Source organism: Rhizobacter sp. (assembly GCF_046595475.1).
In the GTDB taxonomy this organism is placed as follows: domain Bacteria; phylum Pseudomonadota; class Gammaproteobacteria; order Burkholderiales; family Burkholderiaceae_C; genus Rhizobacter.
Map to the genome: position 1 here is coordinate 1 of NZ_JBKJOQ010000031.1, position 52,146 is coordinate 52,146.

Annotated in this window: 42 protein-coding genes; 21 read left to right on the forward strand and 21 right to left on the reverse strand. The window is 64.7% G+C overall.

What is annotated here, in order from left to right:
• Positions 1 to 160 precede the first annotated feature (160 nt).
• Entirely contained in the window at positions 161 to 973 is an 813-nt protein-coding gene (locus AC30QB_RS05675; RefSeq protein ID WP_489545214.1) for a YdcF family protein, read from the reverse strand.
• Positions 974 to 1,242: 269 nt separating this feature from the next.
• Here AC30QB_RS05675 and AC30QB_RS05680 point away from each other — a divergent pair, with 269 nt between their 5' ends.
• From AC30QB_RS05680 to AC30QB_RS05690, 3 genes are all read left to right on the forward strand, one after another.
• Positions 1,243 to 3,234 carry a TonB-dependent receptor family protein gene (locus AC30QB_RS05680; RefSeq protein WP_489545215.1) on the forward strand — a complete coding sequence of 664 codons (1,992 nt, stop codon included), beginning with the start codon at positions 1,243 to 1,245 and terminating at the stop codon, positions 3,232 to 3,234.
• A gap of 40 nt (positions 3,235 to 3,274) precedes the next feature.
• On the forward strand, positions 3,275 to 3,817 hold the full coding sequence (msrA, locus tag AC30QB_RS05685; protein ID WP_489545216.1) for a peptide-methionine (S)-S-oxide reductase MsrA: 543 nt from the start codon (positions 3,275 to 3,277) through the stop codon (positions 3,815 to 3,817).
• A gap of 131 nt (positions 3,818 to 3,948) precedes the next feature.
• Positions 3,949 to 6,975, forward strand: coding sequence for a PAS domain-containing hybrid sensor histidine kinase/response regulator (locus AC30QB_RS05690; RefSeq protein ID WP_489545217.1), 3,027 nt, complete (start codon positions 3,949 to 3,951; stop codon positions 6,973 to 6,975).
• A 1-nt stretch (position 6,976) separates the two neighbouring features.
• Here AC30QB_RS05690 and pdxH read toward each other — a convergent pair whose 3' ends face one another.
• A complete protein-coding gene (gene pdxH / locus AC30QB_RS05695; protein WP_489545218.1) occupies positions 6,977 to 7,609 on the reverse strand; it encodes a pyridoxamine 5'-phosphate oxidase in 633 nt (210 codons plus the stop codon).
• Between the two features lie 176 nt (positions 7,610 to 7,785).
• On the opposite strand from pdxH, the gene AC30QB_RS05700 reads away from it, so the two are divergent.
• Complete coding sequence (locus AC30QB_RS05700) at positions 7,786 to 8,409, forward strand: nucleotidyltransferase family protein (protein ID WP_489545219.1); 624 nt, start codon at positions 7,786 to 7,788, stop codon at positions 8,407 to 8,409.
• A gap of 54 nt (positions 8,410 to 8,463) precedes the next feature.
• Here AC30QB_RS05700 and AC30QB_RS05705 read toward each other — a convergent pair whose 3' ends face one another.
• Complete coding sequence (locus AC30QB_RS05705) at positions 8,464 to 9,081, reverse strand: gamma-glutamylcyclotransferase (protein WP_489545220.1); 618 nt, start codon at positions 9,079 to 9,081, stop codon at positions 8,464 to 8,466.
• Positions 9,082 to 9,125: 44 nt separating this feature from the next.
• On the opposite strand from AC30QB_RS05705, the gene AC30QB_RS05710 reads away from it, so the two are divergent.
• From AC30QB_RS05710 to AC30QB_RS05730, 5 genes are all read left to right on the forward strand, one after another.
• A complete protein-coding gene (locus tag AC30QB_RS05710; RefSeq protein WP_489545221.1) occupies positions 9,126 to 9,545 on the forward strand; it encodes an OmpA family protein in 420 nt (139 codons plus the stop codon).
• Between the two features lie 104 nt (positions 9,546 to 9,649).
• Positions 9,650 to 11,731: an AsmA family protein gene (locus AC30QB_RS05715; protein WP_489545222.1), complete on the forward strand. Its 2,082-nt coding sequence runs from the start codon at positions 9,650 to 9,652 to the stop codon at positions 11,729 to 11,731.
• 85 nt (positions 11,732 to 11,816) lie between these two features.
• Entirely contained in the window at positions 11,817 to 13,643 is a 1,827-nt protein-coding gene (gene edd / locus AC30QB_RS05720) for a phosphogluconate dehydratase (RefSeq protein ID WP_489545223.1), read from the forward strand.
• Positions 13,644 to 13,678: 35 nt separating this feature from the next.
• Positions 13,679 to 14,305 (forward strand): bifunctional 4-hydroxy-2-oxoglutarate aldolase/2-dehydro-3-deoxy-phosphogluconate aldolase, encoded by a 627-nt coding sequence (eda, locus tag AC30QB_RS05725; protein ID WP_489545224.1) that lies wholly within the window; start codon positions 13,679 to 13,681, stop codon positions 14,303 to 14,305.
• Between the two features lie 67 nt (positions 14,306 to 14,372).
• A complete protein-coding gene (locus AC30QB_RS05730; RefSeq protein WP_489545225.1) occupies positions 14,373 to 15,233 on the forward strand; it encodes a DUF2167 domain-containing protein in 861 nt (286 codons plus the stop codon).
• Between the two features lie 89 nt (positions 15,234 to 15,322).
• Here the strand turns inward: AC30QB_RS05730 and gloA are convergent, their stop codons facing one another.
• The 4 genes from gloA to AC30QB_RS05750 form a co-directional block, all read right to left on the reverse strand.
• Positions 15,323 to 15,718, reverse strand: coding sequence for a lactoylglutathione lyase (gloA, locus tag AC30QB_RS05735; RefSeq protein WP_489545226.1), 396 nt, complete (start codon positions 15,716 to 15,718; stop codon positions 15,323 to 15,325).
• A 358-nt stretch (positions 15,719 to 16,076) separates the two neighbouring features.
• Positions 16,077 to 16,667, reverse strand: coding sequence for a TMEM165/GDT1 family protein (locus tag AC30QB_RS05740; RefSeq protein WP_489545227.1), 591 nt, complete (start codon positions 16,665 to 16,667; stop codon positions 16,077 to 16,079).
• The gene (locus AC30QB_RS05745) at positions 16,664 to 17,455 is read right to left on the reverse strand and encodes an SDR family NAD(P)-dependent oxidoreductase (RefSeq protein WP_489545228.1); all 792 of its coding nucleotides are present in this window, start codon (positions 17,453 to 17,455) and stop codon (positions 16,664 to 16,666) included. Before AC30QB_RS05745 ends, AC30QB_RS05740 begins: the two co-directional genes overlap by 4 nt.
• Entirely contained in the window at positions 17,452 to 18,411 is a 960-nt protein-coding gene (locus AC30QB_RS05750; RefSeq protein ID WP_489545229.1) for an MBL fold metallo-hydrolase, read from the reverse strand. Before AC30QB_RS05750 ends, AC30QB_RS05745 begins: the two co-directional genes overlap by 4 nt.
• 17 nt (positions 18,412 to 18,428) lie before the next feature.
• Between AC30QB_RS05750 and tssA the strand changes: the two genes are divergently transcribed.
• The gene (gene tssA / locus AC30QB_RS05755; protein ID WP_489545230.1) at positions 18,429 to 19,523 is read left to right on the forward strand and encodes a type VI secretion system protein TssA; all 1,095 of its coding nucleotides are present in this window, start codon (positions 18,429 to 18,431) and stop codon (positions 19,521 to 19,523) included.
• A gap of 3 nt (positions 19,524 to 19,526) precedes the next feature.
• On the opposite strand, the gene AC30QB_RS05760 is transcribed toward tssA, so the two are convergent.
• The 6 genes from AC30QB_RS05760 to AC30QB_RS05785 all read right to left on the reverse strand — a co-directional run bounded on the left by AC30QB_RS05760 (position 19,527) and on the right by AC30QB_RS05785 (position 27,990).
• A complete protein-coding gene (locus AC30QB_RS05760) occupies positions 19,527 to 20,303 on the reverse strand; it encodes an OmpA family protein (protein WP_489545231.1) in 777 nt (258 codons plus the stop codon).
• A 2-nt stretch (positions 20,304 to 20,305) separates the two neighbouring features.
• Positions 20,306 to 21,286 (reverse strand): type VI secretion system-associated protein TagF, encoded by a 981-nt coding sequence (gene tagF, locus AC30QB_RS05765; protein WP_489545232.1) that lies wholly within the window; start codon positions 21,284 to 21,286, stop codon positions 20,306 to 20,308.
• On the reverse strand, positions 21,283 to 25,104 hold the full coding sequence (gene tssM, locus AC30QB_RS05770) for a type VI secretion system membrane subunit TssM (RefSeq protein ID WP_489545233.1): 3,822 nt from the start codon (positions 25,102 to 25,104) through the stop codon (positions 21,283 to 21,285). Before tssM ends, tagF begins: the two co-directional genes overlap by 4 nt.
• Positions 25,105 to 25,124: 20 nt before the next feature.
• A complete protein-coding gene (locus tag AC30QB_RS05775; RefSeq protein WP_489545234.1) occupies positions 25,125 to 26,687 on the reverse strand; it encodes a hypothetical protein in 1,563 nt (520 codons plus the stop codon).
• A 94-nt stretch (positions 26,688 to 26,781) separates the two neighbouring features.
• The gene (locus tag AC30QB_RS05780; protein WP_489545235.1) at positions 26,782 to 27,051 is read right to left on the reverse strand and encodes a PAAR domain-containing protein; all 270 of its coding nucleotides are present in this window, start codon (positions 27,049 to 27,051) and stop codon (positions 26,782 to 26,784) included.
• An 84-nt stretch (positions 27,052 to 27,135) separates the two neighbouring features.
• Entirely contained in the window at positions 27,136 to 27,990 is an 855-nt protein-coding gene (locus tag AC30QB_RS05785; RefSeq protein ID WP_489545236.1) for a M15 family metallopeptidase, read from the reverse strand.
• Between the two features lie 129 nt (positions 27,991 to 28,119).
• Between AC30QB_RS05785 and AC30QB_RS05790 the strand changes: the two genes are divergently transcribed.
• A complete protein-coding gene (locus AC30QB_RS05790) occupies positions 28,120 to 28,917 on the forward strand; it encodes a hypothetical protein (protein WP_489545237.1) in 798 nt (265 codons plus the stop codon).
• A 297-nt stretch (positions 28,918 to 29,214) separates the two neighbouring features.
• On the opposite strand, the gene AC30QB_RS05795 is transcribed toward AC30QB_RS05790, so the two are convergent.
• The 8 genes from AC30QB_RS05795 to tssJ form a co-directional block, all read right to left on the reverse strand.
• Positions 29,215 to 29,550, reverse strand: a complete 336-nt coding sequence (locus AC30QB_RS05795) for an HD domain-containing protein (protein WP_489545238.1) — start codon at positions 29,548 to 29,550, stop codon at positions 29,215 to 29,217.
• A 135-nt stretch (positions 29,551 to 29,685) separates the two neighbouring features.
• The gene (locus tag AC30QB_RS05800) at positions 29,686 to 30,795 is read right to left on the reverse strand and encodes an Imm71 family immunity protein (protein WP_489545239.1); all 1,110 of its coding nucleotides are present in this window, start codon (positions 30,793 to 30,795) and stop codon (positions 29,686 to 29,688) included.
• Positions 30,795 to 31,028, reverse strand: a complete 234-nt coding sequence (locus AC30QB_RS05805) for a hypothetical protein (RefSeq protein WP_489545240.1) — start codon at positions 31,026 to 31,028, stop codon at positions 30,795 to 30,797. Before AC30QB_RS05805 ends, AC30QB_RS05800 begins: the two co-directional genes overlap by 1 nt.
• The gene (locus AC30QB_RS05810) at positions 31,028 to 32,323 is read right to left on the reverse strand and encodes a hypothetical protein (RefSeq protein WP_489545241.1); all 1,296 of its coding nucleotides are present in this window, start codon (positions 32,321 to 32,323) and stop codon (positions 31,028 to 31,030) included. The genes AC30QB_RS05805 and AC30QB_RS05810 overlap by 1 nt, the downstream gene beginning before the upstream one ends.
• A gap of 50 nt (positions 32,324 to 32,373) precedes the next feature.
• Complete coding sequence (locus tag AC30QB_RS05815) at positions 32,374 to 35,370, reverse strand: type VI secretion system Vgr family protein (RefSeq protein ID WP_489545242.1); 2,997 nt, start codon at positions 35,368 to 35,370, stop codon at positions 32,374 to 32,376.
• An 89-nt stretch (positions 35,371 to 35,459) separates the two neighbouring features.
• Positions 35,460 to 36,251, reverse strand: coding sequence for a type IVB secretion system protein IcmH/DotU (gene icmH / locus AC30QB_RS05820; protein ID WP_489545243.1), 792 nt, complete (start codon positions 36,249 to 36,251; stop codon positions 35,460 to 35,462).
• The gene (gene tssK / locus AC30QB_RS05825; RefSeq protein WP_489545244.1) at positions 36,248 to 37,597 is read right to left on the reverse strand and encodes a type VI secretion system baseplate subunit TssK; all 1,350 of its coding nucleotides are present in this window, start codon (positions 37,595 to 37,597) and stop codon (positions 36,248 to 36,250) included. Before tssK ends, icmH begins: the two co-directional genes overlap by 4 nt.
• 20 nt (positions 37,598 to 37,617) lie before the next feature.
• On the reverse strand, positions 37,618 to 38,232 hold the full coding sequence (tssJ, locus tag AC30QB_RS05830; RefSeq protein WP_489545245.1) for a type VI secretion system lipoprotein TssJ: 615 nt from the start codon (positions 38,230 to 38,232) through the stop codon (positions 37,618 to 37,620).
• A gap of 437 nt (positions 38,233 to 38,669) precedes the next feature.
• Between tssJ and AC30QB_RS05835 the strand changes: the two genes are divergently transcribed.
• The 10 genes from AC30QB_RS05835 to AC30QB_RS05880 form a co-directional block, all read left to right on the forward strand.
• On the forward strand, positions 38,670 to 39,200 hold the full coding sequence (locus AC30QB_RS05835; protein ID WP_489545246.1) for a hypothetical protein: 531 nt from the start codon (positions 38,670 to 38,672) through the stop codon (positions 39,198 to 39,200).
• Between the two features lie 29 nt (positions 39,201 to 39,229).
• Positions 39,230 to 39,745 (forward strand): type VI secretion system contractile sheath small subunit, encoded by a 516-nt coding sequence (gene tssB, locus AC30QB_RS05840; RefSeq protein WP_489545247.1) that lies wholly within the window; start codon positions 39,230 to 39,232, stop codon positions 39,743 to 39,745.
• A 3-nt stretch (positions 39,746 to 39,748) separates the two neighbouring features.
• Entirely contained in the window at positions 39,749 to 41,236 is a 1,488-nt protein-coding gene (gene tssC, locus AC30QB_RS05845; protein WP_489545248.1) for a type VI secretion system contractile sheath large subunit, read from the forward strand.
• A 58-nt stretch (positions 41,237 to 41,294) separates the two neighbouring features.
• The gene (locus AC30QB_RS05850; protein ID WP_489545249.1) at positions 41,295 to 41,801 is read left to right on the forward strand and encodes an Hcp family type VI secretion system effector; all 507 of its coding nucleotides are present in this window, start codon (positions 41,295 to 41,297) and stop codon (positions 41,799 to 41,801) included.
• A gap of 153 nt (positions 41,802 to 41,954) precedes the next feature.
• On the forward strand, positions 41,955 to 42,452 hold the full coding sequence (gene tssE / locus AC30QB_RS05855) for a type VI secretion system baseplate subunit TssE (RefSeq protein ID WP_489545250.1): 498 nt from the start codon (positions 41,955 to 41,957) through the stop codon (positions 42,450 to 42,452).
• Positions 42,449 to 44,338, forward strand: coding sequence for a type VI secretion system baseplate subunit TssF (gene tssF / locus AC30QB_RS05860; protein ID WP_489545251.1), 1,890 nt, complete (start codon positions 42,449 to 42,451; stop codon positions 44,336 to 44,338). The genes tssE and tssF overlap by 4 nt, the downstream gene beginning before the upstream one ends.
• Positions 44,302 to 45,387, forward strand: a complete 1,086-nt coding sequence (gene tssG, locus AC30QB_RS05865) for a type VI secretion system baseplate subunit TssG (protein ID WP_489545252.1) — start codon at positions 44,302 to 44,304, stop codon at positions 45,385 to 45,387. The genes tssF and tssG overlap by 37 nt, the downstream gene beginning before the upstream one ends.
• A gap of 37 nt (positions 45,388 to 45,424) precedes the next feature.
• Positions 45,425 to 48,136, forward strand: a complete 2,712-nt coding sequence (gene tssH, locus AC30QB_RS05870; protein WP_489545253.1) for a type VI secretion system ATPase TssH — start codon at positions 45,425 to 45,427, stop codon at positions 48,134 to 48,136.
• A gap of 141 nt (positions 48,137 to 48,277) precedes the next feature.
• The gene (locus tag AC30QB_RS05875; protein WP_489545254.1) at positions 48,278 to 51,364 is read left to right on the forward strand and encodes a type VI secretion system Vgr family protein; all 3,087 of its coding nucleotides are present in this window, start codon (positions 48,278 to 48,280) and stop codon (positions 51,362 to 51,364) included.
• A gap of 39 nt (positions 51,365 to 51,403) precedes the next feature.
• A partial coding sequence (locus AC30QB_RS05880; RefSeq protein WP_489545255.1) for a hypothetical protein occupies positions 51,404 to 52,146 on the forward strand: 743 nt, incomplete at its 3' end.

Here is a 52,146-nt window from a genome sequence, read left to right on the forward strand (position 1 = left end):
AACCTCACCGGCGCAGTCCCTGCGCTATAGGAGCCCCGGACCTACTTCCTCTGGAGCCCCGAAATGGTGGCGTCAGCCATCCGCCCCCTCTCACCGCAAGGTCGGGAGGGGGTTTCGTTTTGGTGGGTTCGTTTTCACAGAGGCGGGTGCTGCTGCGGGCTCACACCCGCAGCAGCAGGCCCACGAGCTCGCGCAAGGCGCGGCTCACGCTCGTGTATCCGGCTGCTGTGGGCAGCCAGTCGAGCACCGGGTTGCTGTCGGCGCGCACGGCCAGGCCCATGGGCGCCGGCAAGACCTTGACCGTATCGCCTGCGGCCTGCTCGAAAGCCCTTTGGGCACGAGGCATGTGCCAGCCGTGGGTCACGAGCAGGATACGGGTGACGCCGGCCTGCTTGAGTATGGGCAATGTGCGCATCGCGTTTTCACGGGTGTCGTGCGACTGGTCTTCCAGCCACTTGATCGGCTGCCCAAATTCGCTCGAAGCAATGCGGCCAGCGGTTTGTGCTTCGGCTTGGCCGTCGGCCTGGCCCCAGCCCAAGCCACCGCTGAACGCCACCGGTGCACCGGTCTCGCGGCTCAGCCACAGCCCATAGCGCAAACGCTCCAACGAGGGTGGTGCGAGGTTGGCCACGCCGTACTCGGGGGCCAGGCGCTCTGCGCCGCCGCCCAGCACCACGATGGCAACTTGCTCCTTGGCCTTCACCGCGGCCTTCAACTCGGCCAGCCCCTCGGCGCTGATGGCCGTTGGAGGCTTCAGTACGAACTGAGTCAATATCCGACCGGTGCCCAGGCAGCTGCTCAGCCACAGTCCGGTGATGCTCAGCACGATGACGAACCAACCGAGGCCACGGTGCGGCAGGATCAACCGGGCCCCGATGAGGATGAGCAGTAAAAAAGGAAGAGGCGGCAGCAGCAGCGCCACCAGCACGGGCGTCCACGATTCGATGCCGAGCAGGGTCATCAGGCCGTTCATGCCGTGTCTTTCTTCGAGTGATTCGGGCGTTTGGCGCGCGATTGTGCCGGAGCAAGCTGGCGCACAGCCTAAGGCCTGCGCCGTCGTGGCGCACGAACAGTGAAAAATTGCGCGCTTATCCGGGGTTCACGTAAACCAGACCGCATGGAACAGTGCGCAGCTTCTCTGACTTGGGATTGTCTTCGATGCGAATCAGCCAGATGTGGGTAGCGTTGTCGGTGCTTGGGGCGGCCGGGGCTTCGTGGGCACAAACTTCTGTGCCTGTTTCTGTGCCTGTCTCTGTCCTGGACCCGGTGGTGGTCACGGCCGAGCGCACCCGTCAGTCTTCGTTCGATGCGCCCGCTGCCATCAGCGCCGTCAACCGTGAAGTAATCGACGGTGGTGGCCCGCAGGTCAACTTGTCGGAGGCGCTTAACCGTGTGCCCGGCATCACCGTACTCAACCGGCAAAACTACGCGCAAGACCTGCAGGTGTCGATACGCGGCTTCGGCTCGCGCTCCACTTTTGGCATACGCGGTGTGCGGTTCATCGTCGATGGCATCCCCGCCACCATGCCCGACGGGCAAGGTCAGGCGTCCAATGTTGATTTGAGCTCGGTGGGCCGCATCGAGGTGTTGCGCGGCCCGCTGGCGCAGCTTTACGGCAACGCGGCTGGCGGCGTGGTGCAGGTGTTCACTGAAGACGATGCGGCCCAGCCCACCGTCACCGTCTCGGCCGCTGGCGGGCCTTACCACCAAGGCAAGCTCGGCGTGAAGTACAGCACCAGCACGCCCGGCTACGGCCTCACGCTGTCGGCCTCGCGCTATCAGACCGATGGCTACCGCGAGCACAGCGCGGCCGAGCGTGGCCAGTTCAACGGCCGTTGGCAGAGCGACCTGACGCGCGACACCCACATCAGCGTGGTGTTGAACGCGCTCGACCAGCCCAGCACGCAAGACCCGCTGGGTCTCACGCGGGCGCAGTGGGATGCCGGGGCAGGCGCCTCGCCCACCGCGCTGGCACAAGACCCCCGCAAGACGGTGCGGCAGAAGCAGGTGGGTACAGTGGTGGAGCACCGCATCAGCGACGACACCCAGTTCACCGGGCGCCTGTATGCCGGCGAGCGCAACCTCGACAACGCCTTGTCGATTCCGCTTGCAGCTCAGGCGGCTGCCACATCGAGCGGCGGCATCGTGCAGTTCGAGCGCGCTTACTCAGGCTTGGGTGCGCAGCTGGCGCACCGGGTGTTGCTGGAGGAAGGGAGGGCGCTGCGCCTCACCGGGGGCATCGAATACGACCGCATGCGCGAGAACCGCCAGGGCTACATCAACAATGCCGGGGTGCAGGGCGCGCTCAAGCGAGACGAGCAAAACCGTGTGGAAAACCGCGACGCCTTTGTGCAGGCCAGTGTCGACCTGCACAAGCAATGGGCCCTCACTGGGGGGCTGCGCAGCATCGCCGTTCGCTTTCGCACGCAAGACAACTTCATCATCGCCGGCAACCCCGACGACAGCGGCGGCGTGAACTACCACGGCGTCAACCCGGTGCTCGGCCTCACCTGGCGCGCCACCCCGGAGCTGAACGTGTACGCCAACGTCGGCCGCGGCTTCGAGACGCCCACCTTCAATGAGCTGGCCTATCGCGCGGGCGGCCTGACCGGGCTCAACACCGACCTGCGAGCCTCGCGCAGCAACCACCTGGAGCTGGGTGCCAAATGGAAGATCGACGCCGCACAGCGCCTGGACGCCGCGCTGTTCGGCATCAACACCCGTGACGAGATACTGGTCGACACCAATGTCGGTGGCCGCTCCACCTTCAAGAATGCCGAGCGCACCGAGCGGCGCGGCATCGAGCTCTCGCATGTGGGCCAGCTCACCGACACCCTGCGCAGCACCCTCAGCGTCACCGTGCTGAAAGCCCGCTTCGAGAATGGCAACCACTTGCCCGGCACGCCCGAGCGCAGCGCCTTCGCCGAGCTGGCCTGGTCGCCCCAGGCGGCGTGGGGTGGCTTCAATGCCGGCGCAGAAGTGGTGCACACCGGCGCGCTCTACGTGAACGACGCCAACACCGATACCGCGCCCGCGGCCACTGTGCTCAACCTGCGCGCCGGTTTCGCGCAAGACCTGGCGGGCTGGCACTTCACCCAGCTCGTGCGGGTCGACAACGCCAGTGATCGCCGCTATGCCGGCTCGGTCATCGTCAACGAAGGCAATGGCCGCTACTTCGAGCCGGCCCTGCCGCGCACATGGCTGCTGGCGGTGGCTGCGCGCTATTCTTTCTGAGGCCGCAGAATCCGAGCCTTCCTCACACGGAGCAAGACCCATGAGCGCGACGACGGAATCCATCACCCTGGGCGGTGGCTGCTTCTGGTGCACCGAGGCGGTGTACGAGCGGGTACAAGGCGTCACCGCGGTCGAGTCAGGCTACACCAACGGCCAGGTGCTCAAGCCAAGCTATGAGCAGGTGTGCGGTGGCGACACCGGCCACAACGAAGTGGTGAAGGTGAGCTTCGACCCCGCGCAGATCAGCCTGCGCGAGATCCTTGAAATCTTCTTCGTCGTTCACGACCCGACCACGCTCAACCGGCAGGGCAATGACGTGGGCACCCAGTACCGCTCTGGCATCTACTTCACCTCGCCCGAGCAGGAGCGCGTGGCGCGCGAGGTGCTGGCCGAGATCGCCGCCAGCGGCACTTACCGCTCGCCAGTGGTCACCGAGCTGAAGGCGCTAGACAACTACTCGCGCGCCGAGGCCTACCACCAGCACTACTTCGCGCAGAACCCCGGCCAAGGCTATTGCGCCATGGTCGTGGCGCCCAAGGTCGAGAAGTTTCGCAAGACCTTTGCGCACCGCGTGCGTCCCTGACCGGGCACGCCTGAGCGTGCCCAATTTGGCAGCTTCGCGCCGGCCATCGCCGGAGACGGGTATACGCCCAGGTTTTTGATGCAGGTTGGTCGATAGACTGGCTTTTTACTGTCACGAAGCGGCGCCCGGTCGTGGGTGACGCAGGCATCAGCTGCATGGACGGCATGGATCAACTGTGGTTGTCAGCGCCCGGCCTCGCACTGAGGTTGTGGCCCGAGGGCGCGACAGGCTGGCAACTCAATCCAGCCGCAACGGCCTGGTCTGCAAGGCGGCAACTGGTCACCACGCACTGGGAGGCGTTGGCCACCTGGCTGCGTGCGGCATTGGTCAGCGGGCGGTTGACAGGCCACGCCAGCGTCGGCCTGCCGACGGTCAACATCGGCTGGACCGCCGTTTCCCTGCCCGAAGGATGGCTCGTCTGGCTCGATGCCGACCGGCCCGAAATCGACCGTCTTAGCGCGCGGCTCGACCTGGTGCAAGAGCTCGGCCGCACGGGCTCGTGGGAGCGCGACCTGATCACCGGCGAGGGGCGCTGGGACGCCCACATGTTCCGCCTCACCGGTTTTGACCCCGCCCTGGGCACACCGCATTTCAGCGTGGCCCTGCAGCGCGTGCACCCCGACGACCGCGCCGGCCTGCTGCGAGACAACGTGCGCTTTGCGCAGGCAGCAGGTCGCTACGAAACCCGCTACCGCCTGCAGATGCACGACGGCAAGGTGAAGCACATCTACGCGCTGTGCGAGGTAGAGAACGGTCCCGAAGGCAAGCCCGACCGCGTGACCGGCGTGCTGATCGACGACACCGAAAGCGCCACGCGCCTGCGTGCCACCGAAGCCTCGGCGGCGCAGTGGATGAGGGCAGTTGACCTCGCGGGCGTGGCGCTGTGGCGGCTCAACCTGGTCGACAACCACGTGTACTTCAGCGACTGGGGTTACCGCATGCTTGGCATGGATCCGGCGCTCAAGCGGCTCACGGTCGACGAGCTGCGGCAGCTCATCCACCCTGATGATCTTCCTGCTGTGCTCAAGGCCGCCCAGGACGCTTCTGCTTCCCACCAGGTGGTCGACGTGGAGACGCGTTATCGGCACGTCAACGGCAGCTACCGCCACCTCTACACCCGCCGCGTGGCTGAGCGCGACGAAGCGGGCGGCGTGATCGGCCTGTCGGGCGTGTCGATCGACATGACCGAGCACATCGCCGAGCGCGAGCGTGCACAGGCCTTTGCGCTGCGCATTGACCGCGTGACCAACGCGGCCGGCGTGGGCATTTGGAGCGTTGACACCGAGACCCATGCCATCGAATGGAACGAGCAGATGTACCGGCTGTACGGCCTCGCGCGCGACGAGCCCCCGCCGCACCACGACCGCTGGCTGAACGAGCTGGTGTGCCCCGAAGACCGCGAAATCGCGCGCAACCACCGGCCGGTCGTGGGCACCGGCCCACAGGGCCTGCATGCCGAGTTCCGCATCGTTCGGCCCAATGGCGCGGTGCGCTGGGTGGCGTCGTGGTCGCGCCGCGAAGTGCTGGGCGGGCGCGAGCTGGCCTTCGGCGTCAACCTCGACATCACCAGCCTGCAGCGCGCCCAGACCGAGCTGCACCAGATGCAGGAGCGCACCCGCCTGGCGACCGAGTCGGCCGGCATCGGCACCTGGGAGCGTGACCTGCGCACCGGCTTGGCCAAGTGGGACGCGCAGATGTACCGCCTGCGCGGCCTGCCTGTGGGGCCCGAGACACCGCCCGACGACATGCGCTACGCGGCCTATCACCCCGACGACATGGCGCTGATCAACCGCAACAAGGTGCGTGCAGGGCTTGACGGTGACAACTACGAAAACGAGTTTCGCGTGGTCTTTCCCGACGGGTCGATACGCTGGCTGGCCACGCGCGGCCTGGTCAAGCGCGATGCACTGGGGCAGCTTGACCGATTGCTGGGCGTCACCTGGGACATCACCGAGCGCCGCCGGGCCGAACAGGCCCTGCGTGAGAAGGCCGCGGCGGAGCAGTCCAGCCACGCCAAAAGCCAGTTTCTCGCGCGCATGAGCCACGAGCTGCGCACGCCCTTGAATGCGGTTCTGGGCTTCACGCAGCTGCTCGGCAACGACCCCGGCGACCTGCTGAGTGGGCGCCAGCGCCTGCGCGTCGACCGCATCCACTCCGCGGGCTTGCACCTGCTGGCGCTGATCGACGACGTGCTCGACCTCGCCACCGTTGAGTCAGATGCCTTGCCGCTGGGCGCTGAGGCGGTGTCGCTGCAAGCCTCGCTCGACGACGTGCTGCAGTGGACGCAGCTTCAGGCCGCGCAGGCCCAGGTGACGGTGCATGCGCAAAACATGGCCGGCTGGGTGCGCGCCGACCCGCGCCGGGTGCGGCAGATCTTGTCCAACCTGCTGAGCAACGCCATCAAGTACAACCGCCCGCAAGGCCAGGTGTGGGTGTCGTCTGCTGCAAGCCAACACGAGGGCCGGCCTGCGTGGACGATCTCGGTGCGCGACAGCGGCCGGGGCCTGTCGGCGGAGCAGCGTGCTCAGCTGTTCCAGCCGTTCAACCGCCTGGGCGCCGAGCGCGGCACCATCCAGGGCACGGGCATAGGCCTGGCCATCGTGCGCCACCTGGTGCGCCTGATGGGGGGCGACGTGAGCGTCAGCAGCGAACCGGGCCAGGGCAGCGAATTCCGCGTCACACTGCCGGCACAAGCGCCTACAGAGGCTTCTGATCACGCGCCGCTCAGCGGCTTTCACCCTGACCTGTACGGCGCATCACCCGTGGCCCGCCTGGACCTGCTCTACATCGAAGACAACCCCGTCAACGTCTTGCTGGTGCAAGAGCTGGTGGCGATGCGCAATGACATCGAGCTGTCCATCGCGGTGGACGGTTTGTCGGGTGTGGCCATGGCCATCGCAGGCAAGCCGCACGTGGTGCTGGTCGACATGCAGTTGCCCGACATTGACGGCTTCGAAGTGCTGCGCCGCCTGCGCGCCGAGGCATCACTTGCCGGCTCTACCTTGGTGGCCCTGTCGGCCAACGCCATGCCAGACGATGTCAACCGCGCGCTAGAGGCCGGCTTCGACGACTACTGGACCAAGCCGATCGACTTTCATGCCTTCTTGCGTGCGCTCACCGCACTGGTGCAAGCGCATCTGCCGTCGCCTGGCAACTAGCTCAGGGCGCCAGCCGCTCGCGCAGCCAGCTGTCACCTTCGAGGCGATAGCGCAGCCGGTCGTGCAAACGCGATTTGCGGCCCTGCCAAAACTCCCACACCTCGGGCACCAGACGGAAACCGCCCCAATGCGGCGGCCGTGGCGGCGACAAGGCATAGCGGGCGGCGGCCTTGGCGGCGTTGGCCACCAGCACGGCGCGTGAGCTGATCACCTGGCTTTGCGGCGAGGCCCAGGCCCCCAGCTTCGAGTCGAGCGGGCGTGTGGCGAAATAGGCGTCTGACTCTTCGGCACTGGTGCGCTCCACGCAGCCTTCGATGCGCACCACGCGCTCCAGTTCTACCCAGTGGAACTGCAGCGCGGCATGAGGGTGTGCTGACAGCTCCTGCCCCTTGCGGCTGTCGTAGTTGGTGTACCAGGTGATGCCACGCGCATCGAAGCCCTTGACTAACACGATGCGCGTGGAGGGGCGGCCGTTGTTGCCCACCGTGGCCACGGTCATTGCGTTGGGTTCGGGCACTTGCGAATCCAGCGCTTGCTGGAACCAAAGGCCGAATTGCTCCAGCGGGTCGGCGCGCGACGCTGATTCGTCCAGCTCGGCGCGCTCATAGCTCTTGCGTAGGTCGGCAATGTTCATGTCAGCAGTATAGAAACGCCACCTGAGGTGAAACCCTGGCGGTAGTGAAAACAGCTTACGGGGAAGGCCTTAAGTGAAGCCCCCACTATCTTCGCAAGCCGCCAACTCCCATCCTTCAGGTGACGCTTGGCCGAGGTGGACCGAGCGCACACCAAACGCTGGGGAGTGTGGCCGACATGAGATCACGGCCGGCAGTCATTGTGTTGGCAGCGGGCCAGGGGTCGCGCTTCCGTGGGTTGCAACACAAGCTGATGCAAGGCCTCGGCGCGTCGACCGTGCTCGCCACCACGCTGTCCAACGCGCTGGCAACGCAGATGCCGGTGTTGGTCGTCACGTCCGAGCCTCTGGCCGAGCTGGTGAGCCGTCACGTGGCCACGCGCGACATGGTGGTGCTGCCTTCCGCCGACTCACCCGACAGCCACGGGCTGGGCATGGGCTATTCCATCGCAGCGGGCGTGGCGGCGCGCTCCGACGCCTCGGGTTGGCTTGTTCTGCCGGCCGACATGCCGATGGTTCAGGCCAGCACCTTGCACGTCGTCGCGCAGGAGCTCGATGGCCATGCCGTGGCCTATGCGCAATACCGGGGCCTGCGTGGTCACCCGGTGGGTTTTGCGGCCGAGCTGTACTCAGAATTGGTGAGACTCACCGGTGATGAAGGCGCGCGCCGACTGGTGGCGCGCTACCCCGCGCAAGGGGTAGAGGTAGACGACCCGGGTGTGCTGCTTGATGTGGACACCGAAGACGATCTCGCACGGGTGCGGGTCGCCCAGCAGGAAATGCAGTTTCGCGACGCGCGCTGACGGGGCCCCCCAGTCGCTGTACCTCTGCTCCCGAGTGGCGCCGCGCCTGCCTCGCTATGGCGCCAGTTGGTGCTGGCGGGCCAGCGCCACCAGCCGCTCGATCTTCTTGTCTCGTATGCCGTTGGCGCGCAGGCAGTTGGCGGTTTCCAGCAGATAGGCCAGGGTGGTGCCGTAGCGGCCGGTGGCGCGCTGCAGGATGTGCACCATGTGCGCGTCGTCCATCGTGCCGGTGTAGTTGGGGCTGTGGCGGCTGAGCGTGAATGCCAGCGCCGTCACCGCGCCTTCGGGCGTGCGGCAGGCCAGCCACTTCGGGTCGTACACGCTGTTGGGCATCTCGCGCGCCCACAGTCGTGGCAGCTCGTCTTCCACCCGGTCGCGCGCAATGCGGTAAACCATGCCGTGGCACGAGCCGCCACCCACCAGCGCAAACACGAGGCCGGGGCACTCGGGTGTGCCGCGGTTCAGGCGAGACTGCATTTCGAGCGCCCGATGCCAGCCATGCACGCGCGCCGGGCGTTGCTCGACCGATTCGAACTCGGGCCGCCAGATCAGCGAGGCATAGCCGAAGACCCAGAGGTCGGTGCGCCCGCCCCAAGCGGCACGTGTTTGTGCCAGCAGGTGGGCTGGCTCGCGCTCGGGTGTCAGGGGGCGCAGAGGGGCGACGAGATTCATGGCCGCCAACTCTAGAATGAAATTCAGTTGCGAGGGGGCATTGAATGAGTGTTCAAGACGACGATGTGTCAGGTTTTGCACTGGCTGCTGTGCTGGGCATCGTGGCGCTGGTGGTCGCTGGCGTGATCACGCTGGCCTGTTTCAAAAGCTTGCACAGGCCGCCCGCAAGCACGGCCTCGGTGCAACGCATCTACTTCGAAGCCGATGGCGACACGCTGGCCATGGCCTCCAGTGAAACCTTGAGCCGCCTGGCCCAGGCCGCGCGAGAGGACGGCCAGATGGTGCTGCTGATCAACGGGGTGCAAGACCCTCTCAGCGATGCCACGGCCGCACAGCGTCGTGCCTTGAGGGTGCGCCATGCGCTGGAAGCCAATGGCGTGCCGCCGTCTCAGCTGATGCTGAGCAAGCCGGTGGCGGCGCGCGGCGAGCGCGAGGCCCGCCGGGTTGATGTGCACGTGGAATGAACGCCTGCCGTAGGACATCCCCCACAGACGCTGCCGGTCGCGGCTGATAGGGGGGCAGAGCCCGCCGGCCTAAGGTTGGTGTTGATGAACCGCCAGGAGCTTCCATGAACCAAGCCGCTCAGCGCAAGCGCAAAGCGTGGGCCCTGACGGCGGGCGTGCTGGTGCTGTTGGTGGTGGCGGTGGTGGTGTGTGAAGTGGCGGGGTGGCCCTTCCTGGCGGCGCCGGTAGAGCGCGCACTGAGCAAGACCTTGCAGCGTGACGTCCATCTGCGCGAAGCGGGCGCGTCAGATCGCGCCACGGTGCGCTTCTTCGGCGGCCTGAAGGTGAAGGTGCCGGAGCTTGAGATTGCAGCGCCCGAGTGGAGCAAGCAGCCCTATTTCCTGCATGCCAGCGGCGCCGAGATGCACTTGTCTTACGGCGACATCTGGCGTGCCAAGCAAGGCCAGCCGCTGGACATCGACCTGCTGCACGCCGATACGCTGGTGGTGCACGCCGAGCGATTGGCCGATGGCCGCGCGTCGTGGGCGTTTGGAGACCCCGACACGCAGAAAACCGCCGACGCACCGCGAGCGCAAATGCCCACCGTGCGCGAGCTGAAGGTCAGGCAAGGTCAGATGACCTACGTCGATGCGCCGCTTCGGGCCAACATCACCGCCGAGCTTGCGGTGTCAGAAGGCACGCCAGATGGCGCAGACCCGCAGCAGCCACCGCCTCGCACCTCGCGGCCCTTGCCTGCCGCCTTGCAGGGCCTGATTGCCAATGCCCGCGGCACCTATCGCGGGGCCACCGTCACCGCCAAGCTGCGCACGACAGGCGTCACACCCCTGTTGCGCGAAGGCAGCGGCGCCCCCGCGGTGCCAGTAGTCCTGGAGCTCAAGGCCGGCAAGGCGGCGCTCAACTTCAATGGCACCGTCACCGACGTCTTCAAGCTGTCCGACATGACCGGCGTGTTTCGCGTGAGCGGGCCGTCGCTGGCCGCAGTGGGTGACCCGCTGGGGGTGACGCTGCCGACCACCGGCGCCTTCGTGCTCGCCGGGCGGTTGACCAAGCGAGGGGGCGTGTGGAACGTGCTCACCGATGACGCCACCGTGGGCTCCAGCAAGCTCACCGGCGCATTGACCTACGACACGCGGCCGCGCCTGCCGCTGCTGTCTGGCCGAATCTCGGGCCCGCGCCTGCTGCTGGCCGACTTGCTGCCCACCATTGGCGGTGAGCCCGATGCCGCAGTGACGCCGCCCCCGTCGGCCTCGTCTCCCCCCGCGGCTCGCGTGCTGCCCGACAAGGAATTTGACCTGCCCTCGCTGCGCGCGATGAACGCCAATGTGCTGTTGTCGTTCGACCGCGCGGAACTCGGCCGCTTCTTCGCCTTGCCACTGCAGCCCTTGAAGACCCACCTCACCTTGCAGGACGGCAAGCTGTTCTTGAATGACCTGGTGGCACACACTGCCGACGGCAACCTGACCGGCAAGCTCTCGATCGACGGCACCGGCAAGGTGGCGATGTGGCAGACCGATCTGCGCTGGTCGGGCGTCAAGCTTGAAGAGTGGCTCAAGCAAGACCGCGCCACCACCAAAGCGCCTTATGTGAGCGGCAGCCTCGTGGGCCGCGCATCGCTCAAGGGCCAGGGCAGGTCGATGGCGCAGATCTTGGGCAGCGTGGACGGTACCGTGACCACCACGCTGCGCCATGGGCGCGTGTCTCACCTCGCCATCGAAGCTGCGGGGCTGGACATCGCCCAGGCGCTGGGCGTCATGCTGAAGGGCGACGAGTTGCTGCCCGTGACCTGCGCTTTGGCCGACATGAAAGCCGAGCAAGGCGTGCTGCGCCCGCGTGCGCTGGTCATCGACACAGGAGACTCCACGGTCTGGGGCGACGGCACGGTGTCCATGAAAGATGAGCTGCTGGACCTGCGCGTCGTCGTCACGCCGAAAGACTTCAGCCCGCTCGCACTGCGCACGCCGCTGCATGTGAAAGGTGCTTTCAAGTCGCCGCACATCTCGGTAGAAAAGGCGCCGCTCGCGCGCAAGGTTGGGGGTGCGGTGCTGCTGGCGCTGATCAACCCGCTGGCGGCATTGCTGCCCCTGGTCGACAAGGGCAACGGCGACAAAGACGGCGAAAAAGATGGCGACACCTGCGACCAGTTGCTTGAGCGCGCGCGGCAAGTGGGCCGCGAGCAGAAGCCATGACGGGCCAGCTTTCCGGATTGACGATGTAATTTGGTTACTTGATAATCAATCGTCAAGTTACATCCGGCTTGCCCGGTGTCATCGCATGAAATCAGCCCTGCTCGAAGTCACCCAGCGCATACGCGAACGCAGCGCGGTGTTGCGCTCAGCCTACCTTCAGCGCGTAGATCAGCTGGCCTCGCGCCCGCCCGGCGCAGAGCGCATGGGCTGCGCCAACGTGGCCCATGCCTTCGCTGCGCTGCCCACCCACGACAAGTTGCGCGTGGTGGCCGAGAAGGGCCCGCACATCGGTGTGGTCACGTCTTACAACGACATGCTGTCGGCGCACCAACCGTACGAAGGTTTCCCCGCCATCATTCGCGACGAAGCCCACCGCCTGGGTGCCACTGTGCAAGTGGCGGGCGGTGTGCCGGCCATGTGCGACGGCGTGACCCAGGGCACGCCGGGCATGGAGCTCAGCCTCTTCTCGCGCGACAACATCGCCATGGGCACCGCCATTGCGCTGTCGCACGATGTGTTCGATGCCGCCCTGCTGCTCGGCGTGTGCGACAAGATCGTGCCCGGCCTCTTGATCGGTGCGCTGCACTTCGGCCACCTGCCTTGTGTTTTCGTGCCGGCCGGGCCCATGAGCAGCGGGCTGTCGAACAACGCCAAATCAAAAGTGCGAGAGCAGTTTGCACAAGGTCTGGTGGGCCGCGAGCAGCTGCTGCAGGCGGAGTCGGCCGCGTACCACGGTGCAGGCACCTGCACCTTCTACGGCACCGCCAACAGCAACCAGATGCTGCTCGAAGCCATGGGCCTGCATGTGCCGGGGGCGGCCTTCATCCACCCGCATGCCGAGCTGCGCGAGGTGCTCACGCGCCAAGCCGTGCAGCAGGTGCTCAGCATCACGCGGGCGCAGCGCTTCATGCCCATCGGCCGGCTTGTCGACGAGCGCGTGATCGTCAACGCGATGGTTGCCTTGCTTGCCACCGGTGGCTCGACCAACCACCTGATCCATTGGGTGGCTGTGGCGCGCTCGGCCGGCATCTTGATCGACTGGACTGATTTTTCCGACCTCTCGCACGCCGTGCCTCTGCTGGCGCGCGTGTACCCCAACGGCAGCGCCGACGTGAACCAGTTCCAGGCGGCAGGCGGCCCCGGCTTCGTGATCCGCGAGCTGCTCGATGCGGGTTACATGCATGCTGACGTGGCCGCGGTGAGTGCGGGGGGCTTGCGCGACTATTCACGCGTGCCCGAGCGCGCGTCCGGGCACGATCAGGCCGGCCTGGTGTGGAAAGACCTGGCGGCGGCCAGCGGCGACGACGCCATCGTGCGTACCGCCGCAGCGCCGTTCAGCGAAAGCGGTGGGCTCAAGTTGCTCACCGGCAACCTGGGCCGCTCGGTGATCAAGGTGTCGGCCGTGCCCGAAGCCAACCACATCGTCGAAGCGCCCGCTGTCGTCTTCAACGACCAGGAAGAAATGCTCGCCGCCTTCAAGGCCGGGCTGCTTGAGCGCGACTTCGTGGCCGTGGTGCGCTTCCAGGGCCCGCGCGCCAATGGCATGCCCGAGCTGCACCGTCTCACGCCGCCGCTGGCCGTGCTGCAAGGCAAGGGCTACAAGGTGGCGCTGGTGACCGATGGCCGCATGAGTGGCGCGTCGGGCAAAGTGCCCGCCGCCATCCACGTGAGCCCCGAGGCGCTGGCCAATGGCCCGCTGGGCAAGGTGCGCAACGGAGACCTGATTCGCCTCGATGCGGTGGCCGGCACGCTCGATGCCTTGGTCGATGCGGCCGAGTGGTCAGCGCGTGACAACGCCGACATCCGCGCAGATCATCGCGACAACAACGCGCATGGCATCGGCCGCGAGTTGTTTGGCGGCATGCGGCGCAATGTGCTCAGCGCCGAAGAAGGCGCCATCACTTGGTTGTGACATAACGGGCTGTGAATCAACGGGCTTTGAACACCATGAATCCACTAGAACTTGCATCCTATGGCCCGGTGATACCGGTGATCGTGATCGAGCGCCTCGAAGACGCCGTGCCGCTGGCGCAAGCGCTGGTCGACGGCGGCGTGCGGGTGCTCGAGATCACGCTGCGCACACCAATTGCGCTGCAGTGCATGGAGGCCATTGCGCGGGCGGTGCCCACCGCCATCGTCGGCGCCGGTACCGTGCGCAATGTGGCCGATGCGCACTCGGCCAAAAGCGCCGGCTGCCAGTTTGCGGTGAGCCCGGGGTATTTGAGCGCTGTGGGCCAGGCCTGCCGCGAGATCGACCTGCCGCTCTTGCCCGGTGTGGCCACCGGCAGTGAAGTGATGCAGGCCAATGCCGACGGCTACCAGTTCCTGAAGTTCTTCCCGGCCACGGCGACGGGCGGCATTCCGATGCTGAAGGCTTTGGCAGGCCCGTTCCCTGACGTCGCCTTTTGCCCCACCGGCGGCATCACGCTAGAGACCGCACCAGAGTTTCTCGCGCTGCCCACCGTGAAGGTGTGCGGCGGCTCGTGGCTCACGCCCTTGGACGCCGTGGCCGGCAAGGACTGGGCGCGCATCACGCGCCTGGCCAAGCAGGCGGGTGCACTGAGACCAAGCTGAGCATGCCCTCTTTCGGTACGATGCTGGCGGCCCGCTGAGGCCACCTACATCACACGAGGGAGTTCTCATGTTCACGATTCAACGCGCCTTGGTGGCGCTCGCGGCGCTGTGCGTTTTCAGTCTGTCATCGGCTGCCGACACCGCGCCACCCAAGCTCAACCCTGAGCACGGCCCGAAGACGATAGCGCTGGCCGACCAAGGCTCGATCAAGCTGCCCGCCGGCTACGTGTATCTCAACGAGCAAGATGCCGGCGCACTGCTCACCTACTGGGGCAACCCCGGCCCGCACAAGCTGCTGGGCATGGTGCTGAGCGAAGACGACAAGAGCAATTGGGCGGTATCACTGCGCTTTCGCAAGGAAGGCTATGTGAAGGACGAAGACGCCAAGACCTGGAACGCCGATGAGTTGTTCAGCTCGGTCAAGGAAGGCACCGAGGCATCGAACACTGAGCGCAAGAAGATGGGCGGCGGCGAGCTGCACATTCTCGATTGGGTGCAAAAGCCCACCTATGAGCAGGCCACGCACCGTCTGGCCTGGGGCATGCGTGCCGAGTCGATTGACGGCGCGCAGCGTGAAGAGACTGTCAATTACCACACCTATGTGTTGGGCCGCGAAGGCTTCATCGAGATGAACCTGATGACCGACCCGAAAGCCTTGGCCGGCCTGAAGCCACGAGCCGATGAACTGCTGGGCGTGACCAGCTTCAACGATGGCAAGCGCTATGAAGACTTCTCTGCGGCCACCGACCATGTGGCCGAGTACGGCCTGGCGGCGCTGATCGGTGGTGGCCTTATCGCCAAGAAGCTGGGCTTGCTGGCCACGGTGGGTTTGCTGTTCGCCAAGTTCTGGAAAGTCGCGCTGATCGGTTTCGCCGTGTTCGGCGGCGGCATCGCCAAACTCTTCGGTCGAAAAAAGCCGGAAGCCTGACAACGGGAGTGAAACGAGCCGCCCACTAAGCAACGCCCAAGGCACGGGTTTGCCGGGCCGATGGGTGGCGCCCCTTGAGGGCAGGAGCGTCAGCGACTGGGGGGCCGTCTTTCGATCAGCTCGATCTTGTAGCCGTCTGGGTCGGTCACGAAGGCGATGACGGTGTCGCCGCCTTTCACCGGCCCGGCTTCGCGCGTCACAGCGCCACCGTTGGCTCTGATCTTGTCGCAAGCCGCGTAGGCATCGGGCACTTCAATCGCGATGTGCCCGTACGCGCTGCCCAAGTCATAGCTGTCAACGCCGTGGTTGTAGGTCAGCTCGATCTCGGCGTGCTCGGGGTTGCGGCCGTAGCCCAGGAAGGCGAGCGAGTATTTTTGCTCGGGCCGTTCGGTGGTGCGCAGCAGCTGCATGCCCATCACCTGGGTGTAGAAATCGATAGAGCGCTGCAGGTGGCCAACGCGCAGCATGGTGTGTAGGAGTCTCATAGAGGGCTATTTCGAAGTTTGGAATGACGACCCGTGTTGGCTTCAGCGAGCCGCTGGCACGTCCATGATGAAGCAGGTGGTCGAGGCGTGAGCGTACAGCTTGCCGTGAGGATCGGCATCGGCACGGGGCTTGTACCCTTCATGAAAGCCATCTGGGGCTTGATTCTGGTGGCCGGCTGGGCGGTGGCGCGGTGGTGGCTTAGGGCAACGCTGAATACTCGCGAACGGCGCATCCTCGCTTTGGGCGTCCAGCGGCGTTGCAAATGCTCGCGATACCTGCGGGTATCGCTGCGCTTTGCGCCTTGCAGTCCATCCCAAACCGAGGCGCGCCGCCTCGCGGGGACTTATTCAGCGTCGCCTAGGCGCCAATGCCGAAGAGCACCAGCAGCCCCAAGGCCGCGAACACCAACGCGGCGATTCGGTGCACCCAGGCGATAGGAACAAACTTCACGGCACGCTCGCCAAACAGCACTGCCGGCACGTTGGCCAGCATCATGCCGAGCGTGGTGCCTGCGGTCACCCACCACAGCGAGTGGAAGCGCGCGGCCAGCATCACGGTGGCGATCTGCGTCTTGTCGCCCATCTCGGCGAGGAAGAACGCCAGCACCGTCACGCCAAACACGCCCCATAGACCCACGCCAGACGTTTCGTCGTCATCAATGGCGTCGGGCACCAGCATCCACGCCGCGACCGCGAGGAATGACAACCCCAGGCCCCAGCGCAGCCACTGTGGGTCGATCAGGCTTTGCAGCCAGGCGCCCAACGCGGCCGCACCGGCATGGTTGGCCACGGTCGCGACGAAGATGCCGAGGATGATGGGCAGCGGCTTGCGAAAACGCGCGGCCAGCAGCAAGGCCAGCAGCTGTGTCTTGTCGCCGATTTCGCTGAGCGCGACGATGCCGGTTGAAACCCAGAAGGCCTCGAAGCCGCTCGCCACGCTGCCTGTCACGCGGTGGGCACGGTGTAGTTGAGCGTGAGCCGGCCGCCGTCTACGTAGACGATCTCGCCCGTCATGTAGCTCGACGCGCTGCTGAGCAAGAAGGCGGTGACGTCGGCGATCTCTTCAGGCTCGCCCAGGCGCTTCATAGGCGTGCGGCTCATGATGCGGGCGCGTGCCTCGTCGCTGCCCAGCACTGCGTTTTTAGCGAGCTCGGTGGCGATGGTGCCGGGCGCCACGGCGTTCACGCGTATGCCGTGGTCGGCGAGCGACAAGGCCATCACCCGCGTGAGCTGGTTGATGCCGCCCTTGCTCACGTTGTAGCTGGCGATGCTCGGGATGGCCATCAGCCCATTGACCGAGCTCATGTTGACGATGGCGCCACCGCCGGTCTTCACCATCTCGCGTGCCACGGCTTGCGCCACGAGGAAGGAGCCTTTGAGGTTGACGTTGATCACCGCGTCCCAGTCGGCTTCAGTGATGTCGAGAAAGTCGGCCGCCTTGAAGATGCCGGCGTTGTTGACCAGGCCAGTGATGGGGCCTAAGGCTTGCAGGGTGTGGGCCACCGCAGCGTCGACCTCGGCTTTCACTGCCACATTGCAGTGCATGTAGGTGGCGCGGCGGCCTTGCGCAATGAGCGACTGCGCCAGCGCCTGGCCGCGTGCGTCGTCCACATCCCACAGCGCCACAGCGGCGCCGTCTTGCGACAGGCGATGGGCGCATGCCGCGCCTATGCCTTGTGACGCACCGGTGATCACGACGGCCTGCTCATGCAGGTTGAATTGAACGGGTTTGCTCATGTGGTTTTGCCTCCATCCAGCCAGACCGCGAGGCCTTGGGCGTTGAGTTCAATGTCGCTTGCGAGCAGCGACACGGTGTCGGCGTCGCTCAGCGTGCAGCCGTGCTCGCGCACGCGCCTCAGGTAAATCTCGGTCAGGCCTTGCCGCAGCTTTGCCTGCTGCTCGTCTGCATGGCGCAACGACTCGGCCAAGGCCACCAACTCGTCGATCTGCGACAGCATCATCTCGCCCAGCGCTGGCACGCCCTCAACACAGCCGTAGTGCGTGAGGTACATGCGCTGTGGGGCGTACGCCAGCATGCGCCGCACCGACTGGCGCAGCGGCTCAGGGTCGAACTGCACTGGCGTGGTGGTGGGCAGCAGCCAAGGTCCGCGTGCGGTGTCGAACTCGCGGTAGCTCAGGCCGAAGGTGTCGCCGGTGAAGAAGCCGCGGCTGCGCGCGTCCCAGATGCAGTGGTGGTGGCGGGCATGGCCGGGGGTGTCGATCAGCTGCAAGGGGCGGCCTGCGAGATGCAGGGTCTGGCCATCGCTGCTGGTGACCACCCGCTCGCGGGCGATGGGCATCACCTGGCCGTAAGAGCGCTCCACTTCCTCCGCGCCGTACACAGCACGAGCGCCCTTGAGCAAGGCGCTGGGGTCGACCATGTGGCGCTCGCCGCGTGGGTGCACCACAAGCCTGGCGTGGGGCAGCGCATGCATGAGGGCGCCCGCGCCGCCCGCGTGGTCGAGGTGCACGTGGGTCACGATGACCCAGTCGACGGCCGTCAGCGGCAGGCCCAGCGATTCGAGCGCTGCCAGCAAGCGCGGCACGCTGTGCGTGGTGCCTGTGTCGATGAAAGCGGCGCGGCCGTCTTCCACCATCAGGTAGGCGGCGTCGAAACGCGGGCGGTGAAAGCCGGTGTCGACGAGGTGTATGCCGTCGGCGAGCGCCTGAACGAAAGAGGATGCAACAAGCATGTTTCATTCTAGGAGTCATGCAGAAAGCCCCCGCTACACTGGGCGGCATGAACATCGACGAGCTCTTGACGCCGATCTCCGATTCGGCCCCGTGTGGTGAAGACCTGTCGTTCTCGACCGAGTTCGACGCCATTGCCGAGATGCGCCGCGAAGACGATGCCACGCTCGACCAAGGTGAGTGGGTCACCGCCTTGAAGTCGGCCGATTGGGCCGGCGCACAAGCCCGTTGCGGCGAGCTGTTGAGCAGCCGCTCGAAAGACCTGCGCCTGGCCATGTGGTGGGCTGAGGCCGCCACGCTGACTGACGGTTATGTTGGCTTGCAGCAAGGCTTGACTCTGTGTGCACGTTTGTGCGACCAGTACTGGGCCGGCCTCTACCCCGAAGCCGAAGGCGGCGACATGGAGCAGCGCGCGGGCAACATCGCTTGGTTCGTGGGCCGCCTGGTACCGCTGGCCGTCGCAGCGCCGGTGGTGCGTGGCAAGTCGGGTGCCTATTCACTGCACCAGATGCAAGTGGCGCGCGCATTGCAAGCCACGCTGGAGCGCTCGCCCGAGAAGGCGGCCCACCTGCCCGCCGAGGCCTTGACGCTCGACAAATTCAACCGCGCGCTGCGCGAGACGCCGAAAGACGATCTGCGCAAAACGCTCGCCACCTTGCTGTCGTGCCAAGAAGCCCTGGCGGCATGGCAGGCGGTGGTAGACGCGAAGCTGGGCGACGATGGCCCGAGCTTCGTGCCCGCGCGCGAGGCGCTGGCGGCTGCCCACCACGAAGTGCAGCGGCTCGCGCGCGAAGCAGGCGCGCTGGCTGGCACGCCTGCGGTGCAAGCGGCTGCCACGGGGTCGGCCGCACAGGGCATTGCTGACACGGCGCGCGCTGCCGGTGGCCCGCTGCACTCACGCGAGCAGGCGCTAGCTCAGTTGCGCGAGGTGGCCGCTTTCTTCCGCGCGACTGAGCCGCACAGCCCGGTGGCCTACCTCGCCGACAAGGCCGTGCACTGGGGCGACATGCCCTTGCACCTGTGGCTGCGTTCGGTGGTCAAGGACGGCCCGGCATTGGCCCATCTGGAAGAGCTGCTGGGCGTCGAAGCCCCGCGCGAAGGCAACCTGCCCTAGCCCTCACTGGCTGACGCGGAACTCGATGCGCCGGTTGCGCGCACGCCCTTCGGGTGTGTCGTTCGCCGCCACGGGCCGGTCGGGGCCTGAGCCAGAGGTGGTGATCAGCGAAGGCGCCACGCCTTTGCTCGCCAGGTAGCTGCGCACGGCATCGGCCCGTGCCAGCGAGAGCACGACGTTGGTGTCACGCCCGCCTTGCGAGTCGGTGTGGCCGATGACCTCGACCTTCTTGTTGCCCAGCCTTAGCAGCGTGGCCGCCATCTCGTCGAGGATGCTGCGGCCAGCTGGGCGCAGCACGCTGCTGCCGGCTTCGAACTCGATGATGCGGTTGGCGAGCGTGGCGTCGAGCACGGTTTGCTCTTGGGCGGCGACACGCAGCGCGTTGCGCACCGCGTAGGTCGGGTTGAGCGCGGTGGCCATGTCGGCAGCGAGCTGCTGGCGCTGCGACTCGTTGGCTACCTCACCCTTCAGCTCGATGTTGTTGCCGTTGATGGCCAATTGCCCGCGCGACACCTGCTTGAGCTGCGGCGACACCAGCTTTTGCACATAGCCACTCCAGTTGGGTGGCGCCACGACCGAGCCCACGCCCAGCTGGTCGACCACGCGCTCGGTGCCGTAGACCTCGCGCACCCGCGCCAGGATGGCGTTGCGCGTGGCTTCATCGGGCACTGTGCCGGCCACCACCACCTGGTTGGGCGTGGCGCTGGTTTGCGCCAGAGCGGGTGCCAGTGTGGCCAGGCAGAGCAGTGCGGGCGCGAAGCCTCTTTTCCAACGCAGCATCGTCATTCCCCCAGAAAGGTTTCGCGGAACATGTCGACCGCCGCGGCGACCGACAGGGCCGGGTCGCGTAAATGGTTGGACAGCTTGCGCAGGCCGTAGTCGGAGCCGATCCAGTCTTCGACCCACTCGGCTTGCGTGATGGCCACGTTATCGGAGCGACACACATCGGGGTCTATCGCCGAGCGCAGCGTGGCCGGCGAGGCGCCGTGAAAGCCCATCACCAGCACCGGCTGCGGCCCGTGCGAGGTGACGAGAATGAGCGTCTCTGCAGAGGTGCGCTTGAAGAAGCGCGTGATCAGGTCGACCCACAGCGTGAGCACATGCGGCAGCTGCATGGGGTCGCGCGGCAGCGGCAGCACCAGGCCCTTGCTCAGGTCGGCATGGCCTTGCGACAGCACGGGTTGCAGCAGCAAGCCCAGTGCCAGCATCGTCTGCCGGAACGAGATGGGTTCGCCCGGCGGCGACACGGTGGCCTCGAAGCGATCGAGCGTGAGCAGCTGCGCAAAGGTCTTGTAGCCTTCGTGGAGCACCTCGGTGCGCACTTCGAGCTCGACCGCTTGCGCACTGAGCTGCTCTTGTACCAGTGCGAAGTCTTCCGCCAGCAGGGCTTGGCGCACCTGTGCATCGAGCCGGCCCCACAGCGGGCTCAGCGCTTGCGGGCTGTAAGGCAGGAAGCCCGCCGGGTCGGGCACCTCGAACGAGGCCGCCATCACAAAGGGGAAGCGCCGGCCCGATGCGTCCTGGCTGGCCGCCATGTGACCGACGAGACCCGCATTGCTCTGTGCACCGAGGACGGCGAAATGCACCGGCGCCGCCGCGTCGTAAGTGATCTTCCAGCGCGACTCTTCGGCCAGCAGCTCCATGGTCTGCGACATCCACTGGTCGATGCTGTGGATGAGTGCCGAGCCTGCCGAGCTGCGCACGAAGTCGCCGCGTGACGGCAACTTGCCGAAGTAGAGTGCCTGCGCCAACGCGGTGCTCATGGCCTGACCCCGTTGGCCACGGGTACGGCCGCCGCGGTGAGTGCACCCACCACCAAGGCCGGCAGCTGCACGCCCTTCAGACCGCCCGATGCGCTGGGGGTGTCGGGCGCGCCGGGTGCCGTGGGCGAGCCCACGGCGGCACTGGAGATCAGGCGCAGCTGCACGGTTACGGCCATCGTGCCACTGGGCCAGGTCAGCTCGAAAGCGCCGCTGTCGAGCTTGCGTCGCTTGGCCTTGCTGATCATCTTCTCTAGGCCATAGCCACCAGGCTCGTTGAGAAATTCCACCGCTCGGCCTTCGGTGGTGATGCCGGTGATGCGTACTCCGGGCGTGCCGGTTCCGGGCCACACGAAATTGGACCAGTTGGCCACGGCATTGCGGTAGCGCAGCTGCTGGCCATCGACCTCGATGGTGTATTCCGACAAGCCGGGCACTGGTGTGGGCAGCATCTGGAAATGTGTTTGCGGGTCGTTTGCCGCAGCGCCACCGCCACCGCCACCCGCAGCAGCGCCACCGGCTCCGACCTGGCCCGCGATGGGCGCCACCCAGGCCGGGAAGCCGGCGGCAAAGTCGGGTCGCAGCCGCAGGCCGATGTCGGCCCAGGTGCGCGGTGTGACGGTGTCGCCGCGACGCACCACCAGCGCACCGAGCGCTTCACCGCTGAACTTGGCCACGCTGCCTTCGGGCCCGAACATCTTGGCCATTTCCGCGGCCGTGGCCTCCAGGCGCGAAGCACGGTCGAAGGGGTACTTGCCCGACAGCGTGCGCTGGAAGGGGTCGTACACCTGCGCTGCCCAGATGCGGTTGATCTCGTTCTCGGCGGCCGGCACGATGACCGCATACGACTGAATCAGCGGGCGTACCAGCAGCGGTCTCAGCGTGGCCTTGGCGGCCTCGGTCTGGCCGTTGAGCATCTGCTCTTCCACCAGCTTGAGCGCATCGCTCAGCTCGGAGGCGCCTTCTAGCGTTTGCTGCATCAGCTGGCGGCTGGCCGGGCCGTTGTCGCCCTGGTTCTTGATCTGGTTGAAGCGCGTGCGGATCTTCGAGAGCGACTGCAGGTAGGTGCGCAGCAGGGTCGGGTTGCTGTCGCGGGCCACCATCAAACGGGTGAGGCCCGAAAACTCCTTGCCGATGGGCCCCATGGGCACGGCGGCCTGGCCGGTCGAGAGGTCGATCTTCACATCGACCTGGCCGGGCGCCATGCGCAGGATCGATTGCTTGAACCAGTCGATGAAACCCTTCTGGCCCTTGGCCAGGCGGTCGTTGAGCAGGCCTGGGTTGTCCCACGAGGTTTGGTCGTACAGCGCCTGGATGAGCTTGCCCACGGGGGACGCCGCAGGGTCGCCCAGCCGGTTCATGCGGATCACGGCTTGCTCGAAGCTGGTGAACTCTTTGACGCTCACGCCTTGCAGAAACTTCTGCCACTCCTGCACATACTCGGCCTTGTAAAGCTGCACCAGGGCCTTGCGGATCTGCTCGGGGCTGCCTTCGAGCGTGAGGTCGTCTTGGGTGGCGGTCTTGAGCACCCAGTCGTCGGCCTTGCTCTCTTTGGTCGAGGCGTCTTTAAAGGCGTCTTCGACGAAGCCGTCCCAGGCTTCACGGGTGAAGGCGCCCGAGATGGCGTAGCTGCCGGCCACGATGTCTTTGTCGGCGTCTTCGACCAGGCGCGCAACGGTCATCGTTGGGAAGCGCGTGGCCGCACGTGCCTTGATCTCGGCATAGACGCGCTCGCGGGCCGGCATGCCTTTCACCACACGGCGCAGGTTTTCGCGCGTGGTGTCGAGCAAGGCGAGGTTGGTTTGCGTGACGGGGAAGTCGGGTGCCGACGCCTGCGTGAGCGCGAACGACAAGATGCGCTCGGCCGAGCGTATGAGCTGCTCGCGCGGCATGGAACCACGGTTGGCTTCGAGCCAGCCGCGCCAGAAGCGGGTGAGCTGGTCGCCGAGGTGGCCCGCTTCCACGCGGTTGCGCTCGCCCAGCATGATGTAGGTCTTGAGCGCGTTGTAGGCGTCGGAGACATTGCTGGTCGAGGCCGCCGAATACACGCCCATGGGCTCAGGGCTGGCGGTGTTGTTGGGTTTGGCGGGGGTGGGGCTGCCATCGGCGGCGCGCACCAGTGGCTGCAGCTGCGCGGCGCTGGCATTGACCTCGCTCAGGTAGCTGGCGATGGCCGCGGCAGTCGGCTTGAGCATCACCTCTTGCAGGCCGGCGAGGTAGGTGGCGCGCAGCTTTTGCTCGACGGCTTCGCCTTGGTAGAGGCCGAGCGTCAGCGACCAGGGGCGCTCATCGCGATAGCGTTGCAGCTGTTCAACACGGTCTTGAACGATCTCTAGCGCTTCCAGGCGCGACTGCAAGTCGATGCGACCTTCCTGCAGCTTGATCGCCTTGTCGAGGTCGGCTTGCACATGGGCCACCAACTGGCGGTTGCCCACGTACGACCACGTCCAGCCTGCGAGCATGGCACCCAGCAGCAAGGCGCCGCCGAAGAAAGCGGCGTAGCGCCAGCGCAGCTTGTTGCGGCTGGTGTACTGCTGCACCAGGTTGCGGTCGGCAAACACGACCTTGGAGAAAAGGTCGCGCAAGAAGAAACCGTTTTGGGCCACCACGGAAGCCGTGGGTGCCGAGCCGAGTGCCGGCGTGAGGCCAAAGCGCTCGGCCACGCGCTGGCTGGCACGGCCGGTCGACTGGCCTTCTTGCACTGCACTCGTGAAGTAGAAGCCACGAAAGATTGGGCGGAACTGGTAAGGGTTGTCTTCGAACAGCGTGGTGATGAAGGTGCGCAGCGGGGCCTTCAGGGCGTTGAATTCGAGCGGAAAAGTCAGCACGCCTGGCGGAAGCTTTTCGCCGCGGTGCATGGACATGCGCACGACCGAGGCTTCTTTCAGCCCGTCGTTCAACTCGTCGAAGTGACGGTCGAAGCTGGCGACGATGTCGGTTTTGGTTAAGGTGTCGTAGGGCAGGGTGGCGCCCCAGACGCGCTCGCGCTCGTCACGGTCTCGGTCTTCAAAAAACTCAGCAAAACCCGAGATCAGGTCGGCCTTGGTGAACACCACATAGACCGGTGCAAACACTTCGAGCTTCTCGGTCAGCTCTTGCACGCGCTGGCGCAGCTGCTTGGCCAGCGTGATTGCAAACTCGGGCCGGTTGTTTGACAGCTCGGCCAGGCTGGCCGCGATGATCACCCCGTTGAGCGGCGCCTTGGGCCGGTTGCGCTTGAGCAACGACAAGAAGCCCAGCCATTCTTCGCGGTCTTCTTCATGCACGGAGTAGCGGCCCGCGGTGTCGAGCAAGACGCCTTCGGTGGTGAAGAACCAGTCGCAGTTGCGCGTGCCGCCTATGCCTTGAATGACTGACGAAGTCTTGTCAGAGAACGGGAAGTTGAGACCCGAGCGCACGACAGCCGTGCTCTTGCCGGCGGCCGGGTTGCCGATCACCGCGTACCAAGGCAATTCATACAGCGCAGCCGAGCCCGAGGTGAGGCCGAGCTTGGAGGTCTTGATGGTCTTCACGGCCTCTTGCATGCGCGTGCGCACGGCCACCATCTCGGCACGGCTTTCCCTGTTGGGTGCGGCCTTGATGGCGCGGTCGGCTTCGGCGTCCATCGCGGCTTCGAGCTTTTGCCCGGCCTTGCGTGCGCGGTAGCGACGCACCGCCCACACGATGAACCACACGGCCAGCAGCGTGACCATGATGACCACGACCCACATGGCACCGACTTTGAGCGTGTCTGCGCCGAGGAAGAGCAGCGCCGCGAGCGCCAGCAGGCCGATCACGGCGAGCGTGCGTGCGTCCAGTAGAAACTGCCAGATTCTTTGCATGGGAATGTCCGATCGGTATTTCAGGCAGGCTGTGCAGCCGTCGCTTCAGGGGGCGCGAGGGGCGATGCAGGAGAGGGCATGGAAGTCGGCGTCAGCATCACGGCGAAGCGCTCGAATGCCGGGAACGCGCCGAGCACGAGCGCCGGCTTTTGAGATGTATGCACCTGGCGTGCCGTGAGGGCCACGCAGGCGAGCAAGCGGGCCACACCGAGATCGCCGCAGCCCACGCCCAGGCGCAATGCCTGCTCGCTGGTGTCGAGGTGCGGCAGCAACTCTTGCACGGCTTCGAAGACTTCACCGGTGCGCGAGGCGCGGTGGTCGGTGTCGGCAGTGAGGTGCTCCACCTGTGCGGCTACGCAGCCGCTGGCCTGCAGCGCATCGGTGGCGCCTTGCAGCATGACCTGCGGGCTGATGCGCCCGGAGGCATCGGCCGATTTTTCCCGGCGCAGCATGTTGGCTCTGTGCAGCTTGGCCAGAGGCGGCTCGGCTTCTGGTTGAGTGGGCCACAGGGGTGAAGACAACAGCAGGCCCGCCGCACCCTCGCCCGGCACGCGGCCGCGCTGGTTGCTGCCTGAGAAGAGCTCGCTGGCCGCGGCCATGGCGGCGGTGTCGTCGCCGCTCACCAGGCTGTCGGCAGCGAGCACCCACAGCAGGCCCGCCTCTTGGTCGCGCTGCCATTGCAGCAACTGCTGGTCCATCAGCAGCCAGAAGGCTTCGGCGCTGTGGACAGGGTGCACATGCAGCTGCACGGCAGGCTTGGCGCTGTGGGCCATGGCGCGTGACTGCCCTGCCGCCTTCAAGCCGGCTTCGATGAAAGGATCGAAAAGCAACTCTAGCCAGGCGGTGGCCGCTCGCTGTGATGAGGCGGACCAACGCGATGGAATGGCGACCCGGATCGACACGCTTGGCGGCAGGGCTGGCGTAGTCGGTTTCTGGCGAGCGGAGGGAGGGGGTGCGGCCAGCGCAGGCCAATGCGCATCGAGCGTTTCTCGCATGGGCAAAGTGGCAGTCTCGATCAGCGTGAGGGCTCGCAGCACCTCTGCCGGTGTCTCGTAGCCGGCCCACTCATCGGGCTTCGCTTTGGCCATGCGCTCGACCAGTTCGCTCATGGCATCGGCCACTGCATCGGTGGACAGATCGGGAAACGGCGCGGTGAACATGGCAATGCCGTCGTCGTCCTTGAGGTGCGGGTCAAGGTCGGGCTTGCAGTTTCCGGTGGCGATGCTCGATTGAGCGCTGCTCCAGTCACTGCCTGCACGCACCTCAACGTTGCCGGCCCAGACCCTCACGTGTGTGCTGCGCTCTTTCTCGGCCGTGGCTGCGTTGGCGCCGGGTGTGGCCTGAGGTGTGGCGGCGCGGGCGGGTGCCACGGCCGGGGCGGCAGCGTAGCTGCGCAGGCGGCGAATCGCCCAGATGCCCGCCACCAGCGCTGCGGTCAGCACGAGAGGCAGCACACCCAAGTGGAGGGCAAGGTCGCTGGTGCTCGGGTCGACCTGCGCGGATTGCCAGCGCCACATGGTGGTCAACCAGACGAGCACGGTGATCACCAACAGCAGCGCGAGGATCTTCCAGACTTTGGCCATGGGTACGAGCGGCAGGCGATCAGTGCGCCATCAAAGACGACGAGTGGCGCACGGTGGCGCCGAGAAGTGGCGAGAGGGGAGGTGAAAGTTGAAACTAGCAGGCGTCGGTGCTGACCGATTGCGAAGAGATGAGCTTGGCGCCGCAAGAAGTCTGGTCGCCGTGGCGCGCAGCGGCCTTGCCGTCGATGATCATGGTGGCGTCGCCGGTGGTGATCACGGTGGTGCCATGGCCCTTCTTGGGGCAGCTGACCTTGTCACCCACGCGAGCGAGGCGCTTGCCGTGCGTGTCGGTCACGCCAGAGGCTTCGATGACCTCACCGCCGTGGTCTGTCTTGTCGCCCAACACGATGAACGGACGCCCCATTTCACCCACCCCCTGTGCCCTGAGTTTTCGGCTGATGTGCCGCACATTTCTAGAGCGATCGAGTCTAACGGCTGGGGCGTGTTTTCAGCCCCCCACCTTCGGGCGAGGTGCGACAGCTTTTCGAAGCTCAACATGGCCCAGATCGGCGTTCTGCCAGCGGCCGCCCCAGGTGAGGCCGACACGTTGTGCAACCTCTCCGTACAACTCGTAACCCTTCGCGGCCCACGGGTCACGCTCGCTGATGACGAGCTTGCCTGTGCGCATGAACGCGCTGTCGGCGGCGAGGCCATGTTGGTGGTAGCTCTGCCACGCGGCGGCGTTGGTGACGTGCGAGCCGAGGCTCGCCAATGCGGTTTGCCGCTCAGGGCTTCGGTAGCCTTCGATCAAGGCCATGTCGTAGCCGTGCTCGTCACGCATCAGCCGATAGGCGAGCAGCAGGCGCTGGCGAAACTCGGCGTCGAGCGCATCCCAACGGCGGTCTGCACTGCTGAGCTGTGGTCGGACGCTCTCGACTTCGGCGGTCATGAAGACTTCGGGCGGGAGTGGCGGCGGCGCGACGAGCTGCTCGCCTTGCAGCAAGGTGGTGACCACGCTGTCGGGCTGCGCCACCGAGCTGTCGTCGTAAGCGTCTAGCGTGTGCCAGCCGCGAAGTGAAAACACCACGAGTGGTGGAAGCGCCAGCAAGGCAGCGGCAATGGCCGCGCCCAGCCAGTGGCGTTGCAGCCAACGGCTGCCGACCAGCGTGGCATCGCTGGCCTGTGCGATGCGTTGCTTCGCGTTGTGTGCTGCCGCCTGCTGCGCACGGTGCCCAGCCCCACCGAGTTGCTGCCGGGTGCGCAGGGCCTTGCCCATCACCCGTTCGCGAAACGCGGGCAGCAACAGCAGCGCTGCCAGAGAGCAGGCCAGTACGAAGTACGCCAGGATGGCAATCCACATCATCTTGTAAGCAAGCTTTACGATGCCCCCCAAGAGGGCGTTGCTGCCCGCGAGGGCGTCTCTAGAATCGCTGAGTGCTTGCGCATACCGCGCAACTTGCCGGCCTTGTGACGGCGCTCAAAATCAGTGCCGATGACCCAGCCGCAGAACCCCGTTCCCCCCCGCAGTGCGCGCCCTCAGCTCTTCAGTGCACCTGCAGCCAATGCGAAACCGAACGCCAACGCCAAGCGGCACGCCGACTTCGGGCCGAGCATCTTAGCCACGATCGACGGTGGGCAAGCGCGTTATTCCGCAGCGCCCGCCCGTTCGCCGCTCAAGCACGTGGCGGTGATGGCGGTGCTGGCATTGGTGGTGGCTGCAGCGTATGTGGGGGTGAAGTTCGCCAGCGCACGCGTTGCATCTGCACCCGAAACGGCATTGGCTGTGACCACGGCGCCTGGCGTGGCAATCAAGCCCGTTGAGGTGCCTGCCTCAGCTGCGGCGCCAGCGGTGACAGCGGGGGTCGCGTCAATCGAAACGGTGACGCCAGTGGCGGCTGCAACGGCCTCGGCCAGCGCCCCGGTGACCAGTGTCGTTTCCAGCCTGGGCAATATTCAACAAGCGCTGGATCGAGCAGAGCCCGCGGTCGTGCCCAAGCCCAAGGCGGTAGAGGGCAAGCGCGTGCCAACGGCCGGTGCCACGGCCGTGTCTCTTCCAGCGACCAAACCCGTGGCCAAGATCACCAAGTCAAACGACACCGATGCCGATCTGCTGGCAGCGATGCTGCCCTACGTGAGCCGCGGTAGCGCTGCGCCGACGAGCACGGCGTACGAGAAGCGTTGCGGTCCGTTGGCAGGGCCTGCGGCGGTCGATTGCAGGGCGATATTCTGCAATGGACGGCAAGGGTTTGATGCAGCTTGCCCAGAGCCGGCTGCACCTGCGGTGAAGTGACACCGGTCGGGCTTTCGCCAACCGTTCGTCCTATGCCAAACCAGCCAACTCGCGCTGCAGGTTGATTCTTGCGGCAGGCTCCCACAGATCGCGCAAGGCGGGTGTGCGGTAGATCACATCACGTGTCACGAAAGACTCCAGAACGCGGCTTCTGCCCTGCGCGTAGGCCGCATCAGGTACCCACTCGAATTCGGCCCTGATGGCGGCGCAGTACATCGCATAGCTGTGGGGGGTCGCACCCAGGATCGACAGATCGAGGTCTAGGAACAGCAGCGTGTCGGTGTCTGCCGCATCGGCCTAATGATGATGGGTGGCACGCACCATGTCTGCCACGCGGTGTGCGCGTGTCATTGAGTAGCCCGCGCCCTCCAGTTCACGTTGCGCCAATTCCGCCGAGAGTTGCTCGTTGTCGGCGCGGTGGGTGTCGTAGATGGCGTCGTGGAACCAGATCGCCGCCGATATGAGTTGGGGCTCTTGGGTCAGATGCGTGTACTGCCTTAGATGGGCGAAGAGCGCTTCGACATGCGCCAGGGTGTGGTACCGGCGGTGAGGCTCTTCGTAGCATTTTGCCAAGCGGGCCAGCAGAGCGGGTGGGAGATCGTCTTGCGGTTTACGGGTCACTGCGTTCGGCATGAAAAGCATGCTCCATTCACTGCTGTTGACTGGCCCACCGCCACATGGTGGTGCCGGAGTCGCTTTCAACGTTGGGCATGATCTCACCCACTTTGAAACGCGTGAATACCTCCGCAACCTCCGACTGCCGTTGGCTCACACGCTCGGTACATGCACCCACGTGACGGTTTCGGTTTCTATGCGTCGTGGCAATAGCTCACCCTTCTTGAGACGCACACGCCAGTTGAGGTCGACCTCGCAGGCCCAGACACCATCTTCTGGGGCGGGCATCCCTGAGAACACCCATTGGATGTCCGATGTGGGCTCGGGCGGCGGCGGCGGCGGGCGGTCTTTTGGAGGCTCGAACTCGTAGGCCAGTTCGTCCGCGGGGATGGTGCCGTCGAGATATCGGTCGTCGGCCCAGATCAGGCGCCAAACCGTGGGCCGGCCTTCGTTTCGGGCATCGTCTTCGGGGAAGGCAATGGTCGGTGCGGGCGAACCTTGATGCAGGTAGTTCATCAGCCCGTCCAGCTCGAACTGGTGGCCCGGCGGAATCTCGGGCGGCTTGAACATGCCGAGCAAGCCTTTGCGCGGCGGGGCTTTGACCGGCTCCCAGATGCCGAAGAAGGGGACGTTCTGGCCGGTGCGGATCAGAACTTCTTCTTTGGGGATCGGTACGTCCGGGAAAGGGCGGGCGGAGACGCGCAGCATGGATGGGAAATCGACCACGGAGCCGTCTGCCAGCTCCGCCATGTTTTGGTATGGCGCCGGAACATCGGTGTGTTGGCTCTCTACGCATGCGCAGGTGGAAAACACCTCGTTGAGATGGTTCAGCGCGCGTTCGATTTGAGGCCAGAACTTCGAGCGCCAGGCTGGGAAGTCCTGTCCGTGGGCAAACGCCAAGCCAGTGTTGGAGCTGTTCCAAACCTCAATCGCGCGGAACGCCTCGCAGAAGTAAGGCGATCCTCGCTGCCCGTAGCCGAGGAACTTGAAGACGGTCTTGTCTGCATTGCGCAGGCGAGTAAGAGCTGCCTCAAGTGAAGCAAATCCACTCAGCAGCGTTGCCATCTGAGATTCGGCGATCAAGGGCCCGTCTTTTGGCGAAGGATCGTTTTGCGTGTCTTCAAACGCGACGCGAACGATGTCCACGAAGGCCTTGTAGTAAGGGGCCTGCGCCGCCCAGGCGGTGTAGGAGCTACCGCGCTTCAGGTAGTAAAAGAGCTGGCGGCGCTCTTCCTCATTCGGAAGGGTGTAGACCAAAGCCATCAATGCGCTCCTGCTCTGCGGCTGCCGTCGCGATCGTCTTTGGTGGCGTACTCGCGTGCGGCCAATTTTGAGGTTTGAACGGCGGCAGTGCCCGTGACGAGGCTGTAGCCATGGATACCGTTGGCGTCTTTCCAGCCGGTGGGCTTGATCTCGAATACTGCCGTCGAAAATCGGATGGTCTCGGCCTTGCCGGTGGCCATCACACGCTCGCCAGCGGCGTTGAGTTGCTCCATCAAGGCCTTGTCGAAAGTGATCTTCGCCTGAGCGCCGCCCCCGGCAGGTATTGCCCCAGGATGTCCTTACCTCCCTGCTCGGCGATCTTGCCGGTGCATGCCTTCACCTTGCCCGATTCCCCCACGGTGCCAACCACGATGAAGCCATCGCGGTTCCATTCATCAAGAACCGCGCCCTTGACCTTTCGCCACTCTTCGGCGGTTTCGGGTGCTTTGCCCAGGCCCCAGAAGGCGTGTGGGCCTTTTGGATTCCCAGCTGCATAGGACTGCCACACCTCAAAGTTGTGCGTTTTTCCTTTGGGCCCGAACACCCGAAACAGTTGCTCGCCTTTGTCGAGAGGACGGTTCACGATCTTGCCGGCGTAGGTGGTGACATCGATGTAGCGGGTTCTCGATTTGCCCCCGGTGCTCGTAACGATCGTCGTCGCACCTTCCTTGAGATTCGGATACCCCGGTTCATGCTTGTAGAGCCCTTTGGCTTCGAACTCATCGGCAAACCCCACATTTCGTTGCCACCCCCCGCGCGCACTGCGCACAGCCGTCTGGCCTTCGAGGAGCCGTAGCTCGTCAGTCATGCTGACTGCAGCCTTGTCACCTGCGACCACTGTGTGTGCAGTGGTGCGGCTGGTGGTTTGACCGCCCGAGCGCACGTACTGCTGGATTTCTCGAAGCGTGTCGTCGAGATCCTTGATGGCCTTCGGGATCATGTCGTGGGCTTTGGTCTTGAGCTGGCCCAGGCCCGTCATCAACCCGTCGATGCGCCGCACCAAACCCTCACCCAGGATGCTCCCCAGTTTCTTTTCGATGGCAACCAATGCGCCATTGACCACGTAAACGAGCTCGTCCATCTTGGCAAGGATCGCGGCTTGGTGGTCGGCGAACCGAAGCTTGAGCAAGAAGCGCTCGGCGTTGCCCATGCCGATCTTGTTCAAGAAGGCCACGATGTCGCGCGCTGATTCGGCAAGCTTTGCCGCGCGGGCCACTCCCGCCAGATGCGCGAGATCACCCACCGCTTTGATGGTCAGCCGGCCCACACCTTTCGCGACGCCCCCAGCTAGAGGCACCAAGGCGATGATGAGTACCGCGAGCAGCACCCATTCCATCTTGTCTTCTCGTGCCTTGGGTTCGTCAACGAACCGGATCGACACCGCCACGATGTCTCTAACCGCCGTCACGTCGCCCACCAGCGGGATCATGCCGATCACGGCATCCACCACGATCTGCGACATCGTGGCCTTCTGGTTGAATGCGCCGCTGACCGTGCCCCACAGCCAGCCGCCGGCGTCAGTGGACATGGACTCGAACTCGGCCCACGACAGCCCGCCCGGGGCGGAAGGGGTTGCGCTCATCGTTGGTTTCCTCCCTCAGCGCTCGTTAGCTTCGCCGCGTACTTGTCCACCAAGCTTTCAAGTTGACTGGTCGATGGGTTTGGCCGCAGGCCTGGGTTTGTTGATTCGCCCTTGCGCTTGTAACTGGCCTGTGCCGGGCCATAGACCACGCTGCCTGTGGGTGAAGGTGCATCGCTGATGACTGCTCGGCCTTCTCCGTCCAGGGTTCCGGTTTGTTTCTCGCCGTTGGAAAACGTGATCTCGTAGGCGGCACCCGCTACCCCGGTGTCGTCGTGGTAGCGGTGATCCAGCAGGATCGTGTGCTTCTCAAAGGCGGTTCCGCCCGTGGGCAAGGATGGCAGTCCGCCACTCCCACTCCCACCCCCCGCCCAATCATGCGCAGCCGCCTTGACCGTGAAAGCACCCGAGGTGACGAAGTCGATATTCCCGCCCTCCAGCACCACCTTGCTGTCGCCCCCCACCATCTCGATGCGCTGGCTGGCGGTGATGGTGATCTCATCGTTCACGGAGATCACGGTGATGTCCTTGTCGGCCAGGATCTCCATCTGGTCGGTGTGCGCCCGCAGCGAAAAATTGCCATTGGCCGCAATCGTCTGCAGCTCGCCCTGGTGGGTGTAGAGGCTGGTGGTTTGGCCCGAGACCAGGCTGGCGGTGTGGGCTGCAGCAAGATGCACATCGCTCTGCGCCGTGAGGCTGGTGTCTTGCCCCGAGAAGGATGCGAGGGTCGCGGGGCTGGCAAAGGCGGCGGTGCTGGGCGTGTCGAGCACCACATACGGCTTGGCGAAGCGCTCCACCGGCTCGGTGTCTTCCCGGTTACTCTGCTTCGTGCGCCCGTCGTGCTTGCCATCTTGCTTGGGGTCTATGGCTTTGATCAGGCCTTGCAGGGCTTCTTTGTCGGCAGCGTCGTGGCTTGCGAGCTTCATCGCGCCTTGGGCTTGCGCAGCATTGCTCAGCGCCTCGCCTAGTTGCTGCGCTCCCTTGAGCTGCGCCACTGCTTCTTGCGCGTCCATCTGCGTGCTCTGCGCACTGCCATAGCTGCCAGCCCGAGCCGTGGTGCTGATCAACACGCCTTCGGCTGCGCGCACGCTGGCCCAACCCTCGGTGTGAGCGTAGAAGCCGCTGCCCAGCCATGCGCCACGCTGGCTGCTGCTGGCACCCTGGCCAATGATGTGCCCCAGGCTCAGCTCGCTCCACGGGCTGCCTTGGCTCTGGCTGGCCAGGCGCATGCGCAGCTGGCTGGTGGCGTCGTCGATCACCCATTGGTTGAGGCCTTCGCCGTCCAGCGTCTGGCTGTGCCAGCCCGACAGCGTGCCGGGGTGATTGGCGCCCGAGTCGACGCCTGCGGGCCAGGGCAGCGCGTCTTGGCCGTTGTGAAGCTGGCCCACGATGAGCGGTCGGTCGATGTCGCCTTCGATGAAATCGACCAGCACTTCGGTGCCGATGCGGGGGATGAAGACAGCACCCCAGTTGGCCCCGGCGCTGGGCTGGGCCACACGCACCCACTGGCTGGCGCTGGCGTCACCCGGCGCGTGCCCGGAGCGTTCTTGCCCGGGAGTCAGCGGCCCGCTGAGCGCGCCGGGCAGGGGTGCTTGCCCACGCTGCCACGGAAACTGAATGCGCACGCGCAGATCGCGCTCGGTGGTGACGGTGTCGTCGGCGTGGCCCACCACGAGAGCGGTTTGCACACCGGGTGCGCTAGGCTTGGCGGCTTCTAACGGCACCTGCCGAGCGGCCGCCGGCACGGCGCTGAAGTGGTTGCAGTAGCTGCCCGCTTCGAGCTCGTTGCGCTTGAGGAGCTGAGCGGCCTCGCTGCCCAAATTGTTGGCAGCCTCGTGGTGCACGCTGACGACCAGAAACTGGCTGTCGCTGCGATCGCCCATGCTGCTGAACAGGCTGTGCTCGGTGAGCTGGAAGTTGGCGCCGGGGCTCAGGGTGCGCACGGCGCTGTCACCATGCAGCGTCTTGAACTTGAGCTCGTGGCGGGCGAGCGCCAAGGCTGTGCGGCTGTCGGCGAGAGGGCCATGCGCCAGGTCGTCATTGTCTTGATGCTGAGCAAAGCGACGCTCGCCGCGGCCGTCGTAGCCCTCCAGGGTGGGCACCTCGCCAGCGGCGAGCGTGCTGTGCAGCTCGGCGCTCACGCCGGCGAGCTGGCGTGCATCCCAAGCGCCCAGGGTGACGGCGTTGGGCTGGACACTGCGCTCTAAGGCGATGGCGGTGATGGTGTCTTCCACCAGGCCTGCATTGAGGAAAGACTGGCGCACATCGGGTTTGCCGAAACGCAGCGAGCCGAGGTCGGGGCGTTGCGCTTGGCTGTCGTGAATGACGAGGCAGTGCTTGGCGGCCTTGGCTACGCTCAGCGGCTTGCCGTCGTCGCTGTGCTCAAGCCGCCAGTTCCAGCCCTCTTCAGCGAGCAGGCGCTGCACGAAGGCGGCATCGGTCTCGCCGTACTGGGTGGTGGTGCCGCGGCGTGGCGCGGCCTCCAGGGCTTCGGGGCTGAGCTCCAGTTTGAAGTTGGCTTGCGGGTAGGCGCGCAGCACGGTGCTGATGATTTCGTCGGCGCGCTGGCCGAGAAAGACACGGCTGTCTTGGCGCTTGCCCAGCAGATGCGTGAACGCTACGAGCTGCAAGCGGTAGCGAGCCAAGCCGCCGTCACTGCCCAGCTGAGCTGCCTGAGCCACATAGCCATGCCAAGTGCGGTAGCGGCCGTCGGCGCACATGAGCCGCAGGCTCATCTGTTCGCCGATCAAGGCTTTGAGCTCGAGATGGGCGCTGGTGCTGAGGCAGTCGACGGTGGCGACCAGCGGCGACAAAGGCCGAGGCGCCTGGCCGAGACCGCTCACGTCTTCTTGCCATTGCGCTCGCTCGACCACCAGCGTTGCGCTGGGCAGCGCCGTCTCCAGCTGCATCAGGCGCTTGTGCTGGCTCACGCTCAGCAGCGCCTTGAGGCGGCTGAAGCCGTCGGTTGCGGCCTGGGTCAGTGTGGCAATGCTCATTTTTTCTCCCTGTCTTTGTCTTGCGGCTGCGTCCATTCCCTTGATACGCAGCAGTGGCCCCCGTTGGATGGGCCGGGCCTCTCAGCAGCTCATGGCAAGGTGATGGTGACGTGCGCGGCTTGCGGCGCCAGCTTCACCACCTCTTGGTAAGCGGCCAGATCGCGCTCGGTGCTGCGCGAGAGCTGCCAGCGCAGACCAGTGAAGGCCAGCAGGCCAAGCAAGGCAAACACCGAAGCAATGACCCACAGCGGCACTTCATTCTTTAGCCTGTGGCTCACCTGATCGGGTGGCGCCCAGTGCGGCGCGAAGGTGGCGCGCGAGCCTTTGAGGTGCGCGATCTCGTCACCCAGGCGGGCGGTGAGGTAGTTGAGCTTCTCACTGCCCTCGATGAGGTATTTGCCCTGGAATCCCATCAGCAGGCACATGTGGAAGACCTCGAGAATCTGGATGCGCGCAGCGCCTTCACGCCGCAGCGCTTCGAGCTTCACGAAGAACTGCTCGCCTGCGAGCTGCTCACCGAAAAACTGCAGCTGCAGCGGCTGGCGCTGCCAGGCGTCGCGCACCTTGAATTGCGACATCAAGATCAGCTCGTCGACGGTCGCGCAAAAGGCGTACTTGCACAAGTGCACGTCTTCGGCCGAGCTGCCGAGCCGGGTGGCCCCGCGCTCCAGACCTGTGAGGAACTCCTTGATGTGCGAGCGGAATGACTCGGCGTCTGTCGGCCCCTGCTTGGCGCGCAGCAAAAACAGCAGGTAAAAGCCGTCGTACATCAGGTCGAGCAGGGTGCGCGCTTCTCGTGGCGTGCTGCCGCTGGTGGGCGACATCGTGCCTGGCACGGCCGCGTTGAAGAGCGACGGCGGCTGTTGGGTTGGAGCGTTCATGCGTTGATGGCGATCAGTTCGAGTTTGAGATCGGCAAGGCCGCTGGGCACGTAGAGCGAAACGGCTTGCGCTTGCATCATGCGTTCGTAGAGTGCGCCGCGCGGCTCCACCGCGAAGTAGTAGCTGCCGGGGCGAACAGGAATCGCAGCGGGCACTTGCGGTGCGTGGGTAAGTGGTACGCCGGCCATGGCAGACAGCACGAGCTTCTCAACGTCTTCAGGCGCGCCGATCTTGAAGCGCAGCGGCACGGCTTCGACCAGCTCAGCGGGCGGCACGGAGGCGCTGACGCCGAGGTAGAGGTTGGTGGCGCCCGAGATCTGCTGGGCATCGAGCCTGCCTTGGTGGAACGACGGGCGCACCTCGGAAAGGGCGATCGCGAAGTATCGCGTCGAGATCACGGTCTCTAGCAGCTCGCGGATCACGTGGTCGAGCCTGAAGAAGGCCGGGCCGGGGTTTGCATGGTCGTAGGCGGGCAGGTCGGCCAGCGTGAACCCTTTGGAGAAGGTCATCAGTGCGCCCGCCAGCTCAAGCAGGCGCTGGAACAAGCGCTCCGGGTGCAGACCAGGGTGGCGCATCAGGTGCGAGAGCGAAGCGTACGCGCCGCTGGCGGTATGCAGCAACCAGAACGAGGCCACATCACCCGAGCGGAACTCAATAACGTTTTTCGAGGGCTCGCGGTGAAAGCCGTAGAGCGCATCGACCTTGGCCTGTAACACGTCGAGCAGGCGACGCAAGTACAAGAACACCACCGGCGAGGCCTGTATGGTGAGCGACGGCGGCACGTAGCGTGGGTCGAGCTCGAAGCCGCCCGTCGCGTTGCGGCGCACGCGCAGCACCGGCATGGTCACCAGATGGCCGCGGGGCTCATGCTCAGACAGCAGCTTGACCGATTTGCCCAGCACGCTGAGCTGCGCGGCCGTGGCGTCGGTGAACTGGTCTTCCACATCCTTTTGTACCTGGTAGTAGCGCGTGGCGGTGTCGGCTTCTTCGCGACTGGGCGAAAAGTTGCTGCCATTGGCGCGCAGCGGTGCGACCGCGGCATGCAGCACCACCTCGTTGCCCTCGCCGAAGGCTGCATCGAGCGCCAGCGGTGCGGGCAGCTCGTCTTCGGCGGGCGCGTTGTAGAACTCGCCGTCTGGCAGCACCATCTGCAGCTCGAGCAGACGCAGGCGGCCGGCCTGCAGCGCGTCGGTATCGACTTTCACGCTGCGCACGCCCCAAGCGTAAGGGTGCAGGCCGCGCACAGCCTGCGCCAGGCGCCACTCGTGATAGGCGTCTTGCTGCTGAAAGTGCTGAGGCCGCAGGAACAGGCCTTCGCCCCACAGAACCTTTGAAGTCGGAATCAAGTGCTACCTTCCAGCGAGAGTTACTTGACGGCGCAAGCCGTGCTATTGAGTTTCATGGCGGCGCTAGAAACGCCCACGGGCTGACCGGACGCAATGCTCAAGGTGCAGGCGTGCGCGCCGAGAACGAGGCCGTCGTCGAGCAGAAAATTTTCGAGCGCAAAGGCATAGCGCCAACGTTGCGGCGCAGGTGCGCGAAACAGTGCGACCACACCCACATACGAGGCTTCTCTCGCCCAACGCTCGGTGATCTGTTGCTGTTGGCCGGGCAAGAGCACGATCTCTCGGCCTTCGATCAGTTCGTCAGCGAGAACCTCTTTCTCTTTGACGCTGTTGCCAAAAGTCTCGTACGGCGCGTTGAGAAACGCGGTGGGGCTGCGGAGCTTGTAGACCCGAACCACCAACGAGAGCGATCGCCCAGATTCGTCGACGTTGAGTGAGTCGCTGGCGGCGAGCCGCAATTTCAGAGGCCGTGCAGGCTTGGCGGATTCTGGCAACTCGGGCATTGGCGGAGTCTCGGGCTTCTTGAAGCCTATGGTTTCCAGCGCCTTGTTGCCCATGTTGCCAAAACCCTCACCTAGCTTGCCGGCGGTTTCGCAGCCCGCGAGTGCAACGAGCGCAAAGGCGGCGAGAAGCACTGCTGCTCCCAACGTCCATCGCTTGTCTCGTGACTCACCGTGCTTGATCATCTTCCACTTCAATCGCGCCGCATTCGTGCGTGGCAAGGCTGGCCGCAACGGCCGCGAGGCTGTGGAGTTTAAGGGCGCACACCTGCGCGAACACTCAGTTTCGTCTGCTGCCCCCAAGAGGGGGATGGCTCGCAACCAACGCGCCAGTAACATCCCGTAAGCCTTGATTGCCTAGCAGGCTTTTGCGATTTAATGCGCATTTACTGCATCTGGTTTCAAGCCAAGTTGTACAAGTTTCGGGGCTCGCGATCGCGAGCAAATCAGGGAGTGGGTTGGTGAATTTTTCTGTTCTGAGTCTGCACAGGCCCTTGATGGCCTTTGCCGTAGTGATTGGCTTTTTTCTTCTAGGCGCCTGCTCCAGCGCGCCTGCTCCCTTGAAGGCTGTGATGCCGCCCACTTACGCCGACCTGATGGTCTCTGCTGATGAGGCGCAGAAAAAGGGAGGCGTGGTCGAGGCCATGGGCTTCTATGAAAAGGCCGCCAAGGCTGACCCGGCGAAGAAGCAGCCGTGGGCGCGCATTGCACAGGCCCAGTTTGATGCGCGCAACTACGGCTCTGCCATCACGGCAGCCCAAGAAGTCTTGCAGCGCGACACGACCGACGTCACGGCGAAAAGCATCATGGCCGTCAGTGGCCTGCGGGTGTCGGCCAACGCCATTGAGCAACTGCGCTTGGCCAATGCCCTGGGCGGCAGCACACGCGAAGAAGCGCAAACGCTTGCTCGCATCATGCGTGACGCCTTGGGCGAATCCATTCTTCCGCAGCCTCTTCCGGGGGCCGCTCCCGTTCCGAGCGACAAGCCTGCCGTGCGCCCGCCGTCTGCGCGCCGCGTGGTGCCGCTGTCGCACACTGGGCCGGCATCAGCACCAGCGACGACTGAGCCCAAACGTAACCCGTTCGACGCCCTCAAAGGCTGAGATTCACGCCCCCTTTTTGAGAGGACATCATGGCCAAGAAAGACAGTGTTCAAAAGCGCCTCGAGCGTGTTCGCCCCCCGCGGGTTCAGCTCTCCTATGACGTGGAGATCGGTGATGCGATCGAAAACAAGGAGCTCCCATTCGTCATGGGCGTGATGGGTGACTTCACCGGCCAGCAAGACCCGGACAACCCGTTGCCCAAGCTGAAGGAGCGCAAGTTCGTCAACGTCGATCTCGATAACTTCGATGAAGTGCTCGACGGCATGGCCCCCAAGGCCAGTTATCGCGTCAAGAACCAGCTCAGCCCGGAAGGCGGCGAGTTCGCCGTCAACCTGCGGTTCAAGTCTCTCGATGACTTCAGCCCGGAAGCTGTGGTGCAGCAAGTCGAGCCGCTGCGCAAGCTTCTGGAAGCACGCACCAAGTTGTCTGACCTGCGCAACAAGCTGGCCGGCAACGACAAGCTCGAAGACGTGCTGAGCGATGTGCTCAGCAACACCGAGAAGCTCAAGCAGCTGGGCCAAGAGGCCGGCAAGGATCAGGAGTAAGCCATGAACGCATCACTGCAACCCCAGGGTACGGCCGCCGCCGGCACCACCGAGGTCGGCTTGCTCGACGACATCGTCGCGCAAAGCAAGGTCGCCAAGACCACGACCGAGCACAACCGCGCCAAAGACATCATCGGCGAGCTCGTGAAAGAAGTGCTGCAGGGCACGGTGGTGATGTCCGACAACCTCTCGGCCACGCTCGATGCGCGTGTGGCAGAGCTCGACCACCTCATCTCGGCTCAGCTGAGCGAAGTGATGCACGGCGCCGAGTTCCAGAAGCTGGAAGCCTCGTGGCGCGGCTTGCACTATCTGTGCAAGCACACCAGCACCGGCGAGCAGATCAAGATCAAGGTCTTCAACACCACCAAGAAAGAGCTGGTGCGTGACTTCAAAACCGCGATCGACTTCGACCAGAGCGCGCTGTTCAAAAAGGTTTACGAAGAAGAGTTCGGCACTTTCGGCGGCGCTCCTTTCGGTGCGTTGATCGGCGACTTCGACATCGGCCGCCAGGCCGAAGACATGTACTTCACCGAGCAGATGGCGCACGTGGCCGCCGCTGCGCATGCCCCCTTCATCTCGGCGGCGTCGCCTGAGCTGTTTGGTCTTGAGACCTACACCGACATGGGCCGCCCGCGTGACCTGTCGAAGGTGTTTGACACCGTCGAGTACGCGAAGTGGAAGTCATTCCGTGAGTCCGAAGACTCGCGCTATGTCGGCCTCACGTTGCCGCGTTTCCTGGGGCGTCTGCCGTTCAACCCGAAAGATGGCACCGCCACCGAAGGTTTCAACTTCGTGGAGGAAGTCGACGGCTCCAACCACTCCAAATACCTGTGGGTGAATGCGGCGTACGCATTCGCGGCGCGCCTGACGGCGGCGTTCGAAGCCTACGGTTGGTGTGCTGCCATCCGGGGAGTCGAAGGCGGTGGTTTGGTCGAAGACCTGCCAACGCACACCTTCAAGACCGACGACGGCGAAGTGGCGCTCAAGTGCCCGACCGAGATCGCCATCACCGACCGGCGCGAGAAAGAGCTCAGCGACCTGGGCTTCATCCCGCTGGTGCATTGCAAGAACACCGATTACGCCGCGTTTTTCGGCGCGCAGTCGGCGCAGAAAGCCAAGAAGTACGACAGCGATGCGGCCAACGCCAATGCGTCGCTGTCGGGCCAGCTGCAATACATGTTTGCTGTCTCTCGCATCTCGCACTACATGAAGGCCATGATGCGCGACAAGGTCGGCAGCTTCGCCAGCGTTGAAAACGTACAGACCTACCTGAACCAATGGCTGGGCCAGTACATCCTCAGCTCTGACGACGCGTCGCATGAGCAGAAGGCCAAGTACCCGCTGCGCGAAGGCTCGGTGCAAGTGTCAGAAGTTCCGGGCAAGCCTGGGGTGTATCGCGCGGTCGCTTTCTTGCGGCCGCACTTTCAACTCGACGAGCTGTCAGTCTCGTTGCGGTTGGTTGCCGAGCTGCCACAAGGGGCAGGCGGCTAAGCGCCGGTTTTCGCTTACCAGCGAACCCGGTTTTCTATCTCACTAAGGGAAAAAATCAATGAAAGACATCTACGTCAAGTTCACGAAGAAGACCAACTCCAAAGACATCCCTGGCGAATCGCTCGATGCGGATCACAAGGATTGGCTTGAAGTGACGTCCTGGGATCACGGAATCGTGCAACCCAAGTCGGCCACTGCTTCTTCTTCGGGTGGTCACACGGCAGAGCGCTGTGAGCACGACCTGATGGCCTTCACCAAGGACATCGACAAGGCCAGCGTCTACCTGTGGGAAGCCTGCTCGGCTGCCTATGCCTATGACGTGGAAATTCAGTTCTTCCGTGCGACCGGCAGCGTGCGCACCAACTACCTGACCATCAAGTTGACCAATGCCATCGTCGCCAAGAGCGAAATGGCCGTGCCGGCTGCTGGGCTGCCGGTGGAAACCTTTGCATTGAAGTACGCCAAGATTACCTGGCTGCACAAGGGCTCCAAGACTGACGGCTCTGCCAACGTCGGCAACGACGTGGGCGGCTGGGACCTGGCCTCCAACAAGGCTGCTGCCTGATCTCACCCTGATTTCGGCACGAGGGGCCGCGTGCGTCGCGGCCCTTTTTCTTGCCTCGCTTCTTGCCTCGCTTCTCGCCGCGTTCTTGCCCCTCGTTGCCGCATGTCTCTCCCATAGGCGGTGTGCTCTTCCAATCTTTGATGGTCTTCGCGAATGCGCTACGCGCCCAGTCTGCTCGACAAGCTGATTCACAAGTCGCTCAATGAGCGGCCGGGTGAAGTGCTGCCGGGTTTGTCACTCGATGAATTGAAAGACTCAGTTGCGGCTGATCTAGAAGCGTTGCTCAACACGCGCAGTGCGCTGAGCGAAGACGACCAGAAGCAGTACCCGCTGAGTGCGCGTTCGGTGGCCAACTACGGCGTTGCCGATTTTGCTTCGCGCAGTTTGTCTAGCGGGCTGGACCGCGATTTCATTTGCCAGGCCATCCAGCAATCCATCGAGCGCCACGACGGGCGGATGCGCGCGGTCAGCGTGTCGCTCGAGGCCGAAGGCCATGCCTTCAACCGACTCAACTTCACCATTCGAGCCACCTTGCGAGTGTCTGATGTGGGCGAGCAGGTGAGCTTCGACGCCCGCTTCGAGCCCAATGTGCAGCGCTACTCAGTGGCTCGCCAGCGCGGGGGCGGCGCCTTTCGCCAGTCCATGTCATGAGAGACCTGCTGCCCTACTTCGAGGCCGAGTTGTCGCGCTTGCGCGGGTCGGCCAAACATTTTGCGGCCGACTACCCGAAGATCGCCGGGCGCCTGATGCTGGGTGCCGATGTGGCGGAAGACCCGCACGTCGAGCGGCTGATCCAGTCTTTTGCCCTGTTGGCAGCACGTGTCCACAAGCGCCTGGACGATGACTTTCCGCTGGTCACCGAGTCGCTGCTCGAGGTGCTGTACCCGCACTATCTGAGGCCGTTCCCGTCTTGCTCGATTGCGCAGTTCGACATCAGCGGCGTGGCGGGGCAAATGAGTGCACCCGTGGTGATCGAGCGCGGCACCTCGCTGAGTTCACGCCCTGTGCGCGGCGTGGCGTGCAAGTTTCGATCGGCTTATGCGGTGTCTTTGGCGCCCATCAAGTTGCGCTCGGCCGCTTACCGGCATGCGGTCATGGCCCCTGAGGGTACGCGCCTGCCGCCATCGGCCACGTCGGCCATCTCGCTGCAGCTTGAATTGCTGTCTGCGCAAGTCTCGTGGGCAGCGCTTGGAGACAAGCTGCGTGTGTACCTCGACGGCGAGGCGTCGCAGATCAGCCTGTTACGCGAGGCCTTGTGCAACCGCGTCGTGGCCGTGATGGTTCAGACCACGGCGCACGGCCCCTGGTCGGGCCCGTATAAGCAGATGCCAGAGCTGGTGGGGTTTGCCGAAGACGAAGCCTTGATCGACTACGACGAGCGCTCGCACCCGGCCTATCGCCTGCTCACCGAGTACTTTGCATTCCCCGACAAGTTCAACTTCATCGACCTGCCTTTGCCGCGCGCCGCTTTGGCGGCGCAGGGCAATCAAGCGACGGGCGTTGAGCCAGGGCCGCGCACCGTCACCTTGCATTTCGTCTTGTCGGGTTTGAGAGCTGACTCTGACCAGGCGCGCGCGCTTGAAAGCCTGTCGCTGCGCAACTTTGCGCTCGGTTGCACGCCGGTGGTCAACCTCTTCAAGCAAAACGCCGATCCGATCCGCGTGACCCATGCCGTCACGCAGTACCCGGTAGTGGTCGACGCGCGGCGCGCCTTCGGCTACGAGGTTTACTCGATCGACAAGGTGTTCCGCGTCAAGCAAACCCCCCAAGGTGATGCGATCGATGAGTTTCGGCCCTTCTTTTCGTTGCACCACGACGATTTGCTGAAAGAGGGCGATGCCCCTGGCGAAGGCCCTCCCGGCCGCTACTGGCACGCCCATGTGGATGAAGCCGTGGCCGCCGTCAGCCCTGGCTACGAGCTGGAGCTGGCTATCGTTGACATTGACTTCGACCCTGCCACGCCACAGACCGACACGCTTTCGCTGCATGTCACGGCCACCAACCGCGAGCTTCCGAGCCTGCTGAGTTTTGGCAATGCGGGTGGCGATCTGTTCATCGAGGGCGGCAGCATTGCGCGCGAAATCAAGCTGCTGCGCAAGCCCACCGCTAGCCACCGCTTCGAGCGGGGGCGGGGCAGCTTGTGGCGGCTGATCTCGCATTTGTCTTTGAACCATCTTTCGTTGAGCGGGCGGGGTGTAGAAGCCCTGAAAGAGATGCTTCGCCTCTACGATCTGCCGCGCGATGCCACCAACCGACGTCAAGTCGACGGCATCATCGCCGTCGAATTCGTGCCTGCCACGGCATGGCTGGCGGGTGAGCCGTTCGCCAGCTTTGTGCGAGGCACCGAAGTGCGCTTGCTGGTCGACGAAGACAGCTTTGTCGGGACCGGGCTCAGCCTCTTTGCCGCGGTGCTCGACCGCTTCTTCGGCTTGTACGTTCACATCAACAGCTTCTCTCAGCTGAAGGTGGTTTCCGCCCGCACCCAACAGACCTTGCTCCAATGCCTGCCTCGCAACGGCGCCACTCAGCTGATCTGATCGAGCAGCTGTTCGACACACCGCACCGGTTTGAATTCTTTCAGGCGGTGCGGCTGCTGGAGCGCTGGCTCGCGAGCGACACGCCACGCGCCAGCGGTGAGCTGCTGCCGCCTGAGCTGAGGTTTCGCAACTCCACGTCATTGTCTTTTCCGGCAAGCGAGATTGAGTCGCTGGTGGTTCATCGTGACCAAGACGCCGGCCGGGACCACGATGGCGATGCGCCTGTTTCGCGAATTGAGATCACGCCGGCCTTCATGGGCATGCTGGGTCTCTCCGGCACCTTGCCCTTGATTTACACCGAACAGATCGCGCAACGAGAGCTGCAGCAAAAAGACGCGTCGGCTCGAAGCTTTCTGGACCTGTTCAGCCACCGGGCGATCAGCCTGTTTTATGCAGCCTGGAAAAAGAGCCGCCTGCACCTGCAATACGAGGCCGATCGCAAGAACCGCTTTGCGCCCATGGTGCTTGCACTGGCGGGTGTCGGGCAAACCGCTTTGCACGACCGGCTTCAGCCGGAAGCGGGCGGCGTCAACGATGAAAGCCTGGCGTTCTTTGCGGGCGCTTTGCAGCAGCGTGCGCTGTCGGCTCAGCAGTTGCAGCAACTCTTGTCGCGCTATTTGAAGGTCGCCGTGCGCATCGAGCAGTTTTGCGGCCGCTGGTACACCTTGCCGCCTGTCGCACGCACGTCCCTCGGCATGGGCAATGGGGTGCTGGGCCGCAATGCCTTGTCGGGAGAGCGAGTCTGGCAACGTGATCTGCGCGTGAGGGTCGTGCTTGGCCCTTTGACTCACGGCCTGTTTCAGCGCTTTTTGCCTGGTGCGCCAGGTGCTACCGCGCTGCGCGAGTTGCTTACGCTGTTGAGCGGCGTGAGCCTTGAGTACGAGATCAACCTGACGCTGCGCGCCGAGGCTGTGCAGAGCAGCGCCCTCGACTCAAAGCGATCGCCCTACGCCGGCCGTCTGGGCTGGGACACCTACGTCCAGACGCGGCCGCAACACGCTGACCGCTGCGATGTGCGCTACGACGTGCACGCCGCCATGGCCGCCTGAATTTCACAAGAACCCTCGCTGTCATCACCCACGTTTCATGTCCAACAACCTCAAGACCCTCATCTCCAAGCTCAACGACACCACGCGGCGTGCCGCGGAGCGCGCCGCCAGCCTGTGCATGGCGCGCGGCAACTACGAGGTCGACCTGGAGCATCTGTTCCTTGCGTTGCTGGAAAGCCCGCAGTGCGACTTCGCGCTGCTGTGCAAGAAGTCGGGCATTTCTTCCACCGAGCTCCAGCGCGATCTTGAAAGCGAGATTGCCCGCTTCAAGACCGGCAACACACGCACGCCAGTGTTCTCTCAGCACCTGCCCGTGCTGCTCGAGCACGCCTGGCTGATTGCATCGCTAGAGTCGCACACCACGCGCATCCGCAGCGCCCACCTGTTGCTGGCCCTGCTCACCGAGCCCAGCCTGAGCCAGTTGGCGTACCGCGGCTCCAAGTTGTTCGTGAAGTTCAAGCTCGACGAGCTGAAGCACAAGCTGACTGAGTTGACCCAAGGCTCGCAGGAAGCCGGCGAGACCGTGCGTGCCGCCGATGCGCCTGCACCTGGCACCGATGAAGAGGCGGCAGAGCAGGCCGCTGGCCCGGGCAAGACGCCCGCGCTCGATCAGTTCACCACCAACCTCACGCAACGTGCGCGCGATGGCAAGGTCGACCCGGTGATCGGCCGCGACCCCGAGATTCGCCAGTGCATAGACATCCTGATGCGCCGCCGCCAGAACAACCCCATCCTCACGGGCGAGGCGGGCGTGGGCAAGACCGCGGTGGTTGAGGGCCTGGCCTTGCGCATCGCGACAGGCGATGTGCCGCCGCCGCTTCAAGGCGTGGAGCTGCACACGCTCGACATGGGCTTGCTGCAGGCCGGTGCATCGGTGAAGGGAGAGTTTGAAAACCGCCTGAAGAACGTGATCGACGAGGTGAAGAAGAGCCCGCACCCGATCATCCTGTTCATTGACGAAGCCCACACCATGATCGGTGCCGGCGGCCAGGCGGGGCAGAACGATGCGGCCAACTTGCTCAAGCCCGCGCTCGCGCGCGGCGAGCTGCGCACGGTGGCTGCCACCACCTGGAGCGAGTACAAGAAGTACTTCGAAAAAGACGCCGCGCTGGCCCGTCGCTTCCAGGTGGTGAAGGTTGAAGAGCCCAGCGAGACACTGGCCGCGGCCATGTTGCGCGGCATGGCGCCCCTGATGGAAAAGCACTTCAATGTGCGGCTGTTCGACGAAGCCATCACCGAGGCCGTGCGCCTTTCGGCTCGCTACATCAGCGGGCGCCAGCTGCCTGACAAGGCCATCAGCGTGCTCGACACCGCCTGCGCCAAGGTGGCGCTGGGCCAAAGCGCCACGCCGTCGGCGATTGAAGACACGCAGCGCCACCTCGACCGCTTGGCAGCCGAGCGTGGCGCGCTGGAGCGCGAGTCCGCCGCCGGTGCCAACCACGCTGCCCGCCTGGCCGAACTGACCGAGCAGCAGCAGCAGCTGAGTGACAAGGCTGCAGCGCTCAAGGCGCGCTGGGAGCAAGAGAAGGTGCTCGTCAGCCAGGTACGCGAGATGCGCGCCGCGCTGGAGGCCAAGCCCGCGGCCACCGTCACTGCCGAGGCCGACGCCAAGCCCAAGACAGGTAAAGCCGGCAAGGCAAAAGCCGGGCCTGCGTCACCCGAGCACGCCGCCCTGCAAGCCAGGCTGGCCGAGTTGGCCGCCCTGCAAGGCGAAAGCCCGATGGTGCCGATGCAGGTGGACGGCACCGTGGTTGCCGAGATCGTCGCCGCCTGGACGGGTATTCCGCTGGGCAAGATGGTCAAGGACGAAATCAAGACCGTGCTTAGCCTGTTGCCCACTTTGCAACAGCGCATCATCGGCCAAGACCATGCGCTCGAAGCCGTGGCCCAGCGCGTGCGCACTGCGCGCGCCAACCTCGAAGACCCGAACAAGCCCAAGGGTGTGTTCATGTTTGTAGGCCCCTCGGGTGTGGGCAAGACCGAGACCGCGTTGGCTCTGGCCGACGTGCTCTACGGCGGCGAGCGCAACATGATCACCATCAACATGAGCGAGTACCAAGAGGCCCACACCGTGAGTGGCCTCAAAGGTTCGCCCCCCGGTTATGTGGGTTATGGCGAAGGCGGGGTGCTCACCGAAGCCGTGCGCCGCCGCCCCTACAGCGTGGTGTTGCTCGACGAGGTGGAGAAAGCGCACCCCGACGTGCTCGAGATGTTCTTCCAGGTCTTCGACAAAGGCGTGATGGACGACGCTGAGGGCCGCGAGATCGACTTCCGCAACGCACTCATCATCCTCACCAGCAACGTCGGCTCGCAAGCCATCATGCAGGCCTGCCTCAACAAGCCGGCCGAAGAAGTGCCCGACGCCGATGCCCTCACCGAGCAGCTGCGGCCTCAGCTCTACAAGGCGTTCAAGCCAGCCTTCCTCGGCCGCATGAAGGTGGTGCCCTACTACCCGATTTCTGACGACGTGCTGGAGCAGATCATTCGCCTCAAGCTCGGCCGCATTGCCGCGCGTGTGGCCACCAACCACAAGGCCCAGTTCGACTACGACGAAGGGTTGGTCGAAGCGGTGCTGGCCCGTTGCACCGAGGTTGACACCGGCGCGCGCGCGGTCGACCACATCCTCACCGGCACGCTACTGCCAGAGATCGCCGAAAGCGTGCTGGCCCGCATGGCCGAAGGGCTGGCCATTGCGCGCATCAAGGTGAGCGCCGGAAAAGACGGCAAATTCAAGTACAGCGTCAAGTGATACCGCGCCGTGCCGTTACGTAAGTTTCATCTGTAACTGTGGCGCGTCGTCCCTATGAGGGATTGATGGTTTGCCTCTCTCACGCCGATGATCTGAACTCGGCTTTCTACGCCCCGCATCCTCGCATCACAGCCTTTCTACATGACCGTTTTGTCTGCCGTTCAGTCCTTGGTGCAAGCTGTGCTGGCAGCGTTGGGCCCCAGCCAAAATCAGCGCCTCTTGCGCCTGCACACCCCGCTAGGGCCCAACGTGTTGCTGGCCGAGCGCATGCACGGCACCGAGACCATCGGCCCGCGCGCGCCCGGCGGCGCTGCGGCCACCGGCTTCAAGCTTGAAGTGCTCGCGCTCAGCACCAACGCCCACCTGCAGCTCAAAAACCTAATCGGCCAGCCCGTACGGCTCGATCTCTTGACGCAGCAAAGCGCGACCGTGTTGCGGCCCTTCCACGGCCATGTGACCGCTTTCGCCTTGCTTGGCAGCGACGGTGGCCTGGCGCGCTACAAGCTCACCATCGAGCCCTGGCTGAGCTTCCTGGGCCACCGGCAAGACGCCTGGGTTTTCCAAGACAAGACGGTGATGCAGATCATCGACGAGGTGTTTGCCGACTACCAGGCGCAAGGCAAGCTGGCACCGGCATGGCGCTGGGAGCTGGCTGATGCTTCTCTCTACCCACGGCGCAGCCTGTGCATGCAGTACCACGAGAGTGACCTTGCTTTCGTGCAGCGCCTGTTGGCCGAAGAGGGCTTGTTCTGCTGGTTTGAACACCAGGCCACTGAAAGCGACACGTTCGGCCAGCACACCCTGGTGATCGCCGACCACAACGGCAGCTTCAAGCCCAACGTGCAGCCCCGGGTGCGCTACACCCAGAGCGCTTCAGCCAGCTTCAAAGAAGACAGCCTGACGCGCTTTAACGAAACCCGCCACGTGGCCGCCACAACGCTCGCCGCTGGTAGCTGGGATCACAGCAGCGTGCAGCAGATGAGCGCTCAGGCCCTAGGCGATGCTCGCTTGAGCCCCGCAGAAATGCAGCTCAGCCTGCGCGACCAGCCCGGCGCCTATGCCTACGAAGACGCGGCCCAGGCCGAGCGCATCGTCCAGCGCCAGCTCGAAGCCATCCAGGCGCCGGCCTACCGCTACCAGGGGCAGGGCGCATTTCGGCAAGCCGCCTGCGGCACCACCTTCACCTTGAGTGACCACGCGAGCGTCGACCCCACTACGCAATGGGTGACGCTCGCCGTGCAGCACCGTGCGCGCAACAACATCAGTGCAGGCCTGGGCACCAGCTTGCAATCGCTGCTCGGCAAAGTGCCGCAAGCATTTGCCGCGCAAGCCGACGACCAACCGGCCAAGCGCGCTCCCAAGCCCAGTCTCTTCAAAGGCTCGGCCACTACCCACGCAAACGACGGCGTCAAGCCTCTCTACCAAGCGCAGCTTCTGGCTCAAGACGCCAGCATTCCCGTGCGCGCAGCCGGGGGCGTCAACGAGCAAGGCGACATCGTCTTCACGCGGCCACGAGTGAGCGGCGCACAGACGGCCATTGTTGTGGGCTTGGGCGAGCCAGTGCACACCGACCGCGATGGCCGCATCAAGATTCAGTTTCACTGGCAACGCGGTGCGCAAAGCGCACACCGCCTCAATCACACAGCCGGCAGCAATGCGCCTGGCGACGACAGCACCGGCACCTGGGTGCGCGTGGCCCAGGCCTGGTCGGGCGCCAACTGGGGTGGCCACTTCACGCCACGGCTAGGCCAAGAAGTGCTGGTGAGCTTTGTCGAAGGCGACGTCGACCGGCCCGTCGTCATCGGCAGCGTCTACAACGGCCAAGGCACGGCCGAGGCGCAGGGCAACCAAGTGACGGCCGGTGCTGCCACGGCCATCGGCAACGCCGGCCCGTGGTTTCCGGGCAATCAGAAGGCGGGTGAGTTGGAAGGCCACCAGCACGGCCCAGTGCTCGCGGGCTTCAAGAGCCAGAGCTTGGACAGCAGCCAGAGCGGCAGCGGTGGCTACAACCAGCTCGTGCTCGACGACAGCCCCGGCCAGGCCCGCACAACTCTGGGCAGCACTACAGCCGCCACGTGGTTGCAGCTGGGCCACCTGATCCAGCAAAACGACAACCAGCGCCTGGCCAAGCGTGGGCATGGGTTGGACCTGGGCACTGCCGCCTACGGAGCGGTACGCGCCGGCTCAGGCCTTCATCTCAGTGCCTACACGCGAGCGCAAGGCACGCAAGCCAGTGCGCAGAGCATCGAGGCTCGCGCAGGCATTGCGCAGATCGAGCAAGCGGGCGAGCTGACCCAGACCTTGAGCGACACCGCGCAGAAGCACAACGCCAAGCTCAGCGGTGAAGCGCAGCCCAAAGACATGCTGGCCCGCAAAGCGCAGCAAGCCAGCGCCGAAAGCCTCGGCCAGACCGACAGCCAGGGTGGCGCAGACGCCAGCGAAGCTCAAGACATCGTGGCCATTCAAGGCGGCGCCGGTACCGTTGCAGCCTGGGGTCGGCCCGACCTGCTGATCAGCGCACCCGGCGGCGTGTGCAGTGCCACGCCGGCGCATCACGTGATGAGCGCGGGCGCAACGGCCAGCATGGCGGCGGGGCAAGACATCAACATCGAAAGCCAGCGCCACACGGCCGTTGCGGTGAAAGCCGGGTTGAGTTTGTTCACCTACGGCAAGGCGCAAAACGGCAGCAAGGCGAATGCCGAGACGGGCATGCAGTTGCATGCGGCCACCGGCAACGTGAGCGTGCAAGCGCAGGCGAATAGGCTGAGCCTCACGGCCGACAAATCGATCGCAGTGAGCAGCGTGACCAACGCCATCACCATGGGATCGCCCAAGCATGTGCTGCTCACCGCGGGTGGCGCCAGTCTGCGCATTACTAGCGGGGCGATCACGCTCACCACCTCGGGGCCGGCGAGCTTCAAGGCGGCGATGAAGGAGTTGACGGCGGGTGCTGCGGCCCCGGTAACCTCTCTGAATTTCGCCAAGATTTCAAATCTTGGCGACACGTCCGCCAGCCAACACTATTTGAAGTTTGTGGCTAGAGATGCCAGCGGCAAATTTCTTGCCGGGAAAGCCTACGTGCTCTTGATGCCAGACGGCAGTACCCGAAGCGGCAAAACGAATGCCCAGGGGGAGACCGAGCGGGTGGTGACCGATGGCCCCAAGAGCGTGAATGTGTACATCGATGACGCAGATCACGAGGGCTTCTACCTCAGCCGAGACGAGTAGCAGAAGCAATCCACACAAGAAGACAGGGAGCGCCCATTCATGGCGACAGGCAAGTTCAAGCTCTATTACAAAAATGGCACTGCCGACTACCCATGTGTGGGCGTGCGCTACCAGGTCGTCACTTCGGGTGACGCCATCGAAGCGGCTGGGCAGACCGACGCGCGCGGCGAGACCCAAGATTTTTTGTGCAGCTCCAACGGTGGCAAATATCAGCTCAAAGTGCGCGATGCGAATTCAGGCGCTTGGGCCCAGCCAGATGTCGATGAAGCCGAGCCGGACAACGACCCGGAGATAGGAATCGGCCCGCGCGCCAACGGAGGCATCGTTCTCAAGCGCTTGCGCATCAAGCCCTACTACAGCGTTCGCTTTCACACCCACCCTGACAACAAACCCATTGCGGGCGCCAAGTTCACGGCCTATGCGCTTGACTCAAACGGCAAAGAGGCCGTAGCCAAAGACCTCGTTAAGTCGAGCAACGTCATCGGCACGACCAGCGCGCAAGGCGAGACCGGCATCATTTTTTGCGCCAGCAATGTGGTGTTCAAGTTCGAGCTGCCAGGTGCTTCGGTCAAGGTTCCGACCACGCGGCTGACGCCTCTGATCAAAGGGCAGGCCCTTCACCTTTACGAGCAGCCCTTCAAGACCGTGCGGGTCACCACGGCGCCCAACCCCGCCCATCAAGCCAGCTTGGCAGGCAAGACCAGCCTCCCCATCCTGCTCTCGCCATCAGACCAAGAGCTGATCATGGTGCCGCAAAGCGACTTCGACGAGTTCGAGGAGAT

What these genes read in the sequence shown, in the direction of transcription:
- AC30QB_RS05705 (WP_489545220.1), bottom strand. Translation starts at nt 9,081, where the DNA reads ATGAATCTCGTCGCCCCTCTGCGCCCCCTGACACCCGAGCGCGAGCCA.
- icmH (WP_489545243.1), bottom strand. Translation starts at nt 36,251, where the DNA reads ATGAACGCTCCAACCCAACAGCCGCCGTCGCTCTTCAACGCGGCCGTG.
- AC30QB_RS05800 (WP_489545239.1), bottom strand. Translation starts at nt 30,795, where the DNA reads ATGGCTTTGGTCTACACCCTTCCGAATGAGGAAGAGCGCCGCCAGCTC.
- AC30QB_RS05700 (WP_489545219.1), top strand. Translation starts at nt 7,786, where the DNA reads ATGAGATCACGGCCGGCAGTCATTGTGTTGGCAGCGGGCCAGGGGTCG.
- tssA (WP_489545230.1), top strand. Translation starts at nt 18,429, where the DNA reads ATGCAGAAAGCCCCCGCTACACTGGGCGGCATGAACATCGACGAGCTC.
- tssH (WP_489545253.1), top strand. Translation starts at nt 45,425, where the DNA reads ATGTCCAACAACCTCAAGACCCTCATCTCCAAGCTCAACGACACCACG.
- tssM (WP_489545233.1), bottom strand. Translation starts at nt 25,104, where the DNA reads ATGCAAAGAATCTGGCAGTTTCTACTGGACGCACGCACGCTCGCCGTG.
- AC30QB_RS05810 (WP_489545241.1), bottom strand. Translation starts at nt 32,323, where the DNA reads ATGTCCACTGACGCCGGCGGCTGGCTGTGGGGCACGGTCAGCGGCGCA.
- AC30QB_RS05760 (WP_489545231.1), bottom strand. Translation starts at nt 20,303, where the DNA reads ATGCTGCGTTGGAAAAGAGGCTTCGCGCCCGCACTGCTCTGCCTGGCC.
- AC30QB_RS05730 (WP_489545225.1), top strand. Translation starts at nt 14,373, where the DNA reads ATGTTCACGATTCAACGCGCCTTGGTGGCGCTCGCGGCGCTGTGCGTT.
- tssG (WP_489545252.1), top strand. Translation starts at nt 44,302, where the DNA reads ATGCCTGCCTCGCAACGGCGCCACTCAGCTGATCTGATCGAGCAGCTG.
- AC30QB_RS05805 (WP_489545240.1), bottom strand. Translation starts at nt 31,028, where the DNA reads ATGGAGCAACTCAACGCCGCTGGCGAGCGTGTGATGGCCACCGGCAAG.
- AC30QB_RS05815 (WP_489545242.1), bottom strand. Translation starts at nt 35,370, where the DNA reads ATGAGCATTGCCACACTGACCCAGGCCGCAACCGACGGCTTCAGCCGC.
- eda (WP_489545224.1), top strand. Translation starts at nt 13,679, where the DNA reads ATGAATCCACTAGAACTTGCATCCTATGGCCCGGTGATACCGGTGATC.
- AC30QB_RS05790 (WP_489545237.1), top strand. Translation starts at nt 28,120, where the DNA reads ATGACCCAGCCGCAGAACCCCGTTCCCCCCCGCAGTGCGCGCCCTCAG.
- AC30QB_RS05875 (WP_489545254.1), top strand. Translation starts at nt 48,278, where the DNA reads ATGACCGTTTTGTCTGCCGTTCAGTCCTTGGTGCAAGCTGTGCTGGCA.
- tssB (WP_489545247.1), top strand. Translation starts at nt 39,230, where the DNA reads ATGGCCAAGAAAGACAGTGTTCAAAAGCGCCTCGAGCGTGTTCGCCCC.
- AC30QB_RS05775 (WP_489545234.1), bottom strand. Translation starts at nt 26,687, where the DNA reads ATGGCCAAAGTCTGGAAGATCCTCGCGCTGCTGTTGGTGATCACCGTG.
- AC30QB_RS05780 (WP_489545235.1), bottom strand. Translation starts at nt 27,051, where the DNA reads ATGGGGCGTCCGTTCATCGTGTTGGGCGACAAGACAGACCACGGCGGT.
- tssE (WP_489545250.1), top strand. Translation starts at nt 41,955, where the DNA reads ATGCGCTACGCGCCCAGTCTGCTCGACAAGCTGATTCACAAGTCGCTC.
- edd (WP_489545223.1), top strand. Translation starts at nt 11,817, where the DNA reads ATGAAATCAGCCCTGCTCGAAGTCACCCAGCGCATACGCGAACGCAGC.
- tagF (WP_489545232.1), bottom strand. Translation starts at nt 21,286, where the DNA reads ATGAGCACCGCGTTGGCGCAGGCACTCTACTTCGGCAAGTTGCCGTCA.
- AC30QB_RS05715 (WP_489545222.1), top strand. Translation starts at nt 9,650, where the DNA reads ATGAACCAAGCCGCTCAGCGCAAGCGCAAAGCGTGGGCCCTGACGGCG.
- pdxH (WP_489545218.1), bottom strand. Translation starts at nt 7,609, where the DNA reads ATGAACATTGCCGACCTACGCAAGAGCTATGAGCGCGCCGAGCTGGAC.
- AC30QB_RS05750 (WP_489545229.1), bottom strand. Translation starts at nt 18,411, where the DNA reads ATGCTTGTTGCATCCTCTTTCGTTCAGGCGCTCGCCGACGGCATACAC.
- AC30QB_RS05835 (WP_489545246.1), top strand. Translation starts at nt 38,670, where the DNA reads ATGCCGCCCACTTACGCCGACCTGATGGTCTCTGCTGATGAGGCGCAG.
- AC30QB_RS05785 (WP_489545236.1), bottom strand. Translation starts at nt 27,990, where the DNA reads ATGATGTGGATTGCCATCCTGGCGTACTTCGTACTGGCCTGCTCTCTG.
- AC30QB_RS05675 (WP_489545214.1), bottom strand. Translation starts at nt 973, where the DNA reads ATGAACGGCCTGATGACCCTGCTCGGCATCGAATCGTGGACGCCCGTG.
- tssC (WP_489545248.1), top strand. Translation starts at nt 39,749, where the DNA reads ATGAACGCATCACTGCAACCCCAGGGTACGGCCGCCGCCGGCACCACC.
- tssF (WP_489545251.1), top strand. Translation starts at nt 42,449, where the DNA reads ATGAGAGACCTGCTGCCCTACTTCGAGGCCGAGTTGTCGCGCTTGCGC.
- AC30QB_RS05710 (WP_489545221.1), top strand. Translation starts at nt 9,126, where the DNA reads ATGAGTGTTCAAGACGACGATGTGTCAGGTTTTGCACTGGCTGCTGTG.
- gloA (WP_489545226.1), bottom strand. Translation starts at nt 15,718, where the DNA reads ATGAGACTCCTACACACCATGCTGCGCGTTGGCCACCTGCAGCGCTCT.
- AC30QB_RS05745 (WP_489545228.1), bottom strand. Translation starts at nt 17,455, where the DNA reads ATGAGCAAACCCGTTCAATTCAACCTGCATGAGCAGGCCGTCGTGATC.
- msrA (WP_489545216.1), top strand. Translation starts at nt 3,275, where the DNA reads ATGAGCGCGACGACGGAATCCATCACCCTGGGCGGTGGCTGCTTCTGG.
- AC30QB_RS05795 (WP_489545238.1), bottom strand. Translation starts at nt 29,550, where the DNA reads ATGCCGAACGCAGTGACCCGTAAACCGCAAGACGATCTCCCACCCGCT.
- AC30QB_RS05850 (WP_489545249.1), top strand. Translation starts at nt 41,295, where the DNA reads ATGAAAGACATCTACGTCAAGTTCACGAAGAAGACCAACTCCAAAGAC.